Genomic DNA, 55,725 nt, shown 5'->3' with positions numbered 1-55,725 from the left:
CCTCCCGCCGACGCCCCCGGCCCGCGCGGGCCGGGGGCGTCGTCGTGAGGCGCGGGGTGCGCTCGTCCTCGCGGGGGAGGAGCGGTCAGTGCGCGAGGCGCTTGTTCACCTGCCGGGTCAGCCAGGCGGGGGAGAACCGGGAGCCCAGGGCCAGCACGCGCGCCTGGCGGCCCACGGCGAAGTGCACCTGGCGCGAGAGCCGCTGCACGGCGTTGGGGTGCACGGCCTGCCACACGGTGTCGGCGACGTCGTCGGCGCTGAGCCGCACGCCGAGCGACTCGGTGGTGCCCGTGGTGACGTCGGTGAGCATGCCGGTCTCGACGAACAGCGGCCACAGGTCCACCACGCGCACGCCGTGGTCGGCCCACTCCAGGTTGAGGGCCTCGGTGAGGCCGCGCACGTAGAACTTGGTGGCGCTGTAGTTGGCGAGCTCGGCCTGGCCGTAGATCGCCGACGCCGAGGCGAGGTTCACCGCGACGCTGCCCGGTGTGGCCCTGAGGTGGGGGAACGCCAGGTGCATCCCGTGCATGACGCCGAGCACGTTGACGCCGATCTCACGCTCCAGCGCCGCGGCGTCGAGGTCGGCGAACTGACCGGCGACGAGCACGCCGGCGTTGTTGATCATCACGTCGAGCCGGCCGGTGTCGGCCACGAACGCGGAGAGCCGCTCCTCGAAGGCGGCCCGGTCGCGCACGTCGAGGGTGCCGGTGACGACGCGGCCGGCCAGCGGTGCGGCGTCGGCCTCGAGGGCGGCGAGCCCGGCGGCGTCGAGGTCGAAGGCCCCGACCGTCCAGCCGTCGGTGAGGAAGCGCAGGGCGATGGCGCGGCCGATGCCGGCGGCGGCGCCGGTGATGGCGAGAGCACGGGTGTTCACCGCGCCAGGATCCCATCCGCCGGGGCCCCGCGGGGGTGGTCGCGGGGGTGACGTCCGTCGCCCCGCGCCCGTTCCCGGGGCGGGTCGGTCACAGCACGAGGCGGGGCGGTCACATCACGAAGCGGGACAGTCACATCACGAAGCGGAAGAGGGGGCTGTCGGGCGGCACCGGCTCGACGCGCAGCGACGACTCGGCCATCCGGGTGCGCAGCCCCACGAGGTCCTCGGCGTGCTGCAGCTCGATGCCGACCAGGGCGGGGCCGGTCTCGCGGTTGGAGCGCTTGACGTACTCGAACAGGGTGATGTCGTCGTCGGGGCCCAGGACGTCGTCGAGGAAGCGTCGCAGCGCCCCGGGCTCCTGGGGGAACTCCACGAGGAAGTAGTGCTTGAGGCCCTCGTGCACCAGCGCCCGCTCCACCACCTCGTCGTAGCGGGAGACGTCGTTGTTGCCGCCCGAGACGATGGCGACCACGCGCGCCCCCTCGCCGTGCACGGCCCGCAGCCGCGCGGCCTGCTGGCGCAGCCCGGCGGTGGCCAGGGCCCCCGCGGGCTCGGCGATGACCCCGTCGGCGCCGTAGAGGTCGAGCATCTCCACGCACACCAGACCCTCGGGCACGGCGTCGAGCACCGGACGGTGGGCCGCGACGAGGGCGTGGGTGTGCACGCCCACCCGCCGCACCGCGGCGCCGTCGACGAAGCCGTCGAGGGTCGCCAGGTCCACCGGGCCTCCGGCGGCGAGCGCCGCCGCCATGCTCGCGGCGCCCGCCGGCTCGACGCCGACCAGCTCGATCGGGGTGTCGGTGCCGCCGAGGGAGACGCACAGCCCGGCCAGCAGCCCCCCGCCCCCGACCGGCACGACCACGGCGGCCGGCAGCACCCCGTCGAGGTCGGCGACCTGGGCGAGCAGCTCGGTGCCCACGGTGGCCTGCCCGGCGATCGTGCGGGGGTCGTCGAAGGCCGGCACCGGCGTGGCGCCCGAGGCCGCGGCGTAGGCGCGGCTGGCGGCCGCGGCGTCGTCGTAGGTGTCGCCGCCGATGACGACGTCCACGAGGTCGCCGCCCAGGGCCGCGATCCGCTCGCGCTTCTGCCGGGGGGTGGTGCGGGGCAGGTGCACCCGTCCGCGCACGCCGGCGCGGGCGCAGGCCAGCGCCACCCCCTGGGCGTGGTTGCCGGCGCTGGCGCACGTGACCCCGCGCTCCCGCTCGGTGGCGGTGAGGCCGCTGATGAGGTGGGCGGCGCCCCGCACCTTGTAGGAGCGCACCGGCTGCAGGTCCTCGCGCTTGAGCCACACGTCGAGGCCGAGGGCGGCCGAGAGCCGGTCGTTGCGCTGCAGGGGCGTCGGCGGCAGCCAGGCGCCCAGGGTGCGGGCGGCGGCGGCGACGTCCGCAGGAGTCGGGCGGGGTGAGGTCGGGCCCGCGCTGGGGGGTGTCGGCGTGCTCACACCCCGATCCTGCCCGGCGGACCCCGTGCGCGCGCAGCCGGACCGGTGCGCGACCATGGCCGCCATCATGAGCCGACCCTCCGAGCCCTCCTCGCCGACCCCCGCCGGGTCGGGCGCGGGCCTGACGCCGCTGGAGCGGGACGTGCTGGCCTTCGAGGCCGACTGGGCGCGCCACGCGGGCGCGCGCGAGGAGGCGATCCGCGAGCGGTTCGGGCTGGGCGTGGCCGACTACCACCGGCTGCTCAACGCGCTGCTGGACCGGCCCGAGGCCGAGGCGCAGGCACCGGTGCTGGTGCGCCGGCTGCGGCGGCAGCGGCGCCGTCGTCAGCAGAATCGCCAGGAGAGTCGCCAGGAGAGTCGCCAGGAGAGTCGGCAGGAGCACCGCTCGACGCGGAGACTGTCCGCACCCTCACCTACACTCTGACGCGTCCTGTCCCGCGCTCCGCGGGCGGCCCCGACTCGGGAGGAGACCCCTCGTGCGTGCTGCGATCGTCGCGCTGCTCGCGCTGCTGGTCATCGGCCTCACCACCGCCGCGAGCGGGGAGAAGGCCGGTCGCGTGGTGCGCAGCGAGCTGGCGGGGGAGAGCGTCCGGCTCGACCTGCCCACCGGCGACGGCCGGCCCAAGGGGCTCGCGGTGTGGTTCCACGGCCAGGGCGGCAACGTCAACGACCGGATGCAGGGCCCCTGGCTCTCGGCGCTGCGCCGCGACGGCTGGGCCATCGCCTCCTCCGACTTCCACCTCCAGTCGTGGGGCAACGCCGCCTCCACCGACGACGTCCAGCGCCTCACCGCCTGGGCCTCCGAGCAGGTGGGGCTCCCGGTCACGCTGTGGGTCTCGGGCTCGATGGGCGGGTCGGTCTCGCTCAACGCCCTGCTGCACGGCGAGGCCCGGCCGCGCTGCTGGTACGGCGTCAAGCCGGCCATCTCGCTCAAGCGCATGGACGCCGTGCCCACCGCCGACCGCTACATCGCCGAGGCCTTCGGCGGCGACGTGCCGCCCGACCGCAACCCCGTGTTCAACGTCGACGCCCTGCCGCGCGACCTCGTCTACCGCGTGGTCGCCTCACCGGAGGACACCTGGGTGCCGCTGGACGAGAACGGCGGCGCGCTGGTCTCCCAGCTCGACGCCCTCGGGGTGGACGTCAGCTACCTGCCCGCCGAGGGCCCGCACGAGGACCCCTCCCACTGGGACTCGGTCGACCTGGTCGCCTTCGCGAACGGCTGCCTGGAGCGCTGACCCTCCCGGGGGCCGGGCCTCCCCGAGGACCGGTTGTCCCGGAGGACTGGTCTCAGGCCGGCGGCAGCAGTGCGGCGCCGGCCACGAACCGGTCGACGGTGATGCGGATCGCCACGCGCGCCGGGTTCTCCCGGGGCGTGCGGTAGCGCAGGGCGTAGCGCTCGCAGGCGCGGGCGATCTGCGCCGGGTCCTCCACCACCACGCCGTGGCCCTCCAGGGTCGACCAGCGGGCGCCGTCCACCTGGCAGGCCGCCACCGCGCCCCCGCCGCCCGCCCGCAGGTTGGCGACCTTGCGCGACCCGCCGCCGGCGATCACCCAGGCGCACTCCTGCTCGGGGTCCAGCGCCACGCCCACGGGCACGACGTGGAGCCGACCGTCGGGGCGCAGCGTGGTGAGGGTGCACAGGTGCCGCTCGGTCCAGAAGTCGGTCAGCAGCGGGGGGAGGTCGGTCCAGCCGGGGACGAAGGAGGCCACGGGCCCACCCTAGGGCTGCTCGGGCCACCCTCCGGGCGTCACCTCAGGGGCCCCGGATCCAGCGCTAGATCCAGCGCTAGATCCAGCGCTGGAGCCACATCCGGTCCAGCCACGCCTCCCGCGGGATGACCTCGTAGGTCAGCAGCGGGTGGAGGTAGGCGAAGTTCGCCACCACGAGCACCAGCAGCGTGCCGGTGACCACGACGCCGGCCGTGCGGCGTCGGCTCGGCGTGCGGTCGGGGCCGATGATCGCCCCGCACACCATGGTCAGGGCCAGCACGGTGAAGGGCAGGAACGCGACGGCGTAGAAGTAGAAGATCGGCCGGGAGTCGTAGAGCGTCCACGGCAGCCAGCTGGCGAGCATCCCGACCACCGGCACCCCGAAGCGCCAGTCGCGGCGCCCGATCCACAGGGCCGCGGCGGCGAGGAGGGCGACCGCCCCGCTCCACCACAGCACCGGGGTGCCGATGAGCAGCACCTGCCGGTAGCAGACCGAGCCGGCCTCCGCGGTGCACCCGTCCTCGCCGGGCTGCACGTCGAGGTCGGTGGCCACGCCCACGGTGCGCCCGATCAGCGGCCAGCCCAGTGGGTCGGAGCGGTAGGTGTGGTCGGCGCAGTTGAGGTAGTGGGTGTGGAAGGTGTAGACGTCGCGGTGGTAGTACCACAGCGAGCGCAGCGACTGCACGAGCTCGCCCGGTCCGGTCGCGTCGGGCTCGGTGGCGGTGGGCCACCGGGCGTCGTCGTCGAAGCTGTTGTCGGCCGTGCGGTCCTCGCCCTCACCGGTGCAGCCGTTCTCGGCGATGAACCCGGTGTACTGGGTGGAGGAGAGGTGCTGCTCATACTCGGAGGCGTGGATCAGCCACCCGGTCCACGATGCGACGTAGACGAGCGCCGCCACGCCCACCAGCTGCACGAACGCCGCGGCGCCGTCGACGAACGCGGTGCGCAGCCGCGCCCACCGCACCCCGTGGGCGCGGCGGGCGCCGGCGCTCCAGAGCCACACCAGCACCCCGAAGGCCGCCAGCGGGTAGGCGGCGGTCCACTTGGTGCCCAGGGCGAGCCCGAAGCACACGCCGCCGGCGAGCAGCCAGGGGCGCACGAGCACGGCCGCCACCGGCCCGAGCGCCGCGGGAGCGCCGGACGCCTCGTGAGCGCCGTCCCAGCGGTCGGCGAGCCGGCGCCGGAACCAGTCGCGGTCGTTGACCACACACGCCACGGCGCACAGCAGGAACAGGGCGAGGTAGATGTCGAGCAGTGCGAGCCGGGAGAGCACGAACTGCAGGCCGTCGAAGGTGAGCAGCAGTCCCGCCACCAGCCCCAGCACCGTCGAGCCGGTGAGCCGCCGGCCGAGCCGGCAGATCACCAGCACCATGAGGGACCCGGCGACCACCGCGGAGATCCGCCAGCCGAACGGGTCCATCCCGAAGGCCTTCTCGCCGAGGGCGATCAGCCACTTGCCGACCTCCGGGTGCACCTCCATCGAGGGGCCCTCGGCCCAGATGCCGCTGGTGCGGCCGTCGAGGATCGCGTCGTTGACGTCCTGGCCGCCCACGGTGTCGAGGTAGTCGCGCACGTAGCCCTGGGTGAGCAGCGCCCAGGCGTCCTTGGCGTAGTAGGTCTCGTCGAAGGCGAAGCGGCGCGGGGAGCCGAGGTCGTCGATCCGCATCGCGAACGCCAGCGCGGTCACCGCCAGCGCCCCGAGCCAGGCCCAGAGTCGCTCGCGGCCCCGGTGCAGGGCGTCCCAGCGCAGCCGTGCGCGCTCCAGCGCCGAGGGCAGCGGGGCACCGGACGTCGTGCGCGCGAGCGTCGCGGGCTCGCGGACGTCGACGGCACTCACGCCCTGCAGCCTACGGCGCCCCGCCCCCGGCCCCGGGTCATCGGGCGCGCGGGCTCGATCGGGGAGGCCGGGCCCGATCGGGCAGGCCGGCCCGATCGGGCATGATCGGGCGCGTGCTCATCCTCGCCGCCACCCCGATCGGCCGCGTCGAGGACGCCTCCCCTCGCCTGGCCGAGCTGCTGGGCTCCTGCGAGGTGGTGGCCGCGGAGGACACCCGCCGGCTGCACCGGCTGGCCCGCGACCTCGGCGTCGTCGTGTCGGGCCGGATCGTGTCGTACTTCGAGGGCAACGAGGTGGGCCGCACCCCGCAGCTGCTGGAGGCGCTGCAGGCGGGGGAGCGGGTGCTGCTGGTCACCGACGCCGGCATGCCGAGCGTCAGCGACCCCGGCTACCGGCTGGTCGCCGCCGCCGTCGACGCCGGCCTGGAGGTGACCGCCGTGCCCGGCCCCTCGGCGGTGCTCACCGCGCTGGCGGTCTCGGGGCTGCCGGTCGACCGGTTCTGCTTCGAGGGCTTCCTGCCGCGCAAGGCCGGTGAGCGCGCCCGTCGGCTGGCCGACCTGGCCGCCGAGCGCCGCACGATGGTGTTCTTCGAGGCGCCCCACCGCACCGAGGCCGCGCTGCGGGCCCTCGCCGAGGCCTTCGGGGACGAGCGCCCCGCCGCCGTGTGCCGCGAGCTCACCAAGACCCACGAGGAGGTCCGCCGCGGCGGCCGGGCCGCCCTCGCCGACTGGGCCGCCGAGGGGGTGCGCGGCGAGGTCACGCTCGTGGTGGCCGGCGCGGCCGCCACCGCCGCCGTCTCGCGCGACGAGGCCTCGCTGCGCGCCGCGGTCGCGGCCCACGAGGATGCGGGCATGACCCGCAAGGACGCCCTCGCCGAGGTGGCGCGGCTCGCGGGGGTCCCCAAGCGCGACGTCTACCAGGTGGTGCACGTGTCATGACCCGACTCACCCGCTACTCCCACGACGGTCTCACCTTCGAGGTGCTCGACGAGGGCCCCGAGGACGGCGAGGTCGTGGTGCTGCTCCACGGCTTCCCCGAGCGCGCCAGCTGCTGGCGCGAGGTGGCGCCGGTGCTGCACGCCCAGGGCTACCGCACCCTCGCCCCCGACCAGCGCGGCTACTCGGTGGGCGCCCGCCCGCGGCGTCGTCGCGACTACCGCACCACGCTGCTGGCCGGCGACGTCGCCGCCCTCGTGGCCGCCGCGCGGGAGGTCGCGCCCGGCGCCGCCGACGGCGTGCACCTGGTGGGCCACGACTGGGGCGCGATCGTGGCCTGGGTGACCGCGCTGCGGCACCCGGCGCTCGTACGCACCCTGGTGGCGGTCTCCGTGCCGCACCCCGAGGCGTTCCTGAAGGCGCTGGTGACCTCCCGGCAGTTCCTGCGCTCCTGGTACATGGCGATGTTCCAGCTGCCGGTCCTGCCCGAGCGGCTCGGCGCCCGGCGCGGGGGCTTCTTCGAGGCGATGCTGGCCCGCACCGGCATGGACGCCGACGACCTCGCCCGCTTCCGCAGCGAGATCGTCGACCACGGGGCGCTGCCCGGCGGGCTGGCCTGGTACCGCGCGCTGCCGTTCCTGGACCGCAGCCTCATCGGCGCCCGGGTCACCCAGCCCACGACGCTGGTGTGGAGCGACGGCGACGATGCGCTGGACCGCGCCGGGGTGCTGCGCACCGAGCAGCACGTCGAGGGCCCCTACGAGCTGGTGATCCTCGAGGGCGAGGACCACTGGATCCCCACCCACGCCCCGCAACCGCTCGCCGAGGCGATCCTGGTCCGCGTGGGGGCACGCGCCTGATGGCCGTGCCGACTGCACCGGGAGCACCGGGCGAGCGGCCGCCGGTGCCCGAGCCGCTGCCGGTGCCGGTGGTCGACAACCACTGTCACCTCGACGTCGTGCGCGACGGCGAGCCGGTGGTCCCCGTCGCCCAGGCGCTCGCCGAGGCGGCCGCCGTCGGCGTGACCCGCATCGTGCAGATCGGCTGCGACCTGCCCGGCGCGCGCTGGGCCGTCGAGACCGCGGCCGCGCACCCGTCCGTCGTGGCGGGGGTCGCCCTGCACCCCACCGACGCCGCGCGGCTCGGCACGGCCGGTCGGCTGGACGAGGCCTTCGCCGAGATCGAGGCGCTGGCCGCCCACCCGCGGGTGCGGGCGGTCGGTGAGACCGGGCTGGACCACCACTGGGTGCCCCCCGAGGACGCCGTCGGCCGAGCCGCGCAGGTGGAGTCCTTCCGTCGTCACATCGACCTCGCCAAGCGCCTCGACCGCACCCTGGTGATCCACGACCGCGACGCCCACGACGCGATCCTGGAGGTGCTCGACAGCGAGGGCGCCCCCGCGCGCTGGGTGATGCACTGCTTCTCCGGCGACGCCGACTTCGCCCGCCGCTGCCTCGACCGCGGGGCCCACCTGAGCTTCGCCGGCACCGTGACCTTCAAGAACGCCGCGCCCCTGCGGGAGGCGCTGCGGATCACCCCGCGCGACCGCGTGCTGGTGGAGACCGACGCGCCCTACCTCACCCCGACGCCGTACCGGGGACGCCGCAACGCCTCCTATCTGGTGCCGTTGACGATGCGCGTGATGGCGCAGGAGCGGGGCGAGGACCTCGCCGAGCTGTGCGCGGCGGTGGACGCCAACACCGAGGTCGCCTTCGGTGGTGCGTGGGCCTCGTTCCGCTGACCGGCGCCGGCCGACCCGAGGCGACCGACCGGACGCGACCGAGGAGCGCCGCGCGGGATCCGGCGATCGCTGTGATCCTCCTCGCAGCCGATCCCGACGCCGTGGGTGTGACGGATGTGACGCAGGTGACTGATGGGGTGCCGATCGGGTGATCCTGGCCACCCGAACGGGTCAGTACCGGGGTGTCGGGTTTGCAATCTCGACCGATCCACTGTTCTTCTGGTCGGCGTCGGCCGGGATCGGGAGATTCCCGCCGGCGCGCCAGGACGGCGATCACGGGCCCTCGGGGGTGTCGGATCGACGCTCCCGCACCCGACTCGGTCTCGGGTGAGCGCCGGTGGCCCGAGGCCCGGGGAGCACCACCATCGGAGCACGATGCCCCACCATGCGCAGCACCCCCAGTCCTCCTCGCTAGACCAGTCCTCCTCGCTCCACCAGTCCTCGTCGCTAGACCCCGCCGGCCGTGCCGGCACCTCCGCCTCGTCGGCCCCCTCCCGTGCCTCCGCAGCCCGTTCCCGGCTGGTCCGAGCAGCGCACAGCCGCCGACTGATCGGCACCCTGGCCACCGTGGCCCTGCTGGCCGTGGCCGGCACCACCTACGCCTACGCCTCGCTCAGCAACGAGGTCACCCTCACCGTCGACGGCCAGCGCCAGGAGGTGAGCACCCTGGGCACCACCGTCGGCGACGTCCTCGCCGGCGAGGGCATCGAGATCGGCGAGCACGACGTCGTCATCCCGGGCCCCGACTCCGCCGTCCAGGACGGCGCCCTGATCACCGTGCGCTACGGCAAGCCGGTCACCTTCGTCGTGGACGGCAAGGAGACCACCCGCTGGATCACCGCCACCGACGTGCAGTCGGCGCTGGACCAGTTCGGGCAGAGCTTCGCCGGCGCCCAGCTCAACGTCAGCCGCGGCCTCAGCATCCCGCGCAGCGGCCTCGACCTCACCGTGGTCACCCCCAAGCGGGTCACCGTCGAGGTCGCGGGCGAGCGCACCGTCGAGCGCACGGTCTTCGCCAGCACCGTGGCCGAGGCGCTGGACAAGGTCGGCGTCCGCCTCGACGAGCACGACCGGGTGCGCCCCGCGCGCGACGCCCGGGTGCGCGACGGCGACCGCATCGTCTTCACCGACATCCGCATCGCCCAGCGCACCGTGACGAACGTCCCGGTGCCGTTCAAGACCTACGAGGAGGAGGACGGCGACCTGTACGTCGGCACCTCCGAGGTCGAGCGCGAGGGCGTGGAGGGCACCCGCACGGTGACCTACCGCCTGATCTTCCGCAACGGCGAGCTCGTGCGCCGCATCCCGATCGACCGGCAGATCCAGGAGCGGCCCACGGCCCGGATCGTGCGCGTGGGCACCAAGCCGCAGCCGGCGCCCGACTACAGCGGCGGCAACACCGTGTGGGACCGCCTGGCCCAGTGCGAGTCCGGCGGCAACTGGTCGATCAACACCGGCAACGGCTACTACGGCGGTCTGCAGTTCAGCCTCGGCACCTGGCAGGCCTACGGCGGCACCGGTCTGCCGAGCAACGCCTCGCGCGAGCAGCAGATCGCGATCGCCGAGAAGGTCCGGGCCGCCAGCGGCGGCTACGGCGCCTGGCCGGGCTGCGCGGCCAAGCTCGGCCTGCCCCGCTGAGGTCCCGGCCCGCTGAGGTCCCGGCCCGACCGCTAGCCTCGACGCCATGTCGCACTCCGCCGCCCCGCGCCTGCTCGGGGCGGCGGACGTGCGTCGGCTGGCCGCCGAGCTCGACCTGCGGCCCACCAAGCAGCGGGGCCAGAACTTCGTGATCGACGCCAACACGGTGCGCCGCATCGTGCGGGAATCCGGCATCGGCCCCGACGACGTCGTGCTCGAGGTCGGACCCGGTCTCGGGTCGCTGACCCTCGCCCTGCTGGAGGTGACGCCCCACGTCGTGGCGGTCGAGATCGACGAGCTGCTGGCCGGGCTGCTGCCCCGCACCATCGCGGAGTTCGCCCCCGCCCGGGCCGAGGGCTTCCGGCTGGTGCACGCCGACGCGCTGCGGGTCACCGACCTCCCCGGTCCCGCGCCCACGGCGCTGGTGGCCAACCTGCCCTACAACGTCTCGGTGCCGGTGCTGCTGCACCTGCTCGCGCTGCTGCCGAGCCTGCAGCGGGGCCTGGTGATGGTGCAGGCCGAGGTCGCCGACCGGCTGGCGGCCACCCCGGGCAGCAAGATCTACGGCGTCCCGTCGGTGAAGGCCGCCTGGTACGCCGACGTGCGCCGCGCGGGCGCCATCGGGCGCAACGTCTTCTGGCCCGCCCCCAACGTCGACTCCGGCCTGGTGGCCTGGACCCACCGGCCGCCGCCGCCCACGACCGCCACCCGCGAGCAGGTCTTCGCGGTGGTCGACGCCGCCTTCGCGCAGCGTCGCAAGGTGCTGCGCGGCGCCCTGCGCACCCTCGTGCCCGACACCACGGCGCTCGACGCCGCCCTGGCCCACGCCGGACTCGACCCGCAGGTGCGCGGCGAGGCCCTCACCGTCGTCGACTTCGCGCGCCTCGCCGAGGGCCTGGCCCCGTGGTTCGCCGAGGCGGGGCGGCTGTGAGCCGGTCCGCGGGTGGTGCCGCCGGTGGACCGTCCGCGCGCGCCGTCACGGTGCGGGCCGCGGCCAAGATCAACCTCCACCTCGGTGTCGGTGCGGTGCGCCCCGACGGCTTCCACCCGCTGTGCACCGTCTACCAGGCGCTGAGCCTCTACGACGACGTGCGCGCGGATCCGGCCGAGCAGCCGGGCGAGGCACTCGCCCTGACGGTGACGGGGTCGGCCTGGGTCGACGTCGCCGGGGTGCCGGTCGAGGGGCCGGAGCTCGAGCAGAACCTCGCCGTGCGTGCGGTGCGGGCGCTCGAGGAGCACCACGGCCGGTCCCTGCCGGCGCGCCTCACCATCACCAAGGCGATCCCGGTGGCGGGCGGACTGGCGGGTGGGTCGGCCGACGCCGCCGCCGCGCTGGTCGCCATCGACCGTCTCCACGACCTGCAGACCAGCGACGACGACCTGCTCGCGATCGCCGCCCGGCTGGGCAGCGACATCCCCTTCAGCCTGCTGGGCGGCACCGCACTCGGCACGGGGCGGGGCGAGCTGGTCGAGCCGGTGCCCGACGCGGGCTCCTGGTGGTGGGTCGTGGTGCCCAGCGACGTCGGGCTCTCCACCCCCGCGGTCTACCGGCGCTTCGACGACCTGCGCGTGGGCGAGCGGGAGGCGGGCGAGGGTGAGACGGGTGAGCAGCCGGCACCGGCCACCGCGGTGCTCACCGCGCGGGCCGCCGGCGACCCCCAGGCGCTGGCCGCCGCACTCCACAACGACCTGCAGGACCCCGCCCTGGACCTGCGCCCCGAGCTGGGTGACCTGATCGACCGCGGCGAGTCGCTCGGCGCGCTGCGCGGGCTGGTGTCGGGATCCGGGCCCACCGTGCTGTTCCTGGCCGCCTCGGCCACCGACGCCCGCGAGCTGGCCGCCGCCCTGCGCGAGGACGGCGTCGCCGTGGCGCTGGTGGCCCACGGGCCCGTGGCGGGCGCCCACCTCGTGGAAGGGATCGCGTGAGCGAACGACCCAACCTGCTCAACCTGGAGCGGGTCTCGAAGTCCTACGGCGTCCGGCCGCTGCTCAGCGAGGTCTCCCTCGGCGTGGGCGCGGGCGACCGGATCGGCATCGTGGGCCGCAACGGCGACGGCAAGACCACGCTGCTGGAGGTGATGAGCGGCCTGGAGGAGCCCGACACCGGTCGGGTCTCGCGCCAGCGGGGGCTGCTCGTCGGCTACCTCCACCAGGGCGACGAGCTCGTGGAGAGCCACACCGTGCGCGAGTCGGTGCTCGGTGGTCGCTCCGACCACGAGTGGGCGGCCGAGGCCCGGCTGCGCGAGATCGTCACCGAGCTGCTGGCCGGCATCGACCTCGACCGGGCCGTGCACGGTCTGTCCGGAGGCGAGCGGCGTCGCTGCGCCCTGGCGGCGCTGCTGCTGGGCGAGCACCAGCTGCTGATCCTCGACGAGCCCACCAACCACCTCGACGTCGAGGCGGTGGCCTGGCTGGCCGAGCACCTGCGACGCCGCGAGAGCGCGCTGGTCGTCGTCACCCACGACCGGTGGTTCCTCGACGCCGTCTGCGAGTGGACCTGGGAGGTGCACGACGGCGTCGTCGACGTCTACGAGGGCGGCTACGCGGCCTTCGTGCTGGCCAAGGCCGAGCGGCAGCGGCAGGCCGCGGCCAGCGAGGTGCGCCGGCAGAACCTGATGCGCAAGGAGCTGGCGTGGCTGCGCCGCGGCGCGCCTGCCCGCACCTCCAAGCCCAAGTTCCGCATCGAGGCCGCCAACGAGCTCATCGCCGACGTCCCGCCCCCGCGCGACCGGCTGGAGCTGCAGCGCTTCGCCACCGCCCGGCTCGGCAAGGACGTCGTGGACCTCGAGGACGTCGACCTCGTGCGCGGGGAGCGCACGCTGCTCTCCCGCGCCACCTGGCGGTTGGGCCCGGGCGACCGGGTGGGCATCGTCGGCGTCAACGGGGCCGGCAAGACCTCGGTGCTGCGGCTGCTCTCGGGCGCCTACGCCCCGACCACCGGCAAGGTGAAGCACGGCCGCACCGTGAGCCTGGCCCACCTCACCCAGGACCTCGACGACCTCGACCCCGGTGCGCGGGTGCTCGACACGGTCGAGGGCATCCGGCGGATCACCCGCACCGCCGACGGCGAGATCTCGGCGTCCTCGCTGCTGGAGCGCTTCGGGTTCACCGGCGACCGGCTCACCGCCCGGCTCGGTGACCTGTCCGGCGGCGAGCGGCGTCGTTTCCAGCTGCTGCGGCTGCTGCTCGACGAGCCCAACGTGCTGCTGCTCGACGAGCCCACCAACGACCTCGACATCGAGACCCTCACCGTGCTGGAGGACTTCCTCGACGGCTGGCCCGGCACGCTGGTCGTCGTCTCGCACGACCGCTACTTCCTCGAGCGCGTCACCGACTCGGTGTGGGCGCTGCTCGGCGACGGGCAGATCCGCATGCTGCCGCGCGGGGTGGAGGAGTACCTCGAACGTCGTGCGGCCCTGCTCGCCGACGCCGCCCGGGCCGCGAGCCAGTCGACCCCGGTGCCGTCGACCGCCGCCGCGGCCCCGAAGGCGCGCAGCGGGTCGGCGGAGGAGCGGGCCGCCCGCAAGACCATCGCCCGCCTCGACAAGGCCCTGGAGCGGGTGGCCGCCCGCGAGGCCGAGCTCAACGACGCCCTCGCCGCGGCCGCCACCGACTACGAGCGCCTGGCAGCGCTGGGCGCCGAGCTCGACGCCGTCCTGGCCGAGAAGGACGACCTCGAGGCCGAGTGGCTGGAGGCCGCCGAGCTCCTCGAATGAGTCCCGCAGGGCCGCTCCTCGCCTCGCCGCGTCTCGTGACGGCGCCGGGGCGCCTCCTCGACGACCGTAGGTGGCCCGGTCGCTGTGCTGACCAACGTGGGGAACGACGGTGGGTGAGGGGCGTGGGGACCGTCGGTCGTCGAGGAGCGAGCGACGGTGGGTGTGGGGCGTGGGGAACGACGGTCGTCGAGGAGCGAGCGCCAGCGAGCGTCACGAGACGCCCGCACCCGACCGGTGACCTGACGCCAGGTCCTCGCCGGGGGAGTGCCTCAGTCCGGCTCAGTCCGCCTCGGAGAACGGTGCCAGCAGGTGGCGCAGCAGCCCGGCGAGGGCGGTGCGCTCGGAGGCGGGCAGGTCGGCGAGCAGGGCCTGCTCGGCGGCGAGGAGCGCCTCGAAGGCGGCGTCGACGGTGGCCTTGCCCTCGCGGGTCAGGCGCACGATGACGCCGCGGCGGTCGCCGGGGTCGGGGGAGCGCTCCACCAGGCCGCGGGCGGCGAGCCGGTCGACGCGGTTGGTCATGGTGCCGCTGGTGACCAGCGTCTCGCGCAGCAGTCGGCCGGGGGAGAGCTCGTAGGGCGCCCCGGCGCGGCGCAGCGCCGCGAGCACGTCGAACTCCCACGACTCGATGCCGCGGGCGCTGAACGCCTCGCGGCGGGCGAGGTCGAGGTGGCGGGCCAGGCGCGAGACCCGCGAGAACACCGCGACCGGGCCGAGGTCGAGGTCCGGGCGCTCCCGGGCCCAGGCCTCCATGAGGTCGTCGACGTCGTCCCGCACGCCGCCATCGTACCGGTTCGGTCGAGAATCTTGACATCGAGATACATGCGGGCGAGGATCAAAGTGTCTTGACGTCAAGATATCTCGGGAGGATCCGATGACCGCACGACCGACCGCCGCCTGGGACCCCGGGCACTACCTCGCCTACGCCGACGAACGGGCCCGGCCCTTCCTCGACCTGCTGGGCCGCATCGACCCCGCCCGACAGGATCCCGTGCTCGAGGGTCCTGTCCTCGACGGTGCCGGGCCCACGCGGGTGGTGGACCTCGGGTGCGGTCCCGGCACGCTCACGGTGCTGCTCGCGCGGCGCTGGCCCGGGGCCGAGGTGCTCGGCGTCGACGACAGCGAGGCGATGATCACCGCCTGCGCCACCCTGGACGACGCCGACCGGCTGCGCTTCGAGTGCGCCGACCTGCGCGCCCACCTCGCCGCGGTCGCGGCGGGGGAGCGGCCCCGCGCCGGCGTCGTCGTCTCCAACGCCACGCTGCAGTGGCTGCCCGACCACCTGGCCCTGCTGCCGGCGCTGGTCGACGCCGTCGTGCCCGGGGGCTGGCTGGGGTTCCAGGTGCCGGGGAACTTCGGCGAGCCCAGCCACGTGCTGCGCGCCGAGCTGGCCGCCGACCCTGCCTACGCGTCCCACCTGGCCGGGGTCGCGGTGCCCGCGAGCCACGAGCCGGCGGTCTACCTCGAGGCGCTGGTCGCGGCCGGCCTGGGCGAGGTCGACGTCTGGGAGACCACCTACCTGCACCGGCTGCACGGCGCCGACGCCGTCTTCGACTGGGTGAGCAGCACCGGGGCCCGGCCCACCCTCGCGGCGCTGCCGCCGGGCCTGCGCGAGGAGTTCGAGGCCGAGTACCGGGCGCGACTGCGCGCGGCCTACCCGGCGAGCGGGCCCGACGCAGTCGTCGTGCTGCCGTTCCGGCGGATCTTCGCCGTGGGGCGGCGCGCGTGAGCGCCGCGGCGGAGCCCGGCGCCGTGGCGCTGCACCACGTCCAGGTCTGCTGCCCGCGCGGCGGCGAGGACGCCGCCCGCCTGTTCTACGGCGGGGCGCTCGGCCTCACCGAGGTCCCCAAGCCGCCGGCGCTGGCCGGACGGGGCGGGGTCTGGTTCCGGTCGGTGCGTGACGGCGTCGTCGTCGCCGAGCTGCACGTCGGGGTGGAGGAGCCGTTCGTGCCCGCCGCCCGCGCCCACCCGGCGTTCCTGCTGCCCGACGAGGCGGCCCTGCGGGCGGTGGGGGAGCGGATCGAGGCGCTCGGCGCGCGGCTGGGTGAGCGGCTGGGCTGCCGTGTGAGCGACGACGAGTGGGCCACGTTCCCCGGGTACCGGCGGTTGCACGCCTGGGACCCGCACGGCAATCGTGTCGAAATCTTGTGCCCGGCATGACAGGCCGTAACCCGGTGCCCCCTGGGGCGTTGAGCAGGACGGTCGCCCCCCACCGACCCCTCGGGCCCGGTGGTACCTCTCGGGGCGGCCCATGCATCAGGGGGAACACATGGGGACGACTCACGACCGCACGGCCGTGGTCAATCGGGTCAAGCGCGCCCAGGGCCAGCTCGCCGGCGTCCTGCGCATGATCGAGGAGGACCGCGACCTCGGATCGATCCTCAACCAGCTCAAGGCCGTCTCGAGCGCGCTCGACCGGGCCGGCTTCGCGATGGTCGCCTCGGAGTGGCGCAACGCGGTGGGCGTGGACGGCGACGTCACCGAGGGCCAGCTCGAGGCGCTCGAGAAGCTGTTCCTCTCCCTGTCCTGAGCCCCTTGCTGAGCCGTCGGCGGGGCGCCCGACGGGTGATCGGCGCCACAGGGCAACCCGTGGCGCGGCAAGTTACTGATCAGTAGTCTGGCGCGCATGAGCCAGGTGCTGTCCTTGTGGAAGAACGTCAGTGGTCTGCCCGTGGTCGGCCAGAGCGTCGGCAAGCGGGTGTTCTCGGTGGCGTTCGCCCAGAAGGCGCCGTACTTCGCCACCATCCGCCCCCGCTTCACCGAGCTGCGTCCCAACTACGCCGAGCTGGTGATCCCCAAGCGCCGTGGCGTGCACAACCACCTCAAGACCGTGCACGCCATCGCGCTGTGCAACGGCCTCGAAGCGGCCATGGGCGCGCTCGCGGAGGCCACGATCCCCGCGGACAAGCGCTGGATCCCCAAGGGCATGGACATCGCCTACACCGCCAAGGCCACCAGTGACATCCGCTGCATCGCCGAGACCGACCCCGCGCAGTGGACCGGGAGTGATCCCGACGTGCCGGTGCGGGTCAAGGGCGTGCGCGAGGACGGCACCGTCGTGATCGAGGGCGTCATCAAGCTCTGGGTGACCCCCAAGAAGTAGGCCCTCCCCTTATGGGTGGGTAGCGGCCCCGCCCGGCGGGCACCTCTCCCGTGACCACGTCACGCCCGAGAGGAACCTCCATGTCCCGCATCCGCACTGCCCTCGCCGCGGCCACCGCGCTGTTCGCCGTCCTGGGCACGGCCGGGGCCGTCGAGGCCGCCGCCCCCTCCTCTCCGGCCGTCCCCTCGAACCCGGCCTCTCAGCCGCTGGCCCCGGTGGCCTCGGTCGACCTCAGCCGCTACCTCGGGCAGTGGGAGCAGGTGGCCGCGATCCCGCAGCTGTTCCAGATCCAGTGCGCGCGAAACTCGCGCGCGGTCTACACCGCGGTGGACGCCGACACCATCGGCGTCACCAACACCTGCCGCACCTGGCTGGGCCGCACCAGCCGCGTCACCGGCACCGCCGACGTGCGCGACGCCGCCACCAACGCCCAGCTGCGGGTCTCCTTCAACGGCATCCCGGCCTTCGGCGACACCAGCCAGCCCAACTACGTCATCACCTACCTCGCCCCCGACTACTCCTGGGCGGTCGTGGGCGACCCCGGCCGCGACTCCGGCTTCGTGCTCTCCCGCACCCCGACGCTGCCCGTCAGCTGGGCGAGGCTGCGTGCGGTGATCGAGGACCGCGGCTACGACTCCTGCCGGTTCCGGGTGACGCCGGTGGACAGTGGTCGCCAGGACCGTGCCCGGGTCTGCACAGCCTGAGCGGACCGGTCAGTCGCGCTCGATCCAGGAGGTCCGACGCGTCCGGTCGCTGTCGGCGCCGCCGGGCGGCTCCGTTCCGACGATGACTCGGACCGCACCCGTCCCCGGCGTCGGAAGGCAGGACCGCGCGATGGTCACCGTGACGTCGTCACGTCGCGGCGACCAGCGGGCCGTGAGGCCGCGACACGTGAAGCGGCCGCGCTCCTCGGGAAGCAGGTAGCCGACCTTCTCGGGACCGTCGTCGCCGCGGAACGTGGCGAAGTAGATGCGCTCCTCGCGTGTCCTGCGGTCCTGCAGCGAGAAGAACGCGTTGCCCTTGCCGACCTGGGTGAAGGAGATGGTCACGCGCACGCCGCGGTCCTCGTTGTCCACTCGGACGCGGGTGATGTCGAGCCGGTTCCCATAGGCGTCGCCGGCCGGGTCGCGCAGCGTGCGCGACTCGGCCTGGGCGGCAGGTGCCGTGAGGAGGGTGAGCGCGGTGAGGGCGGCGACGGCGGCGGCGAGGCGGCGGCGGGGTTCCCGAGTCATGCCCGCGACCGTAGTGGTCGGCGCCGGGCCCGTCGAGGGCCCGCCGGGCCCGACCGGCTCAGCGCGAGGGCGGTCCGCCGGCGGGAGGGGCACCCCCGTCGCCCGGGCCCCCACCCATGCCCCCGCCCATCGAGGGCGTCGTGGTGAGGTCGATCGCCACGGCGAGCGAGCCGGTGTAGCCCGACGTCGGGTCGCCGGTGAAGGTGCCCATCTGCAGGTCGGTGCCGTCGCTGAACACGTTGTCGGTGGCGAGGGTGATCTGGGCGAGGTTCTCGGCCGAGCCGGTGTAGGTGTCGAGGGCGTAGACGCGGTCGAGCATGTCCTGGGGGAAGGCGACCTGGGAGGTGGCGATGGCGTTCTCGGCCGTCGTGACCGAGTCCAGGTCGGGGTAGACCTCGAAGTGCAGGTGCGCCCACCGGCCCAGGTAGCAGCCGGGCACGAGGGTGTCGAAGGTGACCACGCCGTCGTCGTCGGCCACCTGCACGCCGCGCAGGTAGGTGACGTCCTCCAGACCGGTGGAGTACATCGAGTACTGCCCGATCGCGTCGCACTGCCACAGGTAGACCGCCGCTCCGGCCATCGGGGCGCCGTCGGCGAGGTCGGTGACGGTGAAGCTGAAGCTCATCGGCACCCCGTCGGCGGTCACGCTGCCGTCGAGGCTGGGGGTGATGTCGCGCCGCACGATGCCGGACTGCTCCAGCACGTTGAGGCCGTTGGTGCCGTCGGCGGGGTAGGGGCCGTTGGTCTCCTGCGGGATCTCCCCGGACGACGTCGTGGACGCGCTGCCCGCGGTGCTGCTCGTGGTGCCGTTCGCGGTGCTGCTGGACCCGGAGGAGCAGGCGGCCAGCGCGAGGCCGCCCGCGCCGATGCCGAGCAGGCCGAGGATCCGGCGCCGGCTCACGAGCGTGCCGAGGTCGAACCCGACCCCCTGGTCGACGACCTCCTCCTCGGGGCGTGCGAGGACGCGGCCCTGGTAGCGCGGGCCCTGCGGGGTCTGGTCGGGTTCGGGGATGCGGGGCATCGGGGGCTCCTGGTGTCGTCTGCCGAGCGGGACGACACCCACTCTGGCCGTCGATCTTGTGAGCGGCCTGTGAGCAGGGTCGGCGTCGGCCCTGGATCGACGTCCGTGGGTGAGTTGCCCGGCCCTCAGCAGCGTGGTGGGGGATCGGGTGGTGCTGGTGATGGGGCCTGCCGGGGTCCGCGGCTGTGCCGCCGGCGTTGCTGCTCGAGGTGGTGGAGCCGGTGGTGTCGGGGGCACCGGGGCACCCCGGTGAGGTCGGTGCCTCCGCCGTCCTCCCAGGCCGGGTCGTGGTCGATCTCGCACTGCGAGGCGTCGGCGTCGCAGTCGGCGGTGACGCAGGTGCGGTGCATGGTGGCGATCGCGAGGCGCTGGGTCTCTGTGTGGAAGCGGCGCTTGCGACCCCAGTCGAGCACCTGGCTCCCGCCGCCGAGCACGGCGGGGATCAGGCCGGCCCGGGCAGCGAGCCGGCGCGCCTCGCCGGCGCTGATGCGGTCGCCGGTGTCGAGCAGGCCCGCCTGCTCCAGCTGTGCGCGCAGGCTCTCCAGCGTCATCGTGACGACGACCGTGGCGCCGGTGCCGCCGCGTCGGGCGAGGTCGGCGCCGTCGAGGCGCTCCAGCAGCTCGGTGAAGGCCCGCCCCCACTTCGCCGGCGTCGGCACGGTGTGGTCGTAGGACCCGGCGCCGTCGACCGCGCGCCGGTGCTTCGGGGCGGCGAGCGCCAGGAGCGCCTTGCGCAGCATGGCGGCGTGCAGGGTCGGGATCCGGAACGAGCCCTGCACGGTGCCGTCGCCGAGGTCGGCCATGGACAACCGGGTGCGCACCGCCGCCCGCTGCTCCTCGCGCTCGAGCGCCGCCGACTCGGCCGCGTCGGCCGCCTCGGGATCGGCCACCGCCTCGATCCGGCTCCCGAGCACCCGCAGTGCCGTGGCGTCGTGGCTGCGCGCCTGCTCCAGCAGGAACGCCACCGCCTCCTCGCGGATGCCGGCGTCGAGCGGGGCCACGGCGTGGGCGATGGCCGCGGCCTGCTCCGGCACGATCTCCGCCGCGACCAGTGCCCTCCGGACCGCGGGCACCGTCGCGAGCTCGGCGGCCGTCGTCGCGGCCGCCCGGGCGGTGCGGCGCGTGGTGCGGGTCGTGATCGCGAACCAGTCGGCCGCGCTGTGCGCGCCGGACTCGTGGTGCACCCCGACCGTCTCGGCGTGGTGCAGGAGGTCGGCCTCGAGGGCAGCCAGTGCCGAGCGCGCCGCCGACACCTCCCGCAGCGCCGTCGCCGTCTCGGCCGTGCCGAGCGTCCACATCTCACCCGAACACGCCGTCGCGAGCGCTGCGCGACCCGCGCGCACCGCTCCCACGATGTCGTCCGAGGTGGCCATCTCCATGTGCATCACTCAACACGGGACCACCGACAGTCCGCGACCGTATGACGCGGGCCTGTGGACGAATGGCGCGACCCTTGCTCACCGTCATGGGCGCCTTTGCAGAGTTTGAGCGCTCGCTCATCCGTGAGCGACAGGCAGAGGGCATCGCGGTAGCCAAGTCGCGCGGCGTCTACAAGGGGAGGGCTGAGGAGCTCACTCCTGAGCAGGTGGCAGGGGCACAGCAGCGCAACGCCACCGGCGTTGCCAAGGCCGTAGTAGCGCGTGACCTTGGTGTGTCTCGTCAGACGCTCTGCACGGCCCTGAGCGCCCATGAGCCCAGCAACGCGTAGGAGCCGTCAGACTGTGCCGGTGAGCCCCGAGGATGACGACTTCGTGCAAGAGACGCATCTGTTCGTGCTGGAGGGTAGCCGCTTATTCGAGTTCCCCATGGGAAGCCGTGACCTGCTGTCCAGCGGAACTGTGCACCACGGACCGTGGGACCCCGCAGAATGTGCTGCGGTACTGGGGAGCTGGCTCGCCAAGGGTTGGCTCACGCTCACGGTCGATGCAGACCATGCCGAGGCGTTGGGTGAGGCGACCTGGTGGTCACGCACGACTGTTGCCAGTGACCCGAACTTCCGTGACCTCGACGCGCGCGACGCGGCGACGCTCCTACTCTTTCCGGGCAAGTGGCTGCCGGGCACCCCTGACGGGAACGTGATGGTCTGCACCTCCGACGTTGGCGAGGCAGTGCCTTACCCCGACTGGTCTGCCGAGGCCGAACGCTCCCTGACAGAGATGCAGCGCAGGGATAGCCGCTTCTACCGCAGACCATGGGATGAGGCACGTGGCGACCAGCACGACGGCTGGGGGAGGTGCGTCTACTACTTCTGGGTGCTCGACGGCGTGGTCGAGCAGCAAGTAGAGCGCTACGAAGACGGCACCACGCTGGCGTATGACCGCTACCACCGTGAGGACGAGTACGGGTTCATGACCACAGAGCCTCTGGAGCCTGCCGACGAGTGGGAGCCCTTCGCGATTGACCTCGCGACCTATCAACGCGAGGTCGACACTGGGTCGAAGGGACCGCTCAACCGCCGCTGAGCACGTGCGCACTATCCATCGGGGCCGGTGACCCACGCGTGTATGTATCAAGCAGGCGGCAGGATTCTTCGCACGACTTTGGGCAAAGCGCGTACGGACAAGGCACGAGGGGCAACCACTCGCTAGGCGTTAGGCCGGTCGGGGTCAGCGAGTTGGCGTCGTCCACGCCGACGCCAAGACGCTGCGACGCCTGCGCAGACTCGCCAAGTAGCCGCGTGCGCACTATCTGGAATCGGGTAGCGCGCGTGCGGATGCGTAGCGGGAATTCTCAGAAGCAGTCACATTCCTGTGGGGCGATGTGGGTACGGCACAGCGGTCAATTGAATGCAGCAACTCGGCAGGGAACGTCTCAGCACCCTCGCGGTCTACCTCGTGCCATCGATTCTCCGGCGGCTCGATGGCGACTGCATTCGCCGCGCCGTCGCACCTGGCGACTTCGTCCGGCTCTACGAGGGTCTGGTAGGCCACGGGTCCGCGGTCGGTGCGGGCTCGCCGTACCCTGAACCGGTCATGAGTGAGAGCACGCCCCGCACGTACGAGGTCCGCACCTACGGGTGCCAGATGAACGGTCGCCCTGCGGGCGTCCCTTCGGGTCACGACTTCCGAGCGGCGAACGTGGAGATTCGCTGATAGGACGCGGGCAGCCTATCGATGGCTGCCGACAGTCGCGGGCTCATCGCCCGTAAGGTTCGGACCATGCGATTCCGACGGCGCGAGACCGGACAGGACTTCGACCCGAGCAAGGTCGACCTTGTCGCCGAGTCGGCTGACGGCGTTGTCGAGTTGGTCATCGTGCGAGATGCGCCGTGGACGGGCGCGGAGAGCGAACTGGCGACCTTCCAGCAGAAGGTGCAGACCTACGTGTCGTTCGCGCTCGATGGCCAGATGGGCCAGCAGTTCCCGGATGCCGGTGGCAAGCCATGGGCCATCGTCGTGGCATCGACTGAGGCGGCTGGGGAGCCAGATGAGCGCACCCGCTTCGTCCTTGACGCCCTCATGGAGAGGCTGCCTGCGCACGGGGGACAACTGCGTGTGCGCACCGTCTCCGGCTGACCCTGAACGTTGATGGGCCGTCACACGGTCGCTCGGGTGGTCGCCAGACGGCGCCTCTTATCGCCAACTCGGTGCGGACTTTTCGGGCACGGCGAATGTGAAAACTGCGGCCAGGTGCTTGATGTGGCCTCTGCGGCGACTGGACCGAATCTCGATAGTGCGCACATCGCTGCGCTGAGACGATGGGCGCATGAGTGTCGATGTGTCGGGATGGCAGCCTGATTGGCTACCGGCGTCCGAGCAGGTCCTCAAGCAGTCCACGGCGCTTCGGGACCTTGTCGGCACGACCATCACCGACGCATGGGTCGCCTGGAACTTGGAGCACGACGAGTGGTTCACCGACCTGCCGGTCGTGCTGTCGTTCGCTGGCCGGGGACAGCTTGAGGTGTGTTGGCAGAAGTTCGATGACCTCTCCGTCACGTGGGACACCATCGACACGACGGTTCGGCCGCGAGCATGGGTCGAGTGGCCGCTGGAGTGGCGCCGTGCAGCACACCCGGCCTTAGTGTCCAACATCGGCTCGTCCGTTCGTGCAGTGGCGATGACGGAGCACCTGTTCCAGACGGAGCGCGTGGACCAGCCGGGTCCGGCATCTCGCGTTTGGCTTGTCGGTGGTCTCTGGTTCGAGACGACTGGCCCCGGCGTGCACGTCTTCAACGCTCTAGACGAGAACGGACTCGATGCGGGCACGCCCCCCGATGGCTCTGGGCATCGGCTGACGGCTCTGGCTCATTCGGATACATAAAACGAGGGTTTAGTAAATTTCCTCCCAGCAGGTTATGTGGGTCAATTCAAGAGGGCCTCCCGAATTGTCCGTGGCGTCTCCCAGCCTTCGAATCCGCGGCCACATCGGCCGCTGCCGTCAGCCCACGGTTCCGCAGTCGGTGCGGGCTCGCCGTACCCTGAACCGGTCATGAGTGAGAGCACGCCCCGCACGTACGAGGTCCGCACCTACGGGTGCCAGATGAACGTCCACGACTCCGAGCGCCTCAGCGGGCTGCTGGAGGACGCCGGCTACGTGGCGGCGGGCGAGGGCGCGCAGGCCGACGTCGTCGTGTTCAACACCTGCGCGGTGCGTGAGAACGCCGACAACCGTCTCTACGGCAACCTGGGGCACCTGGCGCCGATCAAGGCCGGCCACCCGGGCATGCAGATCGCGGTGGGCGGGTGCCTGGCGCAGAAGGACCGGGACACGATCACGACCCGCGCGCCGTGGGTCGACGTCGTGTTCGGCACCCACAACATCGGCTCGCTGCCGGCGCTGCTGGACCGGGCGCGGGTGCAGCAGGAGTCGCAGGTCGAGATCCTGGAGTCCCTCGAGGTCTTCCCGAGCACCCTGCCCACCAAGCGCGAGTCGGCCTACGCGGCGTGGGTGTCGATCTCGGTGGGCTGCAACAACACCTGCACCTTCTGCATCGTGCCCGCGCTGCGGGGCAAGGAGAAGGACCGCCGTCCCGGCGACATCCTGGCCGAGATCCGCGCGCTGGTGGAGCAGGGCGTCAGCGAGGTCACGCTGCTGGGGCAGAACGTGAACAGCTACGGCGTGGAGTTCGGCGAGCGGCAGGCGTTCTCGCAGCTGCTGCGCGCCTGCGGCGACATCGACGGCCTGGAGCGGGTGCGGTTCACCAGCCCCCACCCGGCCGAGTTCACCGACGACGTCATCGAGGCGATGGCCACCACCCCCAACGTGATGCCGCAGCTGCACATGCCCCTGCAGTCCGGATCGGACCGCCTGCTCAAGGCGATGCGCCGCTCCTACCGCCGCGAGAAGTACCTCGGCATCATCGAGCGCGTGCGGGCCGCGATGCCCGAGGCCGCGATCACCACCGACATCATCGTCGGCTTCCCCGGGGAGACCGAGGAGGACCACCTCGACACCCTCGACGTCGTGCGCCAGGCGCGGTTCGCCGGCGCCTTCACCTTCCAGTACTCCAAGCGCCCCGGCACCCCGGCCGCCACCATGCCCGACCAGGTGCCGGCCGACCTGCTCAAGGACCGCTACGACCGGCTGGTGACGCTGGTGAACGACATCGCCTGGGAGGAGAACAAGCGGCTGCTCGGCCGCACCGTCGAGCTGCTCGTGGCCGAGGGGGAGGGGCGCAAGGACGCCGCCACCCGCCGTCTGTCCGGACGCGGCCCCGACAACCGGCTCGTGCACTTCGCCGCCCCGGCCTCTCCGGTGCGTCCCGGTGACAGGGTGACCGTCGAGATCACCCACGCCGCCCCGCACCACCTCGTCGCCGACACCGTGCTGGGCGTCCGCCCCACCCGCTCCGGCGACGCCTGGGAGCGCCGCACCGCCGCCCCGGCCGGACCCGCCGCCGTCGGGCTCGGCATGCCGGCGGTGGGCGTGCCCGCACCGCTGCCCGACGCGCCCGCCTGCGGCTGAGCCGCTCAGAAGCCGAAGGTCGAGTACGCCGGCAGCGTGCCGTCGTGGATCCCGAGCAGCACGGCGCGCTCGTGGGGCACCACGGGCTGGGGGAGGGAGTCCAGGCCGGTGAGGGGGACCCACCGGATCCCGGCGCACTTGGCGTCCTCGACCACCCGCGGCTCCCCGGTCCAGGAGCGGGCGGTGAAGAAGAAGTCGATGCGCTCGTCGATCGCGAGGTCGTGGCGGGTGCGCTGCATGGCGGTCACGAAGGTGAGGTCGGCGTCGTGCACGTCGATCTCCTCCGCGGCCTCGCGGCGCGCGGCCTCCAGGGCGGTCTCGCCGCGCTCGACGTGACCCGCGGCCGCGGCCGCCCAGTGGTCGTCCATGTACCCGGTGTTGCGGCGCAGCTGCAACAGCACCTCGGTGCCGTGCTCGCCCTCGCGCAGCAGGAACACGTAGGAGGCCGGGATGACGGTGAAGCGGCCGTGCTCGGCGGCGTAGCCGGGGGTGTACCCGGCCACGGGGGTGCCGTCGGAGATCTCGGGCGACCCGGTGACGTCGGCGGTCACCGGATGTCGTCGTTGCGGCCGTCGAGCTTGTCCAGGCCGTCCTTCGCGGCCCGGGTGGCCTTCGAGATCTGACCGGAGTGCTTGCCCTTGGTCTTCGCATCGGCCGCCTTGCCCGCGGCGTCGATGCCCTTGGCGATCTTGTCGCCGTGCTGGTCGACCGCCTTGGTGAGCGACTTCTTCAGCTTGTCCGCGAACCCCATGGGTCCTCCTGGGTCGTAGCCGGTACCTGCTTGCCACACTACCGACATGCCGACCACCCCCGACGTGCCGATCGTGGCGATCATCGGGCCCACGGCGTCGGGCAAGACCGGCCTCTCCCTCGACCTCGCCGCGCGCCTGGGCGGGGAGATCGTCAACACCGACGCGATGCAGGTCTACCGCGGCATGGACATCGGCACCGCCAAGCTCCCGCCCGCGCAGCGTCGCGGCATCCCGCACCACCTGCTCGACACCCTCGAGGTGCGCGACCCCGCCACCGTGGCGCAGTTCCAGGCCTGGGCGCGCGACGTCGTCGCCGCGCTGCGGGCCCGCGGCGTGCCGCCCGTGCTCGTGGGCGGTTCGGCGCTCTACGTGCGGGCAATCCTCGACCGCTTCGCCTTCCCCGGCACCGACGACGCCGTGCGCGCCCGCTGGGAGGCCGAGCTCGCCGCCGTCGGACCTCACGCCCTGCACGCGGTGCTGACCGAGCGCGACCCCGCGGCCGCGGCCGCGATCCTGCCGGAGAACGGCCGCCGGATCGTGCGGGCGCTGGAGGTCGGTGAGCTCACCGGCGCCTCGTTCACCGCCTCCCTGCCCGTCCTGGAGTACGCCGACCCGCGCACCGTGCAGATCGGCCTGCGCATCGACCGGCCCACCCTCGACGCGCGCATCGAGGCGCGGGTGCAGCAGATGATCGACGACGGGCTGGTCGCCGAGGTCGAGCACCTCCTGGGCCGCGGGCTGCTGGAGGGCCGCACCGCCTCCCGGGCCATCGGGTACCGCGAGATCGCCGCCCACCTGGCCGGCGAGCTGACGCTGGCGCAGGCGCAGGAACGCATCGTCATCGCCACCCGCCAGTTCGCCCGCCGCCAGGACGCCTGGTGGCGCAAGGACCCCCGCATCGTGTGGCTCGACCACGACGACCCCGAGTTGCTCGAGCACGCCCTGGCCGCCGTGCCGCGCTGAGGGCCGCACCGGCCAGGTGAGCACAAACGGTCGGGCCAGGAGAGCAAGAACGGTCGGGCCAGGTGAGCAAGAACGGTCGGGCACGGTGTCGGTGGCAGCGCCCATGATGGGTCCGTGCCCACCGACGTGCCCCGCGACCGCCTGCGCGAGCTGCTCGACGCCGCGCTCGACGACGAGCACGGCTCCCTCCAGCAGATGGCCGCCGGCGCCCACCTCTCGCCGTTCCACTTCGCCCGCCAGGTCACCCGGGGCGCGGGCGAGTCGCCGGTGGCGCTGCGACGGCGGGTGCTGCTCGAACGGGCCGCCTGGCAGCTGCGCGGCGGCGCCCGGGTCACCGACGTCGCGCTCGCGGCCGGTTACGACACCCCCGACGGCTTCGCGCGGGCCTTCGCCCGTGCCTACGGCCGGCCCCCGAGCGTCCCGGTGGAGGGCGACCTCCGACTGCCCGCGCCCAACGGGCTGCACTTCCACCCGCCCGGCTCGCTGTGGATCCACGCCGGCGAGGCCACCCTCGACGCCGTCACCGAGGCACTGCTCCAGCACGACCTCGACGACACCGCCGCCGTGCTCGCCGTCGCCGCCGACCTCACCCACGAGCAGCTCTCGGCACCGCGGCGCCACGGCCTCACCGTGCTCGAGTGGAGCGGGGAGGAGGCCAGCCTCGCGCAGGTGCTCGACGGCCTCGTGACCAGCAAGGAGGTCTGGCTGGCCGCGGTCGGGGGCGACCCGCCGCCGGATCCCGGCACCGCCGCGTCGTCCGGGCCGACGCTGCTGCAGCGCTTCGACGACGTCGCCCGCCGCTGGGAGGCGATGGTGCGCGACCTCGGGGCACGTCGGGCCTGGGACGACGTCGTGGTCGACGCGCTGTGCGACCCGCCCGAGAGCTTCGTGCTCGCCACGGTCGTGGCCCACGACCTCGTCGTCGGCGCCGGACGACGCCTCGTGGCCCGCGCCATGCTGCGCGAGCTCGGCCGCGAACCCGGCGACGGCGACCCGATCCTCACCCATCGCGCGCGCCTGGCGGCGCAGCGCCCCCACCCGGACCAGACCCCGGCCCGGACCCGAGTCCCGGAGGACCGATGACGACCTACCGCTACTACACCGCCGTCAGCCTGGACGGCTTCATCGCCGCCGACGGCGACAGCGCCCACAACCTCGCGTGGCTGCTCGAGCAGCCCCACGAGCCCGGCGGGCCGCACGACTACGACACCTTCCTGGCCGGCACCGGGGCCCTCGTGATGGGCGCCAGCACCTACACCTGGCTGCTCGACCACTCCGCCCGCACCGGCGAGCCGTGGCCCTACACGCTGCCGTGCTTCGTGTTCACCCACCGCGACCTCCCGCTCGCCGCCCCGCAGGTGCGGCTGGTCTCCGGCGAGGTCGCCACCCACCGCGCCGCCCTCGAGGAGGCGGCCGGGGGCCGCGACGTCTGGGTGGTGGGCGGCGGCGCGCTCGCCGCCGACCTCGCGGCGGCGGGCATGCTCGACGAGCTGCTGCTCACGATCGCGCCGGTCACGCTGGGGTCGGGCCGGCCGGTGTTCCCGGCGCCGTGCGACCTTCAGCTGCTCGAGGCCGCGCCGCACGGTGTGTTCCTCACCACCCGCTACGCCTACCGCGGGGTTCGTTCGGGTGATCTGGAGCGAAATCGGCTGGCCGATGAGTCCTCGACGCTGGGAGAGTCGGCAGCACCATGACGACGACCTCCTCCGCGCCCGAGCCGATCCTCGGCTCCACCGCCGCCGAGCCGGCCCCCGACTACGGGCTGCTGCGCTGGCTGGTGCTGGCCACCTTCATCGTGATCCTCAACGAGACGGTGATGGCCAACGCCCTGCCGCGCCTGACGATCGAGTTCGGCATCGCCGAGACCACCGCGCAGTGGCTCACCAGCGGCTTCCTGCTCACGATGGCCGTCGTCATCCCGGTCACCGGCTGGTTCCTGCAGCGCGTCACCACCCGGCAGGCGTTCACCACCGCGATGAGCACCTTCTGCGCCGGCACCCTGCTCGCCGCCCTGGCGCCCACCTTCGAGATCCTGCTCGCCGCCCGCATCGTGCAGGCCATGGGCACCGCGGTGATGATGCCGCTGCTCATGACCACCCTGATGACCCTGGTGCGCGAGCAGGACCGCGGACGCGTCATGGGCAACGTCACCCTCGCGATGTCGGTGGCCCCCGCCCTCGGCCCCGCCGTGTCCGGGGTGGTGCTGCACGTCGCCTCGTGGCGCTGGATGTTCGGTCTCGTGCTGCCGCTGGCCGTGCTCGCCACCGTCGCGGGCCTGCGCCGCCTCACGAACGTCGGTCAGACGACCGCCGGCTCGATCGACTGGCTCAGCGTCGCCATGTCGGCGCTCGGGTTCGGCCCCTTCGTCTACGGCCTGTCTCAGCTGGGCGGCGACGCCGTGCCGGCCGGCGTCACCTACGGCGCGATCGCGTTCGGCACCGCGGTGCTGGTGGCCTTCGTGCTGCGCCAGCGCGCCCTGCAGCGCACCGAGGCTGCCGGCCGCGGACCGCTGCTCGACCTGCGCACCCTCACCCACCGCACCTACGCCCTCGGCCTGGTGCTGATGGCGGTGGCGTTCATGGCGCTGCTCGGCTCGCTGCTCCTGCTCCCGCTGTACCTGCAGAACGTGCGCGACCTCTCCGAGCTGCAGTCCGGCCTGCTCGTCATGCCCGGCGGCCTCGCGATGGGCCTGATGGGTCCGCAGGTCGGCAAGGTCTACGACCGCGTCGGCGCCCGGCCGCTCGTGATCCCCGGCGCGGTGGTCATCCTGGCTGCGCTGCTCGGCTTCACCCGCGTCGGTCTCGACACCCCGATGGCCGTGCTCATCGGCATGCACCTGGCGCTGATGATCGGGCTCGCGGCGGTGTTCACCCCCGTGTTCACGATCGCGCTGGGGTCGCTTCCCCCGCAGCTGTACTCCCACGGCAGCTCGCTGCTCGGGGCGCTGCAGCAGGTCGCCGGTGCGGCCGGGGCGGCGCTGGTGATCGCGGTCAGCAGCGCCCGGGCCGAGTCCCTGGTCGCCGACGGCGTCGCCGGACTCGACGCCGCCGTCGGCGGCATGCGCTGGGGCTTCGGGATCGGCGCGGTGGCGGGGCTGATCATGCTGGCCGTGGCGCTCGTGCTGCCCTCGCGGGCCGACGGTGAGGGCGCGGCCGCGTCCGAGGCCCCCGCCGCGGCCCACTGAGCCACATCCGCGTCCTAGGCTGATCCGCATGGCCCTTCCCGCGCCCGCGCCCGACCGCACCGCCCTCGTCACCGGCGCCTCCTCCGGCATCGGGGCCGAGATCGCCCGTCAGCTGGCGCGGCGCGGCCACGGCGTCACGCTGGTGGCGCGCACCGAGGCCAAGCTCGCCGCGCTGGCCGCCGAGCTGGCGGGGGAGGGCGTGCGGGCCGAGGTGATCGTGGCCGACCTCGGCGACCGGGCCGCCCGGGCCGCCCTGCCCGAGCAGGTCGCCGAGCGCGGCCTGGAGGTGGACGTGCTGGTCAACAACGCCGGCTGGTCCACCCTCGGTGCCGTCGCGGCCAGCGACCCGACCGACGAGATGGCGATGGTCGAGCTCGACGTCGTCGCCGTCGTCGACCTGTGCAGCCGGTTCGTGGGACCGATGGTGCAGCGGGGGCGCGGGGCGGTGCTCAACGTCGCCTCCACCGCCGCCTTCCAGCCCCTGCCCGGGCAGGCCGGCTACGGCGCCAGCAAGGTCTTCGTGCTCAGCTACACCCAGAGCCTGGCCGCGGAGCTCAAGGGCACCGGCGTCACGGCCACCACGCTGTGCCCCGGCCCGGTCGAGACCGGGTTCGGCGAGCGCGCCGGCTTCAGCGACGAGGAGGCCAAGAAGGCGCTCCCGCCGCCGATGTGGGTCTCCGCGCCCGACGTCGCCCGCGCCGCCGTCGACGGGCTGGCCAAGGGCCGGCTCGTCGTCATCCCCGGTGCGGCCAACAAGGTGGCGGCCGCGCTGAGCCAGGTCGCGCCCCGCACCCTGCTGTTGCCGGTGCTGGCCAAGGGCCACCCCGGACTGCGTCGGGAGGCCCGATGACCCACGGCTACACCTTCGTCGACTCCGTCGAGGAGCTCACCGACCTGGTCGGCGTGCCCACCGCGATGGCGGCGAACAAGGAGCGCGACGCGCTGCTCGACGTCGACCGCGACTGGCTGGCCTCCTCGCCGTTCTGCGTGATCGCCACCGCCGACGAGCACGGGCGCTGCGACGCCTCCCCCAAGGGCGACCCGGCCGGCCACCTGGTGCACGTGATCGACGACCGCACCATCGCGCTGGCCGAGCGCCCCGGCAACCGCCGCGTCGACGGCTACCGCAACGTGCTCGCCAACCCCCACGTCGGGCTGCTGTTCGTGATCCCGGGCCGCAACGACACCCTGCGCATCAACGGCCGGGCCCGGCTCGTGCGCGACGCCCCGTTCTTCGACGCGATGGTCGTCCAGGGGCACCGCCCGATCCTGGCGCTGGTGGTGGAGATCGAGACCGTGTTCTCCCACTGTGCGAAGGCGTTCATGCGCTCCTCGCTGTGGGAGCCGCAGACGTGGGACCCCGAGGCCCTGGTGCCGCGCCGTGCGGTGCTGGCCCACCGCGCCGAGGCCAAGGACGGCCAGACCCTGGAGGAGCTCGACGCCTACTACGCGCCCGAGAACTACCGCAGGGGCCTGTATGGGTGAGCAGCCCGGCGCCGTGGGCTACCCCTTCCTCAAGGGCCACGGCATCCGCAACGACTTCGTGATCCTGCCCGACCCCGACGGCTCGGTGCACGGCGACCTGCCCCTGGAGCGGGTCCGCGCCCTGTGCGACCGTCGCGCCGGCATCGGCGGCGACGGCGTGCTGCGCGTCGTGCGCCGGCCCGAGGCCGAGGGCGGGCGCTGGTTCATGGACTACCGCAACGCCGACGGCTCCCTGGCCGAGATGTGCGGCAACGGCATCCGGGTCTTCGGCCGCTACCTCGCCCAGGCCGGGCTCGTCGACCCCGCCACCGCCGTCGAGGTCGACACCCGCGACGGCGTCAAGGTGCTCACGTTCTCCGGCGGCGCGGCCGACGGCGAGATCACCGTCGACATGGGCGTCCCGCGCCTGCTGGGCCCCACCGAGGTGGGCGTGGGGGAGCGGCGCTACGACGCCCTCGGCGTCGACGTCGGCAACCCCCACGCCGTCGCGTTCGTCGACGACCTCGCCGAGGCCGGCACGCTGCGTGAGGCGCCCTGGCACGACCCCGCGTTCTTCCCCGCCGGGGTGAACGTGGAGTTCGTGGTGCGACGCGGCGAGCACCACGTCGCCATGCGGGTGCACGAGCGCGGCTCCGGGGAGACCGAGGCCTGCGGCACCGGCGCGTGCGCGGTGATGGTCGCGGTCGCCGAGGCCGACGGCACCCCGCCCGAGGTCGACTACCGCATCGACCTGCTCGGCGGCACCCTCACCATCCGGCGCACCGCCGCCGGCCACGTGCTGATGACCGGCCCCGCCGTCGTGGTCGCCGGGGGCACCACCGGCCTCTGAGGGCCGCCGCGCCCACCGTCGGCCCGCATCGTGACACCGGCACTGTCACAGTCGGGGCCTGCGTCCTAGGATCGGCGTCATGGAACTGAGTGGATCGTCTGCCATCGTCACCGGCGGGGCCTCGGGCATCGGCGCCGCCGCCGCCCGCCAGCTCGCGGCCAAGGGCTGCACCGTCGTCATCGCCGACCTCAACGCCGAGAAGGGCGAGGCCCTGGCGGAGGAGATCAAGGGCGTCTTCGCGCTCGTCGACGTCACCAACACCGAGCAGATCGCGGCCGCCGTCAAGGCCGCCGCCGAGATCGCGCCGCTCAAGGCGGTCGTGAACTCCGCCGGCATCGGCTGGGCCCAGCGCACCATCGGCCGCGACGGCACCCTGGAGTCGGCCGCCAACCTGGAGGCCTTCACCAAGGTCATCCACATCAACCTCATCGGCACCTTCGACGTCGTGCGCCAGGCCGCCACCGTGATGAGCACCAACGAGCCCGACGAGGACGGCTGCCGCGGCGCCATCGTCAACCTCGCCAGCGTGGCCGCCTTCGACGGCCAGATCGGCCAGGCCTCCTACTCCGCCTCCAAGGGCGGCATCGTGGGCATGACCCTGCCCGTCGCGCGCGACCTGTCGGCCTCCGGCATCCGCCTCAACACCGTGGCCCCCGGCCTCATCGACACCCCGATCTACGGCGAGGGCGAGGCCTCGGAGGCGTTCAAGGCCAACCTCGGCAAGAACGTGCTGTTCCCCAAGCGCCTCGGCACCGGCGACGAGCTGGCCTCGATGGTCGTGGAGTGCCTCACCAACTCCTACATGAACGCCGAGGTGATCCGCGTCGACGGCGGCATCCGGATGCCCCCGAAGTGACCTGAACGACGCCCGATCGCGGCCCCGGCAGCCCCGCTGCCGGGGCCGCGCTCACGTCCGGGGGCATCCGGCACCCGTTAACCGATGTCGGTGCGCCCCCGTGCGGCCTAGGCTGGAGGGGATGACGAACGCACCTGACTTCAGCCTCCGCGATGCCCTGGCCCACACCGACGCCTGGGACGACGACCCCGACGCCGGGGTCGAGGCCGGCTCCGAGGCCGAGATCGTGCTCGACGACGGGTTCGTCTCCGGGTACGCCGACGAGCCCGACCCCGAGGACGTCGACCCCACCATCGGCGCCATGGACCTCGCCGAGCGCCACCAGCTGCGCCGCGTCGTCGGGCTGCGCACCGAGCTCGAGGACATCACCGAGGTCGAGTACCGCCAGCTGCGCCTGGAGCGCGTCGTGCTGGTGGGGGTCTGGACCGAGGGCAGCATCGAGGACGCCGAGAACTCCATGGCCGAGCTCGCCCTGCTGGCCGAGACCGCCGGGTCGGAGGTGCTGGAGGCCCTCTACCAGCGCCGGCAGCGGCCCGACCCCGCCACCTACGTCGGTCGCGGCAAGGTCGAGGCGCTGGCCGAGATCGTGCGACTCACCGGCGCCGACACCGTGATCTGCGACGGCGAGCTCGCGCCGTCCCAGCTGCGCAACCTCGAGGACCGCCTCAAGGTCAAGGTGGTCGACCGCACCGCCCTGATCCTCGACATCTTCGCCCAGCACGCGAAGTCCAAGGAGGGCCAGGCCCAGGTCGAGCTGGCGCAGCTCACCTACATGAAGCAGCGCCTGCGCGGGTGGGGTGGCAACCTCTCCCGGCAGGCCGGTGGCCGGGTCGCCTCGGGCGCCGGGATCGGTGGACGCGGTCCGGGTGAGACCAAGATCGAGACCGACCGGCGCCGCATCAACGACCGCATCGCCAAGCTGCGCCGCGAGCTCAAGCACATGAAGGGCACCCGCGAGACGAAGCGGGCCGACCGGCGGCGTCACGAGATCCCCTCGGTGGCCATCGCGGGCTACACCAACGCCGGCAAGTCCTCGCTGCTCAACCGGCTCACCGGCGCCGGGGTGCTCGTGGAGGACGCCCTGTTCGCCACCCTGGACCCCACCACCCGGCGCACGACCACCAGCGACGGACGCGTCTACACGATGTCCGACACCGTCGGGTTCGTGCGCCACCTGCCCCACCAGCTGGTGGAGGCGTTCCGCTCCACGCTGGAGGAGGTGGGCGACGCCGACCTCATCCTGCACATCGTCGACGGCTCCCACCCCGACCCCGAGGGCCAGCTCTCCGCGGTGCGGGAGGTGTTCGCCGAGATCGAGGCCGCCGACATCCCCGAGATCGTGGTCATCAACAAGGCCGACGCCGCCGACCCCATGGTGCTGGCGCGCCTGCAGCGCCACGAGCCCCACTCGGTGGTGGTCAGCGCCCGCACCGGCGCCGGCATCGAGGACGCGCTGCGCCTGATCGAGTCCGAGCTGCCCCGCCCGGGCGTGGAGTTCACCGCGCTGGTGCCCTACGAGCGCGGCGACCTGGTGAACAAGCTGCACCAGTTCGGCGAGATCGGCTCGGTCGAGCACACCGCCGACGGCAGCCTCATCACCGGCCGCGCCACCGAGGCGCTGGCCGGTGAGCTGGCTCCCTACGCCGTCGCCGGCTGAGCCGCCGGTGGTCCTCGACGTCCCGGCCACGTCGCCGCCGCCCTCGCGGCGCCGACGGCGGGTGCTCGCCGTCCTGCTCGCCGTCGCCCTGCTGGTGGGCCTGGGGGTGGTCGTCGCCGCGCGGGTGATCGGCCGCGACCCCGACGACTGCGACCGGCGGGCCCGCGACTCCGCGGCCCGCGCCGCCGCCGACGCCGGCCCGTCCGACGCCCCCGGGGTCGTGGTGATCGGCGACTCCTACTCGGTGGGCGCCGGGCTCGCCGACCGCAGCCTCTCGTGGCCGGCGCGGCTGGCCGCCCTGCCGGCCCGCGTCCACGTCGCGGGCTACTCCGGGTCCGGGTTCGAGCCCGGGGCGCTGGACTGCACGGACGTCTCCTACCCCGACCGGGCCCCGGGCGCGGTCGCGGGCCGTCCCGACGCCGTCGTCGTCGTGCAGGGCGGCCTCAACGACTGGGACCAGCCCGAGACCGAGGTCGCGGCGGGCCTGCGCCGCACGGCGCAGGCGCTGCAGGGGCACCGGGTCGTGCTCGTCGGTCCGCCCCACGTCGACGTCCCCGAGATCGACGCCGAGGTGCCGCGTCTGGACGCCCTCCTGCGTCGGCTGGCCGGCGAGGTCGGCTGGCGGTACCTCCCGATGACCGCCGTCGACCTCGACTTCGTCGACCGCCTCCACCCCGATGTGGCCGGACACACGCGGTTCGGTGACCGCGTCGCGCGGGGGATCGCCGATCTCGTCGGCGCCGCCCCGTAAGGTGCTCGGGTGCCTGAGTCACCCGACGTCGCAACCCTGCTGGCCACGGCGGTCGAGGCGCTCGGCGGCAGCCCGCGCGCCGGCCAGCTGCAGATGGCCGAGGCCGTCGCCGCCGCGATGGACGACGAGCGTCACCTGCTCGTGCAGGCCGGCACCGGCACCGGCAAGTCGCTGGGCTACCTCGTGCCCAGCCTGCGCCACCGTGGCCGCGTCGTCGTCGCCACGGCCACCCTCGCGCTGCAGCACCAGCTGGTCGAGCGCGACGTGCCCCGCCTGGTCGAGGCGCTGAAGGGTCAGGGCCTCGACACCAGCTTCGCCGTGCTCAAGGGGCGCTCCAACTACGCCTGCCTGCACCGCATCCGTGAGGGCGTGCCCGACGACCAGGGCGTGCTGGTCGACGTGCCCGAGGGCTCGATGGCCAGCAAGGTGCTCGAGCTGCGCGCCTGGGCCGAGGAGCAGGCCGAGGCCGAGGGCAGCGGCGAGCGCGACCACGCACCGCGCCACACCGAGCGGGAGTGGCGGCAGGTCAGCGTCGGCCACCGCGACTGCCTGGGCGCCAGCAAGTGCCCCTTCGGCGCGGAGTGCTTCGTGGAGCGGGCGCGCGAGAAGGCCCAGCGATCCAACCTCATCATCACCAACCACAGCCTGCTGGCGATCGACGCCATCGAGGGCATCCCGATGATCCCCGAGTACGACGTCGCGGTGATCGACGAGGCCCACGAGCTCGTCGCCCGCGTCACCCAGGCCGCCACCGACGAGCTGAGCGTCTCCGACGTCGAGCGCGCCGCGCGCCGCTCCCAGCGCCACGTCGACGGCAGCGAGGCCGACGACCTCTCCGACGCCGCCGACGCGCTGCGCGACGCCATGGCGCAGGCCCGTCCCGGCCGGTTCGAGACCCTGCCGACCGACCTCGCCGACGCCCTGGCCCTGGTGCGCGACGCCGCCCGCGCCTGCCTGTCGGCCTACCCCAAGTCGAGCAGCGACGACGAGCCCGACGCCGGCCTCACCCAGGCCAAGGGCACCGTGCAGGAGGTCTTCACCACCGCCGAGCGGATGGCGGCGGCGGCCGCCGCCGACGTCGTCTGGCTCAGCGAGGGCGGCGAGCGGATCCCGCCCCGGCTGTGCGTCGCGCCGCTGCAGGTGTGGGGGCAGATGCGCGACAAGCTGCTCACCGACAAGACCGTCGTGATGACCTCGGCGACCCTCATGCTCGGCGGTGACTTCGGGGTCGTAGCGAGCACGGTGGGCCTCAAGCCCACCGAGCGCGTGCAGCCCGGCGCCGACGCGGCGCCGGCGGCCGAGGACGCCCAGCCCTGGGTGGGCATGGACGTCGGTTCGCCGTTCGACTACGGCCAGCAGGGCATCCTCTACATCGCCCGCCACCTCCCGCCGCCGGGCCGCGCCGGCCTCGCCCCGGCCCACCTCGACGAGATCGTCGAGCTCGTCGACGCCGCCGAGGGCCGCGCCCTGGGCCTGTTCTCCTCCCGTCGCGCCGCGGAGGCGGCGGCGGCGGAGGTGCGCCGCCGCCTCCCGCACCTCACCACCCTGGCCCAGGGCGAGGCGCAGCTGCCCGAGCTCGCCGCGCAGTTCGTCGGCGACCCGCACACCTGCCTGTTCGGCACCCTCAGCCTGTGGCAGGGCCTGGACGTGCCCGGCGACACCTGCCAGCTGGTGATCATCGACCGCATCCCGTTCCCGCGGCCCGACGATCCGTTGATGAGCGCGCGGCAGAAGGCCGTCGACGAGGCCGGCGGCAACGGGTTCATGCAGGTGGCGGCCACCCACGCCGCCCTGCTGCTGGCCCAGGGCGCGGGCCGGTTGATCCGCACCACCTCCGACCGCGGCGTCGTCGCGATCCTCGACCCCCGGGTGGCCACCGCCCGCTACGGCGGGTTCCTCAAGGCCTCGCTGCCGCCGATGTGGCCCACCCAGGACCCGGCCCTGATCCGCAAGGCCCTCGCGCGGCTCGCCGCCGGCTGACCACCACGCGGCCGACCCCCTCCGGGGCGGGCCGCCGCAGACGCAGCACGGCCCGGACCCCGACCGGGGTCCGGGCCGTGTCGCGTGGCTGTCGGGCGCTCAGCCCCGCTTGAGTGCGGTGGCGGAGAGCTCGAAGCGCTGGCCGTCGTCGCGGGAGAGACCGAAGCAGGAGTAGAACTCGGTGTTGTCACCGGCACCGCACTGGAAGCGGCCGCTGGCGTTGGCCAGGGTCACCTCGACGTAGCGGACCTTGCGGCTGGAGAACGGCACCCGGGGGGTGGCGTCGCCCTTGCCGTTGAGCCGGATCTTGTACACCTTCGGCTTGCCGGACTTGCCGTACACGGTGACGAGCGCCTGCGGGGACGTCGCCCGCACCGGGCCCTTGATCACCAGGCGCAGCTTGGCGCGCTTGTCGCTGAACCCCTTCGGGCTGAGCCGGAAGGTGGCGCTGGTGAGGTGGTCGAGGCGGATCTTGGCCGGACGCACCCCGGGGCGGCGGGGGGTCAGGGTGACCTTGCCGGCCAGCGGCGTCTCCGGGTAGTCGTTCGCCCGGCCCTCGGCGTACGCGGTGCGGGCCCGGCGGTTGGTGGCGGAGAACTGCACGAACGCGGTGGCCGCGGAGATGCCGCGCTTCTGCAGGACCTTGTCCAGGCCCTTCCAGGAGTAGTCGTCGGGGCCGCCGGCTGCGCCGTCCAGGCGCAGGAACAGGTCGCGCACGATCACCGGCAGGGCACCCTTCTTGGTGCGGAAGCGCTCGGTGAGGTAGCGGATGAAGATCCACGAGCCGTACTGGAAGCCGTCGTCGGCGAAGGAGTCGAGCGGCCGGAACGGGTTGGTCAGCGGGCTGGTGCGCAGGTACTGCAGGTTGTCGTCGACGCTGTCGTACATCTCGTCCTCGGCCCAGGTGGCCGTGGCCTCGAGGATCCAGGGGTCCTCGTAGGAGTCGTAGGCGTACTGGGTGGCGTGGAAGTACTCGTGCGCCGCGGTGACGTCGAGGTTCTCCGTGGGCGTGTTGGCGGTGCCGAACTCGGCGGGGGAGAAGTCGTTGTCGAGCACGCAGTAGGCCCAGGCGTCCCACGGGCCGTTGTCGCCGGGGTAGGGCTTGTCGGAGGTGCAGTAGCCGTAGATGCCCTGGTCGCCGACGTTGCCGAGGTAGATGTCGATCAGGTTCGACCCGCCCCCCAGCGACCCGTCGGCGCGCGGCTCGCGGTAGCCCGCGGCGATGTAGGTGTCGTGGATGCGGCGCAGGGTGGACAGCGCCCGCTCGGCGTAGTCGGGTCGACCGCTGGAGTCGGTGTCGGCGGTGCTGATGGCATCGGAGCTGGAGGTCACGTAGTGCACGCACAGGTCGCCGTCGCACAGCGGCGTCGCCTCGGGCACGGAGTAGGCCAGCGAGCCGTCGCCCCCGGCGTCGGTGGGCCGCTTGAACAGCGCGTCCGCGCGCTGCTTCTCCGAGGCCGACAGCGCGGGGTAGCTGCGCCGCAGCTGGTGCAGGGTCATCGACGCGTCGCGCTCGCCGGCCCGCGCCGAGGCGGGGGTGGCGAGTCGCTCGGCCGCGGAGAGCGCGGCCCGGGCCGCCGAGGGCGCGCCGGGGCGGTGGCCCTCCGACGACGACGCGGCGGGGGCCGTCGCCCGGCGCTGGGCACGGTGAGGGCGGCCGCGGGGACGGCCAGGGCCATCGCGGCGATGAGGACGGCGGTGCCACCGAGTCGGCGCCGCCGGGTGATCCGGGTCATGGGGGTTCCTCTCGAGAACGGGTCCGAGCACCCTAACCCGAGCAGGTGACACGGCGTCGACCCCGCGGGCCGGACCGCCCGCACCCGGCCCGGCCCTCCCACGATCGCCCGTGAACGCCCGTGAACACCCGGCGGTGGTGCTCAGAGCAGGGCGCGACCGTCCCAGCCGCCGCGCGGCGCACCGCGCAGGCCCAGGAACGAGGCCACCGTGGGGGCGACGTCGACGGTGTGGCCCATCCGGCTCACGGCCCGCCCGCGCGGGACGGCGGGGTGCCCGCCGGCGAGGAAGAGCGGGATCGGCCGGGTGGCCAGGTGCCCGTGGTTGCCCGGGATGGGGTTGCTGGTCAGCGGATTCGGGTCGCTGAAGCGCCAGCCCGCCTCGCAGAACGCGACGACGTCGCCGGCCTCGGGTCCCAGTCGCAGCCAGGACGCGCGCCGGTCGTGCACCGACTCCACGCCCTCCACGCGCGCGGCGATGCGTCGCATCCGGCGCACCGCCTCCTCGCGCTGCCGCGCCGGGCCGGTCCAGTACAGGAGGTCGGCGCCGCCGTTGTCGGCGATCTCGACCTTCCCGGCCAGCAGCGGGTCCTCGGCCAGCGGTCCCGCCAGCGAGACCACGCGGTCGGGGCGCGACCAGTCCATCGAGTGGTCGGCCAGGACGATGATCAGCGAGCGCTCCCAGTGACCGGCCGCCTTCACGGTGTCCACGAACCGGCCGATGAGGGTGTCGGTGGCCAGCAGCGCGGTGCGGCGCAGCGCCTTCAGGCCCAGCGGGCCGGTGAGGTCGGAGTGGCCCAGCCGGTCGATGTCGCCGAGGTTGACGAACATCAGGTGCGGGTCGAGGTCGGCGAGCATGGCCAGGGCGGCGTTCATGGTGAACACGTCCGGCGCGTGCTCGGAGACCGGGATGATCGGTGCGGGCTCCCAGCGGGCGGTGGCCCGGGTGCCGAAGATGCCGTAGAGGTACTCCTTGCTCAGCACCGTGCCGGTGCGCAGGCCCTGGCGCCGGGCCCGCTCCAGCACGGTGTCGGCGCGCAGGTCGCTCGGGCGGTCGAGGTCGCGCACGGTGCGCGCGGCGCGGTCGTAGATCGCGTTGGCCGGCACCCCGGAGCGGTCCGGACGCACCCCGCTCATCATCATCACGTGGTTGGGGATGGTCTCCATGATCGGCAGGGAGGAGGCCCGGGCGTAGCGGAGCCCGCCGTCGCGCAGCGCCTGCAGGTTCGGGGTGAGGCCGCTGTCGATCTCGTCGGGGCGGCAGCCGTCGGTGACCAGCACGTACACGCGGCGGTCGCGGTGCACCCCCGGAGCGACGGCGGCCTGTGCCCCGGCGGCACCGAGCGCGGTCGAGAAGGCCAGCCCGCCGCCGAGCTGCAGCAGCCGCCGGCGCCCGGTGCCGAGGGCGGCCAGGCCCTCCTCGAACGGGGTGGGGCCCGCCGCGCGGTCGCGCGGGTGCTCGCCGCACATCAGCGCCCACCCCCGACCGGGGCGTCGACCTGCACGAGGCGCTGGGTGCCGGTGCGGGTGGCGTAGGACGTCGTCCAGGTGATCGGGGTGTCGCGCCGGGCGCGGTCGCCGATCACGAACCAGTCCATCTGGGCACGCTCGGCGGTGAGGTCGAGCACGGAGAAGCCGTGGTCGTCGAAGTTGAGGTACTTGATGTGGCGGTTGGCCGCCAGGATCGCGGTCTCCACCACCCGGCTGGCGGTGCGCGGGGGAGTGCCGAGGATGTCCTTGAGGTTGTTCGACGTCACCGAGGTGCACACGAACTCCACCGCCACCGGGTCGCTGAGGGGGTAGGTGCCGACGTCGAAGGGCACCTCCGCGGCCCAGCCGGAGTGGATGTCGCCGGTGACGAACAGGGCGTTCTCGACCCCCTGGTCGCGCAGGTGGCGCGCGACCTCGGCACGGTCGGCGGTGTAGCCGTCCCACTGGTCGACGTTGTACGGCACGCCGTCGGAGGGCAGCAGCCCGGTGACGTCGTTGACGGGGTCGACCAGGTCGGCCGGCAGCTGGGCGAAGGTCACCGGGGTGATCATCACGGGGTTGCCGATCACCTTCCACAGCGCGCGCTCGCGGCGCAGCGACTGCTTGAGCCAGCGCAGCTGGCGGGCCCCGGTGATCGTGGCGTCGGGGTCGTCGGCGCCTCCGCCGCCGGGGGAGACCGGGCTCGCCGGCTGCTCGGTGCGGTAGGTGCGCAGGTCGAGCATGCTGATCTCGGCCAGGGTGCCGAACCGCAGGCGTCGGTAGAGCCGGTCACCGTCGCCCAGACGCGCCGTGGAGTCCATCCGCACCGGCATCCACTCGTCGTAGGCCCGGTGCGCCTTGGCCCGACGGCGTCGGTAGTCGCCCTCGCCGGCCTGGTGGTTCTCCGCGCCCCCGCGCCACTGGTCGTTGGTGACCTCGTGGTCGTCCCAGGTGATGATCCAGGGGAACTTGGCGTGGGCGTCCTGGAGGTCGGGGTCGGTCTTGTACTGGGCGTGGCGGCGCCGGTAGTCCGAGAGCGAGACCATCTCGTGGGGCGGGTCGTGCGGGCGGACGTCGACGTTGTCGCGGCCCAGGCCGTACTGCCCGGGGCCGTACTCGTAGAGGTAGTCGCCCAGGTGGAGGACGGCGTGCAGGTCGTCGCGGGCGGCGAGGCCCCGGTAGGCGGAGAACCAGCCGGCCTGCAGGTTGGCGCACGACACGACACCGAAGCGCAGGTTCCGCGGCGAGGACCGGCGCGCGGGGGCGGTGCGGGTGCGTCCGACCCGGCTGCGCTCCCCACGGCAGGTGAAGCGGTAGTAGTACCAGGTCGCGGGTCGCAGGCCGGTGACGTCGAACTTCACGGTGTGGTCGCGGTCGGCGCCGGTCATGACGGTGCCCCGCTTGACGACGCGGCGGAAGTCGCGGTCCCGCGCCACCTCCCAGGCGACCTCGACGCGGGGGCCGCGGCCCGACCCCGGACGGCTGGCACGGGTGGGGGTCACCCGGGTCCACAGCACCACCGCGCGCGGCCGGGGATCACCGGAGGCGACGCCGTGCTGGAAGATCCGCGCGGCGCGGGTGGCGCGCGGATCGCCCTGCGCCGCCTCGGTCGGTGCGGAGGCGACGGCGAGACCGGCCAGGCCGGCGCCACCGCCGGCCACGACGGTACGCCGGCCCAGCGGGGGCAGCGCCGTCGACGGCGGGGATGCGGCGGCGTCGTCGCGGGTCGGGCGCAGGGAACGCAGAGGCTTGGGAGTCACATCTGCTCCAACGACGTCGGGCCCCTCGGGTCATGCCGTCCCGGGCATCGGTCACCGAGCGTTCACCTGAGCGCCGCCCGACGGTGCGTCGGGCGGCGCTCCGGCCCGCGATCAGCAGCCGGGTCAGGCGTCGGTCAGAGGCGGCGCAGGACGGCGGTGACCTTGCCCAGGATCGTGGCGTGGGTGCCGTCGATGGGCTCGTAGGCGGCGTTGTGGGGGAGCAGCCACACCCGGCCGTCCTTGCGCTGGAAGGTCTTGACGGTGGCCTCACCGTCGAGCAGCGCCGCCACGATGTCGCCGTTCTCGGCGGTGTTGGTCTTGCGGATCACGACGTAGTCGCCGTTGCAGATCGCCGCGTCGATCATCGACTCACCGGCCACCTCGAGCAGGAACAGCTCGCCGTCGCCGACGAGCTGGCGGGGCAGCGGGAAGACCTCCTCGATCCGCTCCTCGGCGAGGATCGGACCACCGGCGGCGATGCGCCCGAGCAGGGGCACGTGGGCCGCCGCCGCGACGACGTCGCCGATGCCGGTCTCGTCGATGCTGGATTCCTCGGCGCTGCCGATCGCGCGGCGCGCGGCCATCGCCTCGGGCAGGAAGACCTCGAGGGCGCGGGGCCGGTTCGGGTCGCGCTTGAGGAAGCCCTTCTGCTCCAGCACGCGCAGCTGGTGGGCCACGCTGGAGGTGCTGGTGAGCCCGACGGCGGTGCCGATCTCCCGCATCGAGGGCGGGTACCCGCGCTGCTCGAGGCTCTCCAGGATGTGGGTCAGCACCCGCTGCTGGCGCGGGGTGAGGCCGGTGGCGTCGGCCGGCCCGTCGGGCAGTTCGGAGACCGGGGTCAACGGACGCGCGGAGCGCCGGGCGTCGTCGGGTGCGGGCTGGTCGGGCGGGCGGGGCGTGGAGGCCATGGCCACAGACTGGCACCGACCCGCGCCGAACTCAAACATGTGTTCGAACGGCGTGTCGCGCCGGTCGCAGCGCATGTTCCGGCGCGTCCCGGATCGCCCGGCCGCGGCCGGTCGCAGGGTCGCCCGGGCTGCTGCGACAGGCCGCCGGGGCCGCCGGGACGGGCGACACGCCGATCGAACACGCGTTCGCGTCGGTGCTTGGATTGTTCGAACATCTGATCTAGCCTCGCTCATGTGTTCGATCGAACGTGTGAGCGATCGACTCGGACGCAGGGGTCGCCGGAACTGTCGGTGGTCGTCGGTAGACATCGACCACCGCACGGGCCGGCCCCGTGCACCACGTGACCGCTCCGCGGCCACGCCCCTCTTCCCCGCAGTGATGGAGTCCCGATGTCCGCCGCCAGCCCCGTGCTCACCCGTCCCGCCGCCCGTCCCGTCGCCCGCCCGGGGGCTCGTCCCGCCGCGCGCCCCGCGGGCGGTCGCCCCGTCTACCGCCTCACCCGTCGGGGCCGGGTGGTCGTGCTGCTGCTCGGCCTGATGGCGGTGCTTGCGGTCGGGGTCGTCTGGGCCGGCGGGTCGGTCGCCTCGGAGGAGCCGGAGGCCACCGTCACCCACGTCGTCGCTCCGGGCGACACGCTGTGGGACATCGCCGACGCCCTGTCCGAGGACGGCGGGATCCGCGCCATGATGCAGCACCTGCAGGAGCTCAACGACCTCGATTCGGTCGGCCTGGTGGTCGGGCAGCGGCTCGAGGTCCCCGCTCCCTGACGTCGAACGTCTCCGTGCCCGGCCGCGGTCGGGCCTTCACGGGCGGTCCTCGGGCCGCCCCCTCGACTCGGTCGGGAGCCCCGGAGGGAAGCCGGGGCCCCCGACCGCTGTGCGTTCCGAGGTGCTCGGTCGGTCGGTGGGTCGCCGCGGAGCCGGGTCAGCGCGCGAGGTCGACGACGAGGTTCACCGACGCGATCGCGAGGCCGGTGAGGGCCAGGACGATCGCGACCAGCACGAGGTAGTCGCGCCGCGGGGTCCGCCCGGTCGCGATCGTGACGTGGCGCCGGTGTTCGCGCTCCGCGCCGGTGAGCAGGGTGGCGCGCTCGGCGCTGCGACACTCGCGGACCCAGCCGCAGGAGCAGGCCACGGCGCAGCGGAACCCCGTGCCGGCGTGCGAGGTCGGCCCCACGTGGCACTCGTGGGCGCGGGGGGAGAGTCCGGTGCGCCGCCACCACCCCGCGATCCGGCGCGGCGCGTGCGCGTCGGCGCGGTGGGCGGCGCGGGCGCGCGCGGCGGCGAGGGCGGCCTGCGCTTCGTCCGCGGCCGTCAGGGTCGCCACCCAGCCGCAGGGACAGACGGTCCGCGCGCGATGGGTCCCGGTCGCGGGCGTCGGGTCCGGCACGGGGCCGGCGTCGCTGCCGGGGTCCCTGCCGGGGTCGGTGATCACGGTCGGGCCCCCGTCATCGCGCGGCGCGTCGGCCCGGCGACGGCGTGTCGCCGCCCGTCGGTCCCGTAGGTCCTGCCGGTCCGGTCGGGCCGGTCGCGGGGGGATGCGGTGGGGCCGGCGGCGGAGCAGGGGTGGCGAGGGCCCGGAGCAGGCGGGTGAGCAGCAGCAGGGCCAGGAACAGGCAGGCGATCGCGCCCACCGCGGCCAGGGCCAGGAACGCCCAGGACCGTGAGTCGCCGCCGCGTGCCGTGGCGCCGAAGTCGATCGCGGCCAGGACCAGGTAGCCCCAGGCCACCAGTGCCAGGGTCATGCCGGCCGCCCAGGGGAGCAGGCGGCGCGTCGGCGCCTGCCGCTGCGGCCGTGGTGCCGCCCTCTTCCCCGATGCCACGCGGGCATTCTCCCCGACGTGCTCGGCCGACGCCGTCACGGTGTCCACGACACGCCCGTCGGGGTGAGGTGGAGGCGCCGTTCCCAGCAGCCGGGAGGCGGTGGGCGCGACCGTGTCGGGCCCGATCCCGGGCGCGGCGCGGGGGCGATCGGGGCGACACGCCGGGTCGCCGGGCACAGGGTTGCGCCGTGGTGGTGGGCGGCGTAGGGTCCCACTAGATGTAGTAGTTACAACGATGTAGTTATCCACATCTAGTGCACAGTGCGGCGACGTTCCTCCACATCCGAGGGGGGCTTCGTCCACCGTGCGACCCGAGTTGTCCACAGGTTCCCCACGCCGCCGGGGCCGCATCAGGAGGAGGTGGCCGCATGCACTGCCCGTTCTGCCGGCACACCGACACCAAGGTGCTGGACTCGCGGCTCGCCGAGGACGGCGCCACCGTGCGCCGGCGTCGGTCCTGTGCCCGGTGCGAGCGTCGGTTCACCACCCTGGAGTCGATGCAGCTCACCGTCGTCAAGCGCTCCGGCGTGAGTGAGCCCTTCGACCGCGAGAAGGCCGTCGCCGGCGTGCGGAAGGCCTGCAAGGGCCGCCCCGTCGCCGAGGCCGACCTCCAGCGTCTCGGCCAGGCGGTCGAGGACTCCTTGCGTGCGCTCGGGGCCGCCGAGATCCCCGCCCACGAGGTGGGGCTGGCGATCCTCGGCCCGCTGCGCGACCTCGACGAGGTCGCCTACCTCCGCTTCGCCAGCGTCTACCGCGCCTTCGACTCCGCCGAGGACTTCGCCAAGGAGATCGACGCGCTGCGCAGCGGGTCCGTCGTCGACGGCCCCGCCGCACCCCCCGGTCCTGCGCCCACCGGCGCGGACTGACCCCGATCCGCTCGGCAGGTAGTGGGGAAGCTGCCTGCCGAGCGCACCACCCTTCCCCCGCCCCTCGGTCGGGTGCGGGCCACGACTCCTCCGGATCTCATCCGGAACTGTCGGTGGTCCTCACCAGACTCAGCAGAGCCGCCACCGGCGCGGCTCGACCACCCGCCCACCGCACCGACCCCCCGCAGGGAACAGAGGAGACGCTCCCATGACCGAGACCGCCAGCGGCCGCCCCGAGGCCACCGGCTCCGCCACGACCGGACTGACCATCGAGCGGGTGTTCAGCACCGAGGGCGTCCACCCCTACGACGAGCTCACCTGGGAGCGTCGCGACGTCGTCCAGACCAACTGGAAGACCGGTGAGACCGTCTTCGAGCAGCGCGGCGTGGAGTTCCCCGAGTCGTGGTCGCTCAACGCCTCGACGATCGTCACCACCAAGTACTTCCGCGGTGCGCTCGGCTCGTCGGCGCGAGAGAGCAGCCTGCGCCAGCTCATCGACCGCATCGTGCTCACCTACGTCCGGGCGGGCGTGGAGCACGGGTACTTCGCCAGCGACGCCGACGCGGAGCTGTTCGAGCACGAGCTCACCTGGCTGCTGGTCAACCAGTACTTCTCGTTCAACTCCCCGGTGTGGTTCAACGTCGGCACCGAGGCGCCGCAGCAGGTCTCGGCCTGCTTCATCCTCAGCGTCGACGACTCGATGGAGTCGATCCTGAACTGGTACAAGGAGGAGGGGTTCATCTTCAAGGGCGGCTCGGGGGCCGGCCTGAACATCTCCCGCATCCGGTCCTCCAAGGAGCTGCTGGCCTCCTCCGGCGGCACCGCCTCGGGCCCGGTCTCCTTCATGCGCGGCGCCGACGCCTCCGCCGGCACCATCAAGTCCGGGGGCGCCACCCGCCGTGCGGCCAAGATGGTCGTGCTCGACGTCGACCACCCCGACATCGAGGAGTTCATCGAGACCAAGGCCAACGAGGAGAAGAAGATCCGCGCGCTGCGCGACGCGGGCTTCGACATGGACCTCGGCGGCAAGGACATCACCTCGGTCCAGTACCAGAACGCCAACAACTCGGTGCGCGTCTCCGACGAGTTCATGCGTGCGGTCGAGGAGGGCACCGACTTCGGGCTGTGGGCCCGCACCACCGGTGAGGTCATCGAGCGGGTCGACGCCCGCCAGCTGTTCCGCAAGATCTCCCAGGCCGCCTGGGAGTGCGCCGACCCCGGCCTGCAGTACGACGACACCATCAACGACTGGCACACCAACCCCGAGACCGGCCGGATCACCGCCTCCAACCCGTGCTCGGAGTACATGTCGCTGGACAACTCCTCGTGCAACCTCGCCTCGCTGAACCTGCTCAAGTTCCTCAAGGACGACGACACCTTCGACGGTGAGCGCTTCACGCGTGCGGTCGAGATCATCATCACCGCGATGGACATCTCCATCTGCTTCGCCGACTTCCCCACCGAGGCGATCGGCCGCACCACCGTCGACTACCGCCAGCTCGGGATCGGCTACGCCAACCTCGGTGCGCTGCTGATGGCCATGGGTCTGGGCTACGACTCCGACGGCGGCCGCGCGATGGCCGCCGCCATCACCTCGCTGATGACCGGCACCTCCTACCGCCGCTCGGCCGAGCTCGCCGCGATCGTCGGCCCCTACGCCGGGTTCGCCCGCAACGCCGACGCCCACCGCCGCGTGATGCGCAAGCACCAGGCCGCCAACGACGCCCTGCGTCCCCAGCACCTGGCCGACGAGCAGGTCCAGCGCCTGGCCACCGCCGAGTGGGCCGAGGTCGTCGAGCTCGGCAAGGTCCACGGCTTCCGCAACGCCCAGGCCTCGGTGCTCGCCCCCACCGGCACCATCGGCTTCATGATGGACTGCGACACCACCGGCATCGAGCCCGACTTCTCCCTGGTGAAGTTCAAGAAGCTCGTCGGTGGCGGCTCGATGCAGATCGTCAACCAGACCATCCCGCGGGCCCTGCGCAAGCTGGGCTACACCGAGGAGACGGTCGAGGCGATCGTCGCCTACATCGCCGAGCACGGCCACGTCATCGACGCCCCCGGCCTGCGCCGCGAGCACTACGAGGTCTTCGACACCGCCATGGGCGCCCGCTCGCTCAAGCCGATGGGCCACGTGCGGATGATGGCGGCCTGCCAGCCGTTCCTGTCCGGGGCGATCTCCAAGACCGTCAACCTCCCCGAGACCGCCACGGTCGAGGAGATCGAGGAGGTCTACCTCCAGTCGTGGAAGCTGGGCCTGAAGGCCACCGCCGTCTACCGCGACAACTGCAAGGTCGGGCAGCCCCTGGCCGACGCCAAGGCCAAGAAGACCGAGGAGCCCGCCGAGGCGCAGGCCGCGCCCGCCGTGGTCGAGAAGGTCGTCTACGCCCCCACCCGCAAGCGCCTGCCGAAGTCGCGCATCGCCCGCACCACCTCCTTCACCGTGGGCGGTGCCGAGGGCTACATGACCTCGGGTGCCCACGAGGACGGCGCGCTGGGCGAGATCTTCCTCAAGCTCGGCAAGCAGGGCTCCACCCTGGCCGGTGTAATGGACGCGTTCTCGATCGCGGTCTCGATCGGCCTGCAGTACGGCGTGCCGCTGGAGACCTACGTCTCGAAGTTCACCAACCTGCGCTTCGAGCCGGCCGGTCTCACCGACGACCCCGACGTCCGCATGGCGCAGTCCCTCATGGACTACGTCTTCCGCCGCCTCGCGCTGGACTACCTCGACTTCGACGCCCGCTCGATGCTCGGCATCTACTCCGCCGACGAGCGCCAGCGCCACCTCGAGACCGGCTCCTACGAGCTGGCCGTGGAGGAGACCGGCTCCGCCGCCGAGCTCCTCGAGGACGCCCCCCGGGCGCCCCAGGCGGCCCCCGAGGCGCCGGCGGCTCCCGCCGCCGAGGTGAAGGTGGCCCACACCTCCGCCGAGCTGCTCGAGCAGATCACCGGCACCGCCGTCGACTCCCCGCTGTGCATGACCTGCGGCACCAAGATGCGTCCCGCCGGCTCCTGCTACGTCTGCGAGGGCTGCGGCTCCACCAGCGGCTGCAGCTGACGCCCGACCACCTCGACGCCCCGGCCCGGGAGGCCTCGCCTCCCGGGCCGGGGCGTCGGCGTTCGCGCTCGTCCACGGTCTAGATCACCTGTGAGGTGAGGCAAGCCTTTGGTAGCCTTGCCTCACCAAAGTCAGAGGTGAGGGGAGATGGCCGTGACGGTCATGGGAGTCGCAGGGCTGCGTCGTCGTGGCGTGCCGGCGATGGCCGCCTACCTCCCCGGTCAGCAGGTCGGCTCCTTGGCCGACCTCGAGCGGGGTCGCCCCGCCGAGGTGTGCGGCGTCGAGTCCGCCGACCCGGCCATCGCCCAGCGACTGCTCGACCTCGGCTTCGTGCCGGGCACGCCGGTCGAGATGGTGCGCCGTGCCCCGCTGCGCGACCCGGTGATCTACCGCGTCGCCGGGTACGAGATCGCGCTGCGCCGCGCGCAGGCGGCCTGCATCCGCATCGCCCACGCCGGCTGAGGCGGGCGTGAGCGACCACTGCGGTCCCGCGGACGACGCGCGCCGCGGCGGCCTCGCTGTCGACGCGCCGCTGATGGCGCTGGTCGGCAGCCCCAACTCCGGCAAGACGACGCTGTTCAACGCCCTCACCGGCCTGCGGGCCAAGACCGGCAACTACCCGGGTGTCACGGTCACCCGCTACACCGGTGTCGCCGACACCGACGCCGGCCCCGTGGTCCTGGAGGACCTGCCGGGGACCTACAGCCTGAGCGCCATCAGCCCCGACGAGCAGATCGTCTCGGCCACCCTCGACCGCGACGACGCCGCCTCCGCCACGCCGCAGGCGCTGCTGGTCACCCTCGATGCCACCACCCTGGCCCGGTCGCTGCGCCTGGTGGCGCAGGTCCTGCGCCGCGGGCTCCCCGTGTGCGTGGTGCTGACCTTCTCCGACGAGCTCGACCGCCGCCAGGGCCGGCTGGACGTCGGCGCGCTCGAGCGCGCCCTGGGCGTGCCGGTGGTCGCCGTGGTCGGGGGTCGCCGTCAGCAGCTCACCCGGCTGCGCACCCTGATGGGCGCGCCGGGGGAGTGGAGTCGCCCGGTCGTGCCGCCGCCGGCCGACACCGAGGGTGTCAGCGCCTGGATCGACTCGGTGCTCACCGCCACCGGCTACTCCTCCCCGGAGCTCGACACCCGCACCCGGCGTCTGGACGCGGTGCTGCTGCACCCGGTGTGGGGGACCCTGGTGTTCCTCGCCACGATGTTCGCCTTCTTCCAGACCATCTTCGCCCTCGCCGCACCCGCGCAGGCCGGGATCGAGGCCGTGTTCGGCTGGCTCGGCGACCAGGTGCGGGCTCGCATCGGCGTGGACTGGCTGGCCGGGTTCCTCGCCGACGGCCTGATCGGCGGCGTCGGCGGCGTGATCGTGTTCCTGCCGCAGATCGCCCTGCTCTTCGTGCTCATCTCCCTGCTCGAGGGGGTGGGCTACCTCGCCCGTGCCGCCTTCCTGATGGACCGGGTGATGGCACGCGCGGGCCTGGAGGGCCGGGCGTTCGTGGCGCTGCTGTCGTCCTTCGCCTGCGCGATCCCGGGCATCATGGCCACCCGGACCCTGCCCTCCACCCGCGACCGGATCGCCACGATGATGGGCGCCCCGCTGATGACCTGCTCGGCGCGGCTGCCCGTCTACGTGCTGATCATCGGGCTGCTGGTCGACTCCGACGCCCGCGTCGGTCCGGTGGGCGCGCAGGGGCTGATCATGTTCGGCCTCTACCTCGGCGGCGCGGTCTCGGCGATGCTCACCGCCTGGCTGTTCAGCCGCATCGGCCGCTCCGCGGGTCCGGCGATGCCCTTCTACATGGAGATGCCGCCCTACCGGATCCCGTCGGTGCGGTCGGTGGCGCTGGCGGTCTGGGACGCCTGCCGCGGCTTCCTCGCCAAGGTCACCAAGATCATCCTCGGCACCACGATCGTGCTGTGGCTGCTGCTCAACCTGCCCGCCCCCAGCGACGCCACCCTGCGCGCCGCGGGCATCGACCCCACCGACGACGTCGCAGTGTCGACCTACACCATCGACCACAGCCTGGCCGCCGACGTCGGGCGCGCGGTCGAGCCGGTCTTCGCACCCCTCGGCTTCGACTGGCGGATCAACGTCGGCGTCCTGGCCTCGCTGTCCGCGCGCGAGGTCTTCGTGGCCACCCTCGGGCAGGTCGCCGCCGCCACCGATCCCGAGGACCCGGCCGGTGCCCTGGCCGAGATGACGGTGCAGGACGGCGACCGTGCGGGAGAGCCGCTGTTCACCCCGCCCGTCCTGGCCGCGCTGCTGGTGTTCTTCCTCTACGCCCTGCAGTGCACCTCCACCATCGCGGTGCTGCGCCGGGAGTCCGGGTCCTGGCGCTGGCCCGCGATCGCCTTCGGCTACCTCTTCGGGCTGGCCTGGGTGATGGCGCTGCTGGCGCGGACGATCGTCGCCGCCGTCACCTGAGTCCCGCCGATCAGGTCCCCTGGCGGGCCTAGACTGGAGCGGTGAGCACGACCGTCCCGATCCACGCCGAGGCCGTCCCGGGCGATCCGACGACGGTGCGGTGGGTGGTGCCGGCCGGTCGGCTCGGCTTCGTCGGCTCCCCGGCCGTCGTGCCGGCACCGCTGGCCGGGCTGCTCGACGACGGCGTCGTGTCCCAGTTGGAGGTCGAGCCCGCCGCGGTCCTCGTGACCCTGGCCCCACCCCATGTCTGGGCGGTCGAGGGCGACCGCGTGCGGACCGCGCTGCAGACCGCGCTCGCCGACCCGGCCGGGTGGCGGGCACCGGCCGGCGTCACCGCGGCCGACCGGCTCGCCGCCGCCGCCCGCCAGGTGCTGGCCGGCGAGGTCGGCGACTACGCCCGCAGCCACGGCGGGCGGCTCGAGCTCGTCGCGGTGCACGACGGCGAGGTGGAGATCGCCCTCCACGGCACCTGCGACGGCTGTCCCGCCGCCGGCCGCACGCTGGAGGACCGCGTGCTGACGGCCCTGCGACGGCTCGACCCGAGCGTGCGGCGGGTGGTCTCGGCCGCGCCCCCGGAGCCGGCGCCGGGACGCCGACGGCTCCCGCTGCGCCCCCGCTGAGACGCCCACGTCGGCGCGGGGGTGTGCGCCGGTGTGGGACGCTCGTTGGCGTGCAGGTGCTGCTGGTGGAGGACGACCCGGCCATCGCCGACGCGCTCGTCGACGGCCTCCCGCTCTTCGGGTTCGCCGTCCGGCACGTGACGACCGCGGCGCAGGCCCTGGCCGGGCACGCCGACGTCGACCTGGTGCTGCTCGACCTCGGCCTCCCCGACCTCGACGGCATCGAGGTGTGCCGGCGCATCCGGGCGGTCAGCGAGGTGCCGATCATCATCATCACGGCCCGGGGCGACGAGGTGGAGCGGGTGGTCGGGCTCGAGCTCGGCGCCGACGACTTCCTGGTCAAGCCCTTCGGCCTGCGCGAGCTCGTGGCGCGGGCCCGCGCGGTGCTGCGCCGGTGGCAGCGGCCCGGTGCCGAGTCCGACGGGACCGCGGCACCCGGCCCCGCGCCCACACCGCCCGGCGGCCCGGCGACCGCGGCGACCACCCCGGCGACCCCGGCGAGCGGGTCGGCCCCACCGACCGACGGCGCCCGGGAGACCCGGACCGTCGGGGGTCTGCGTCTGCATCTCGGTGGGCGCCGGGTGTGGGTGGGGGAGCAGGAGGTCGAGCTGACCCCCAAGGAGTTCGACCTGCTGGTCGTGCTGAGCGAGGAGCCGGGCGTGGTGTGCACCCGCGAGGACCTCATGAGCCGGGTGTGGGACCCGCACTGGTTCGGCTCCACCCGCACCCTGGACGTGCACATCGGCTCGCTGCGCCGCAAGATCGCCGCGGCCGCGCAGGTGCAGACCGTGCGCGGGGTGGGGTTCCGGCTCGAGGCCGCGCCGGCATGACCCCCACGACCCGCACGACCTCGCGGCGCCCGGGACGACGACGGTGAGGCTGCGCCTGGTGGGCAGCCACGTCGTGCTCGTCGTCCTCGCCCTCAGCCTGCTCACGGTGGCCGTGTCGATCGGGACGTCCGCGCTGCTGCGGCGCAACCTCGAGACCACCGCCTACCGCGAGGCCGAGCTGTTCGTCCCGCTGCTCCAGCGCACCGACGACGCCAGCGCCACCGCGCTGACCGAGCGCTCCCGCGACGTCGAGGCCGCCTTCGGTGCCCGCGTGCGCATCATCCGACCCGGCGACCCGGCGGCCGCCGACGACCCCGCGGTGGCCCGCGCCCTCACGGGCCGCACGCCCGAGGCCGTGTGGGGGGAGCACCCGCTGATCGGCGAGCGCGCCGTCAGCGTCGTCGTGCCGGTCCGGGTGGACGGCGGCGTGCGCGCGGTCGTGCAGGTGGTCGCCCCCTCGGCCGAGATCGACGCCGAGGTGCGTGACATCTGGCGCTTCAGCCTGCTCGCCGGCCTGGCCGTGGTCGTGCTCGCCACCGGGGTCGCGCTGCTGCTCGCCGGCACCGTGAGCCGTCCGGTGCAGCGGCTCACCGAGGTCGCCCGTCGTCACGGCGACGGCGACTACGACGCCGTCGCGGCCGAGCGCGGCCCCCCGGAGATCGCCCTCCTCGCGCGCACGCTCAACCGCAGCGCCCACCGCACCGCCGCCCTCATCGACGCCCAGCGCGCGTTCGTGGCCGACGCCTCACACCAGCTGCGCACCCCGCTGGCCGCGATGCGGCTCACCCTCGACACCGTGCGGGTCACCGTCACCGATCCCGCCGCCGAGCCGCGGCTGGACGCCGTCGACCGCGAGATCCAGCGCATGAACCAGCTGGTGGAGAGCCTGCTGACCCTGGCCCGCGCCGAGACCGTGGAGCACCAGCGACGGGTGCTCGACCTCGCCGCCCTGGTGGAGGACCGGGTGGAGGTGTGGTCGGCGGCCTTCGACGACGCCGACCTGGTCGCCGTCGTCGAGAACGAGGGGGCGCTGTGGATCGAGGCCTCCGCCGGCGCGCTGGAGCAGGTGCTCGACAACGTCCTCGACAACGCCGTCGGCGTCTCCCCGCCCGGGGGCCGGATCGAGGTGCACGGCGGCTACGAGCCCTACCGCGTCGTCCTCACGATCACCGACCAGGGTCCCGGCCTCACCGAGGCCGAACGCGCCCGCGCCTTCGACCGGTTCTGGACCACCCGTCCGGGCCAGGGATCCGGGCTCGGGCTCGCGGTCGTGCGCCAGCTCGTGGAGCGCGACGGCGGCGACGTCGCCCTGCTCGCCGCCCCCGACGGCGGGCTCACCGTGCGGTTCTCCTGGCCCCGCCGCGACCCCGCCTGAGGATCTTCACCGAACCCTGCACTCGCCCTGCACTCGGGCTGCACTCGACCGCGGCCGCCCCTGACGCGCCCTCGCGCACCCTGGTGTCATCGGGGCGCCGCGGTGGCGCCCGAGGAGTCCCGGAAGGGGAAGGGGGAACCATGGAGGTCGCCTGGTGGGCCTGGGCCGCGGTGATGGGAGTCGTGGCCGTGATGCTGGCCGTCGATCTGTTCCTGCACCGCGACAACCACGTCATCGAGTTCAAGGAGGCCGCCCTGTGGTCGGCCTTCTGGATCGCCGCCGGACTGCTGTTCGGCGTGGTCCTGTGGGCCTGGCAGGGCGGTGAGGTCGCGGGGACCTACTACGCCGGCTACCTGATCGAGAAGGCGCTCTCGATCGACAACGTCTTCGTCTTCGCGATGATCTTCACCTTCTTCGCGGTGCCCGCCTCGGTCCAGCACAAGGTGCTGTTCTGGGGCGTGATCGGGGCGCTGGTCTTCCGGTTGGCGTTCATCTTCGTGGGCGTCGAGCTGCTGGAGACCTTCTTCTGGACCGCCTACGTCTTCGGTGCCTTCCTCATCTACACCGGCTACAAGATGGCCCGCGGTCACGACGACGAGACCCCGCCGGACCGCAACCTCGTGGTGCGGCTGGTGCGGCGGGTCATCCCGACCGACCCGCGCTTCCACGGCGACCGGTTCTTCGTCAAGCTCGACGGCAAGCGCGTGGCGACCCTGCTGTTCGTGGTGCTCGTCGCCGTCGAGGCCACCGACCTGATCTTCGCGATCGACTCCGTGGCCGCGATCCTGGCCATCACCACCAGCACGTTCATCGTCTGGACCGCCAACGCCTTCGCGATCCTGGGCCTGCGCAGCCTCTACTTCTGCCTGGCCGGCCTGCTGCGCCGCTTCGTGCACCTGCACTACGGCCTGGCGGTGCTGCTCGCCTTCGCCGGTGTGAAGCTGATCCTGTCCGAGACGCCGGTCGGCAAGCTGCCGATCCCGCTGACGCTCAGCGTCATCGTGGTCACCATCACCGTGTCCATCGTGTGGAGCATGATCAGCACCCGCGACGGCATCCCCGGTGAGGAGCAGGCCGAGGGCGTGACCGCCGACGCCGCCGACGCCGCCGGCACCACCGCCGGCGCCGTCGAGGCGGAGGGCCAGGGCGGGGCGTCCGAGCGCCGCGGCGGGGAGCTCGCCGACCGCTGAGCGCGCACGGCCCGCGACACGCTCGCGGGACCGCGGCCGGGGCGGTGCGACACCGAGGTGT

The 55,725-nt window shown here is 73.5% G+C and carries 54 protein-coding genes and 1 pseudogene; 39 read left to right on the top strand and 16 right to left on the bottom strand.

Annotated elements, in window-relative coordinates; genetic code table 11:
• Positions 1–85: 85 nt before the first annotated feature.
• On the bottom strand, positions 86–874 hold the full coding sequence (locus ACERUJ_RS08475) for an SDR family oxidoreductase (RefSeq protein WP_370248075.1): 789 nt from the start codon (positions 872–874) through the stop codon (positions 86–88).
• 130 nt (positions 875–1,004) lie between these two features.
• Positions 1,005–2,315: a threonine ammonia-lyase IlvA gene (ilvA, locus tag ACERUJ_RS08470; protein ID WP_370248074.1), complete on the bottom strand. Its 1,311-nt coding sequence runs from the start codon at positions 2,313–2,315 to the stop codon at positions 1,005–1,007.
• A gap of 67 nt (positions 2,316–2,382) precedes the next feature.
• Here ilvA and ACERUJ_RS08465 point away from each other — a divergent pair, with 67 nt between their 5' ends.
• Both ACERUJ_RS08465 and ACERUJ_RS08460 read left to right on the top strand, forming a co-directional pair.
• Positions 2,383–2,739 carry a DUF3263 domain-containing protein gene (locus ACERUJ_RS08465; protein ID WP_370248073.1) on the top strand — a complete coding sequence of 119 codons (357 nt, stop codon included), beginning with the start codon at positions 2,383–2,385 and terminating at the stop codon, positions 2,737–2,739.
• 52 nt (positions 2,740–2,791) lie between these two features.
• Positions 2,792–3,553, top strand: coding sequence for an alpha/beta hydrolase family protein (locus ACERUJ_RS08460; protein WP_370248072.1), 762 nt, complete (start codon positions 2,792–2,794; stop codon positions 3,551–3,553).
• Between the two features lie 52 nt (positions 3,554–3,605).
• Here ACERUJ_RS08460 and ACERUJ_RS08455 read toward each other — a convergent pair whose 3' ends face one another.
• Together ACERUJ_RS08455 and ACERUJ_RS08450 are read right to left on the bottom strand one after the other, a co-directional pair.
• The gene (locus ACERUJ_RS08455) at positions 3,606–4,028 is read right to left on the bottom strand and encodes a pyridoxamine 5'-phosphate oxidase family protein (RefSeq protein ID WP_370248071.1); all 423 of its coding nucleotides are present in this window, start codon (positions 4,026–4,028) and stop codon (positions 3,606–3,608) included.
• 76 nt (positions 4,029–4,104) lie between these two features.
• Positions 4,105–5,865 (bottom strand): dolichyl-phosphate-mannose--protein mannosyltransferase, encoded by a 1,761-nt coding sequence (locus ACERUJ_RS08450; protein ID WP_370248070.1) that lies wholly within the window; start codon positions 5,863–5,865, stop codon positions 4,105–4,107.
• Positions 5,866–5,966: 101 nt separating this feature from the next.
• Here ACERUJ_RS08450 and rsmI point away from each other — a divergent pair, with 101 nt between their 5' ends.
• From rsmI to ACERUJ_RS08415, 7 genes are all read left to right on the top strand, one after another.
• Positions 5,967–6,803, top strand: coding sequence for a 16S rRNA (cytidine(1402)-2'-O)-methyltransferase (gene rsmI, locus ACERUJ_RS08445; protein WP_370248068.1), 837 nt, complete (start codon positions 5,967–5,969; stop codon positions 6,801–6,803).
• Positions 6,800–7,660 carry an alpha/beta fold hydrolase gene (locus ACERUJ_RS08440; RefSeq protein ID WP_370248067.1) on the top strand — a complete coding sequence of 287 codons (861 nt, stop codon included), beginning with the start codon at positions 6,800–6,802 and terminating at the stop codon, positions 7,658–7,660. The genes rsmI and ACERUJ_RS08440 overlap by 4 nt, the downstream gene beginning before the upstream one ends.
• Before the next feature lie 44 nt (positions 7,661–7,704).
• Positions 7,705–8,541, top strand: a complete 837-nt coding sequence (locus tag ACERUJ_RS08435) for a TatD family hydrolase (protein WP_370248066.1) — start codon at positions 7,705–7,707, stop codon at positions 8,539–8,541.
• A 567-nt stretch (positions 8,542–9,108) separates the two neighbouring features.
• Positions 9,109–10,179: a transglycosylase family protein gene (locus ACERUJ_RS08430; RefSeq protein ID WP_370248065.1), complete on the top strand. Its 1,071-nt coding sequence runs from the start codon at positions 9,109–9,111 to the stop codon at positions 10,177–10,179.
• Between the two features lie 46 nt (positions 10,180–10,225).
• Positions 10,226–11,110: a 16S rRNA (adenine(1518)-N(6)/adenine(1519)-N(6))-dimethyltransferase RsmA gene (gene rsmA / locus ACERUJ_RS08425; RefSeq protein WP_370248064.1), complete on the top strand. Its 885-nt coding sequence runs from the start codon at positions 10,226–10,228 to the stop codon at positions 11,108–11,110.
• Complete coding sequence (locus ACERUJ_RS08420; protein ID WP_370248063.1) at positions 11,107–12,105, top strand: 4-(cytidine 5'-diphospho)-2-C-methyl-D-erythritol kinase; 999 nt, start codon at positions 11,107–11,109, stop codon at positions 12,103–12,105. Before rsmA ends, ACERUJ_RS08420 begins: the two co-directional genes overlap by 4 nt.
• Complete coding sequence (locus tag ACERUJ_RS08415; RefSeq protein ID WP_370248062.1) at positions 12,102–13,895, top strand: ABC-F family ATP-binding cassette domain-containing protein; 1,794 nt, start codon at positions 12,102–12,104, stop codon at positions 13,893–13,895. The genes ACERUJ_RS08420 and ACERUJ_RS08415 overlap by 4 nt, the downstream gene beginning before the upstream one ends.
• Before the next feature lie 279 nt (positions 13,896–14,174).
• Here the strand turns inward: ACERUJ_RS08415 and ACERUJ_RS08410 are convergent, their stop codons facing one another.
• The gene (locus ACERUJ_RS08410) at positions 14,175–14,645 is read right to left on the bottom strand and encodes a MarR family winged helix-turn-helix transcriptional regulator (RefSeq protein WP_370248077.1); all 471 of its coding nucleotides are present in this window, start codon (positions 14,643–14,645) and stop codon (positions 14,175–14,177) included.
• Between the two features lie 121 nt (positions 14,646–14,766).
• Between ACERUJ_RS08410 and ACERUJ_RS08405 the strand changes: the two genes are divergently transcribed.
• From ACERUJ_RS08405 to ACERUJ_RS08385, 5 genes are all read left to right on the top strand, one after another.
• Positions 14,767–15,621: a methyltransferase domain-containing protein gene (locus tag ACERUJ_RS08405; protein WP_370248061.1), complete on the top strand. Its 855-nt coding sequence runs from the start codon at positions 14,767–14,769 to the stop codon at positions 15,619–15,621.
• Positions 15,618–16,052, top strand: coding sequence for a glyoxalase (locus tag ACERUJ_RS08400; RefSeq protein ID WP_370248060.1), 435 nt, complete (start codon positions 15,618–15,620; stop codon positions 16,050–16,052). The genes ACERUJ_RS08405 and ACERUJ_RS08400 overlap by 4 nt, the downstream gene beginning before the upstream one ends.
• A 109-nt stretch (positions 16,053–16,161) precedes the next feature.
• Positions 16,162–16,422, top strand: a complete 261-nt coding sequence (locus ACERUJ_RS08395; protein WP_370248058.1) for a metal-sensitive transcriptional regulator — start codon at positions 16,162–16,164, stop codon at positions 16,420–16,422.
• Between the two features lie 96 nt (positions 16,423–16,518).
• The gene (locus ACERUJ_RS08390; protein WP_370248057.1) at positions 16,519–16,995 is read left to right on the top strand and encodes a hotdog fold domain-containing protein; all 477 of its coding nucleotides are present in this window, start codon (positions 16,519–16,521) and stop codon (positions 16,993–16,995) included.
• Between the two features lie 80 nt (positions 16,996–17,075).
• Complete coding sequence (locus tag ACERUJ_RS08385; RefSeq protein WP_370248056.1) at positions 17,076–17,699, top strand: lipocalin family protein; 624 nt, start codon at positions 17,076–17,078, stop codon at positions 17,697–17,699.
• A gap of 9 nt (positions 17,700–17,708) precedes the next feature.
• On the opposite strand, the gene ACERUJ_RS08380 is transcribed toward ACERUJ_RS08385, so the two are convergent.
• The 3 genes from ACERUJ_RS08380 to ACERUJ_RS08370 form a co-directional block, all read right to left on the bottom strand.
• The gene (locus ACERUJ_RS08380; protein WP_370248055.1) at positions 17,709–18,227 is read right to left on the bottom strand and encodes a hypothetical protein; all 519 of its coding nucleotides are present in this window, start codon (positions 18,225–18,227) and stop codon (positions 17,709–17,711) included.
• A 58-nt stretch (positions 18,228–18,285) separates the two neighbouring features.
• Complete coding sequence (locus ACERUJ_RS08375; protein ID WP_370248054.1) at positions 18,286–19,248, bottom strand: 3,4-dioxygenase subunit beta; 963 nt, start codon at positions 19,246–19,248, stop codon at positions 18,286–18,288.
• 125 nt (positions 19,249–19,373) lie between these two features.
• Positions 19,374–20,627, bottom strand: coding sequence for an HNH endonuclease signature motif containing protein (locus ACERUJ_RS08370; protein WP_370248053.1), 1,254 nt, complete (start codon positions 20,625–20,627; stop codon positions 19,374–19,376).
• 62 nt (positions 20,628–20,689) lie between these two features.
• Between ACERUJ_RS08370 and ACERUJ_RS08365 the strand changes: the two are divergent.
• The 5 genes and pseudogenes from ACERUJ_RS08365 to miaB form a co-directional block, all read left to right on the top strand.
• A pseudogene (locus tag ACERUJ_RS08365) lies at positions 20,690–20,956 on the top strand (recombinase family protein); the annotation flags it as partial.
• A gap of 19 nt (positions 20,957–20,975) precedes the next feature.
• Complete coding sequence (locus ACERUJ_RS08360; protein WP_370248052.1) at positions 20,976–21,710, top strand: hypothetical protein; 735 nt, start codon at positions 20,976–20,978, stop codon at positions 21,708–21,710.
• A gap of 696 nt (positions 21,711–22,406) precedes the next feature.
• A complete protein-coding gene (locus tag ACERUJ_RS08355) occupies positions 22,407–22,763 on the top strand; it encodes a DUF6572 domain-containing protein (RefSeq protein WP_370248051.1) in 357 nt (118 codons plus the stop codon).
• Between the two features lie 190 nt (positions 22,764–22,953).
• Entirely contained in the window at positions 22,954–23,508 is a 555-nt protein-coding gene (locus tag ACERUJ_RS08350) for a hypothetical protein (protein ID WP_370248050.1), read from the top strand.
• A gap of 168 nt (positions 23,509–23,676) precedes the next feature.
• A complete protein-coding gene (gene miaB / locus ACERUJ_RS08345) occupies positions 23,677–25,152 on the top strand; it encodes a tRNA (N6-isopentenyl adenosine(37)-C2)-methylthiotransferase MiaB (RefSeq protein WP_370248049.1) in 1,476 nt (491 codons plus the stop codon).
• A gap of 5 nt (positions 25,153–25,157) precedes the next feature.
• Here miaB and ACERUJ_RS08340 read toward each other — a convergent pair whose 3' ends face one another.
• The gene (locus tag ACERUJ_RS08340) at positions 25,158–25,703 is read right to left on the bottom strand and encodes an NUDIX domain-containing protein (protein WP_370248048.1); all 546 of its coding nucleotides are present in this window, start codon (positions 25,701–25,703) and stop codon (positions 25,158–25,160) included.
• Complete coding sequence (locus ACERUJ_RS08335; RefSeq protein WP_370248047.1) at positions 25,700–25,903, bottom strand: Rv0909 family putative TA system antitoxin; 204 nt, start codon at positions 25,901–25,903, stop codon at positions 25,700–25,702. Before ACERUJ_RS08335 ends, ACERUJ_RS08340 begins: the two co-directional genes overlap by 4 nt.
• A gap of 46 nt (positions 25,904–25,949) precedes the next feature.
• On the opposite strand from ACERUJ_RS08335, the gene miaA reads away from it, so the two are divergent.
• From miaA to ACERUJ_RS08280, 11 genes are all read left to right on the top strand, one after another.
• Positions 25,950–26,867: a tRNA (adenosine(37)-N6)-dimethylallyltransferase MiaA gene (gene miaA, locus ACERUJ_RS08330; RefSeq protein WP_370248046.1), complete on the top strand. Its 918-nt coding sequence runs from the start codon at positions 25,950–25,952 to the stop codon at positions 26,865–26,867.
• Between the two features lie 114 nt (positions 26,868–26,981).
• On the top strand, positions 26,982–27,950 hold the full coding sequence (locus ACERUJ_RS08325; protein ID WP_370248045.1) for a helix-turn-helix domain-containing protein: 969 nt from the start codon (positions 26,982–26,984) through the stop codon (positions 27,948–27,950).
• Positions 27,947–28,561, top strand: a complete 615-nt coding sequence (locus ACERUJ_RS08320; RefSeq protein WP_370248044.1) for a dihydrofolate reductase family protein — start codon at positions 27,947–27,949, stop codon at positions 28,559–28,561. Before ACERUJ_RS08325 ends, ACERUJ_RS08320 begins: the two co-directional genes overlap by 4 nt.
• Positions 28,558–30,051: a DHA2 family efflux MFS transporter permease subunit gene (locus ACERUJ_RS08315; RefSeq protein WP_370248043.1), complete on the top strand. Its 1,494-nt coding sequence runs from the start codon at positions 28,558–28,560 to the stop codon at positions 30,049–30,051. Before ACERUJ_RS08320 ends, ACERUJ_RS08315 begins: the two co-directional genes overlap by 4 nt.
• A 28-nt stretch (positions 30,052–30,079) precedes the next feature.
• The gene (locus ACERUJ_RS08310) at positions 30,080–30,901 is read left to right on the top strand and encodes an SDR family NAD(P)-dependent oxidoreductase (protein WP_370248042.1); all 822 of its coding nucleotides are present in this window, start codon (positions 30,080–30,082) and stop codon (positions 30,899–30,901) included.
• Positions 30,898–31,536 (top strand): pyridoxamine 5'-phosphate oxidase family protein, encoded by a 639-nt coding sequence (locus ACERUJ_RS08305; RefSeq protein ID WP_370248041.1) that lies wholly within the window; start codon positions 30,898–30,900, stop codon positions 31,534–31,536. Before ACERUJ_RS08310 ends, ACERUJ_RS08305 begins: the two co-directional genes overlap by 4 nt.
• Positions 31,529–32,365 (top strand): diaminopimelate epimerase, encoded by an 837-nt coding sequence (gene dapF, locus ACERUJ_RS08300; RefSeq protein ID WP_370248040.1) that lies wholly within the window; start codon positions 31,529–31,531, stop codon positions 32,363–32,365. Before ACERUJ_RS08305 ends, dapF begins: the two co-directional genes overlap by 8 nt.
• 79 nt (positions 32,366–32,444) lie before the next feature.
• The gene (locus tag ACERUJ_RS08295; protein WP_370248039.1) at positions 32,445–33,221 is read left to right on the top strand and encodes an SDR family NAD(P)-dependent oxidoreductase; all 777 of its coding nucleotides are present in this window, start codon (positions 32,445–32,447) and stop codon (positions 33,219–33,221) included.
• A 121-nt stretch (positions 33,222–33,342) separates the two neighbouring features.
• On the top strand, positions 33,343–34,878 hold the full coding sequence (gene hflX / locus ACERUJ_RS08290) for a GTPase HflX (protein WP_370248038.1): 1,536 nt from the start codon (positions 33,343–33,345) through the stop codon (positions 34,876–34,878).
• The gene (locus ACERUJ_RS08285) at positions 34,847–35,629 is read left to right on the top strand and encodes an SGNH/GDSL hydrolase family protein (RefSeq protein ID WP_370248037.1); all 783 of its coding nucleotides are present in this window, start codon (positions 34,847–34,849) and stop codon (positions 35,627–35,629) included. Before hflX ends, ACERUJ_RS08285 begins: the two co-directional genes overlap by 32 nt.
• Positions 35,630–35,638: 9 nt before the next feature.
• The gene (locus ACERUJ_RS08280) at positions 35,639–37,609 is read left to right on the top strand and encodes an ATP-dependent DNA helicase (RefSeq protein WP_370248036.1); all 1,971 of its coding nucleotides are present in this window, start codon (positions 35,639–35,641) and stop codon (positions 37,607–37,609) included.
• 99 nt (positions 37,610–37,708) lie between these two features.
• Here ACERUJ_RS08280 and ACERUJ_RS08275 read toward each other — a convergent pair whose 3' ends face one another.
• The 4 genes from ACERUJ_RS08275 to lexA all read right to left on the bottom strand — a co-directional run bounded on the left by ACERUJ_RS08275 (position 37,709) and on the right by lexA (position 43,480).
• The gene (locus ACERUJ_RS08275; protein ID WP_370248035.1) at positions 37,709–39,109 is read right to left on the bottom strand and encodes an MXAN_6640 family putative metalloprotease; all 1,401 of its coding nucleotides are present in this window, start codon (positions 39,107–39,109) and stop codon (positions 37,709–37,711) included.
• A gap of 377 nt (positions 39,110–39,486) precedes the next feature.
• Complete coding sequence (locus ACERUJ_RS08270; RefSeq protein ID WP_370248033.1) at positions 39,487–40,812, bottom strand: alkaline phosphatase family protein; 1,326 nt, start codon at positions 40,810–40,812, stop codon at positions 39,487–39,489.
• Positions 40,812–42,572, bottom strand: coding sequence for an alkaline phosphatase (locus ACERUJ_RS08265; RefSeq protein WP_370248032.1), 1,761 nt, complete (start codon positions 42,570–42,572; stop codon positions 40,812–40,814). Before ACERUJ_RS08265 ends, ACERUJ_RS08270 begins: the two co-directional genes overlap by 1 nt.
• A 134-nt stretch (positions 42,573–42,706) precedes the next feature.
• A complete protein-coding gene (gene lexA / locus ACERUJ_RS08260) occupies positions 42,707–43,480 on the bottom strand; it encodes a transcriptional repressor LexA (protein ID WP_370248031.1) in 774 nt (257 codons plus the stop codon).
• A gap of 390 nt (positions 43,481–43,870) precedes the next feature.
• Between lexA and ACERUJ_RS08255 the strand changes: the two genes are divergently transcribed.
• Positions 43,871–44,248, top strand: coding sequence for a LysM peptidoglycan-binding domain-containing protein (locus ACERUJ_RS08255; protein WP_370248030.1), 378 nt, complete (start codon positions 43,871–43,873; stop codon positions 44,246–44,248).
• Positions 44,249–44,405: 157 nt separating this feature from the next.
• On the opposite strand, the gene ACERUJ_RS08250 is transcribed toward ACERUJ_RS08255, so the two are convergent.
• Both ACERUJ_RS08250 and ACERUJ_RS08245 read right to left on the bottom strand, forming a co-directional pair.
• Entirely contained in the window at positions 44,406–44,807 is a 402-nt protein-coding gene (locus ACERUJ_RS08250; RefSeq protein WP_370248029.1) for a hypothetical protein, read from the bottom strand.
• A 121-nt stretch (positions 44,808–44,928) separates the two neighbouring features.
• On the bottom strand, positions 44,929–45,225 hold the full coding sequence (locus tag ACERUJ_RS08245) for a hypothetical protein (protein ID WP_370248028.1): 297 nt from the start codon (positions 45,223–45,225) through the stop codon (positions 44,929–44,931).
• 446 nt (positions 45,226–45,671) lie between these two features.
• Between ACERUJ_RS08245 and nrdR the strand changes: the two genes are divergently transcribed.
• From nrdR to ACERUJ_RS08205, 8 genes are all read left to right on the top strand, one after another.
• A complete protein-coding gene (gene nrdR, locus ACERUJ_RS08240) occupies positions 45,672–46,169 on the top strand; it encodes a transcriptional regulator NrdR (RefSeq protein ID WP_370248027.1) in 498 nt (165 codons plus the stop codon).
• A gap of 208 nt (positions 46,170–46,377) precedes the next feature.
• A complete protein-coding gene (locus tag ACERUJ_RS08235) occupies positions 46,378–49,227 on the top strand; it encodes a vitamin B12-dependent ribonucleotide reductase (RefSeq protein WP_370248026.1) in 2,850 nt (949 codons plus the stop codon).
• Between the two features lie 147 nt (positions 49,228–49,374).
• Positions 49,375–49,689, top strand: a complete 315-nt coding sequence (locus ACERUJ_RS08230) for a ferrous iron transport protein A (RefSeq protein ID WP_370248025.1) — start codon at positions 49,375–49,377, stop codon at positions 49,687–49,689.
• 73 nt (positions 49,690–49,762) lie between these two features.
• The gene (locus tag ACERUJ_RS08225; protein WP_370248076.1) at positions 49,763–51,649 is read left to right on the top strand and encodes a ferrous iron transporter B; all 1,887 of its coding nucleotides are present in this window, start codon (positions 49,763–49,765) and stop codon (positions 51,647–51,649) included.
• 41 nt (positions 51,650–51,690) lie between these two features.
• Entirely contained in the window at positions 51,691–52,269 is a 579-nt protein-coding gene (locus tag ACERUJ_RS08220) for a NifU family protein (protein WP_370248024.1), read from the top strand.
• 50 nt (positions 52,270–52,319) lie between these two features.
• On the top strand, positions 52,320–53,099 hold the full coding sequence (locus tag ACERUJ_RS08215; RefSeq protein ID WP_370248023.1) for a response regulator transcription factor: 780 nt from the start codon (positions 52,320–52,322) through the stop codon (positions 53,097–53,099).
• Between the two features lie 58 nt (positions 53,100–53,157).
• Positions 53,158–54,474: an ATP-binding protein gene (locus tag ACERUJ_RS08210; RefSeq protein WP_370248022.1), complete on the top strand. Its 1,317-nt coding sequence runs from the start codon at positions 53,158–53,160 to the stop codon at positions 54,472–54,474.
• A gap of 140 nt (positions 54,475–54,614) precedes the next feature.
• Positions 54,615–55,664: a TerC family protein gene (locus tag ACERUJ_RS08205; protein WP_370248021.1), complete on the top strand. Its 1,050-nt coding sequence runs from the start codon at positions 54,615–54,617 to the stop codon at positions 55,662–55,664.
• The last annotated feature ends 61 nt before the right edge of the window (positions 55,665–55,725 follow it).

The sequence above is a fragment of the Nocardioides sp. genome (genome assembly GCF_964228225.1).
Lineage (GTDB): Bacteria > Actinomycetota > Actinomycetes > Propionibacteriales > Nocardioidaceae > Nocardioides.
The sequence above is the reverse complement of the archived record's forward strand: the minus strand, read 5'-3'. Positions and strand labels throughout refer to the sequence as shown.

Excerpts from the sequence above, each read along its gene's own strand:
- ACERUJ_RS08465 (WP_370248073.1), top strand. The coding sequence starts at position 2,383 with ATGAGCCGACCCTCCGAGCCCTCCTCGCCGACCCCCGCCGGGTCGGGC.
- rsmI (WP_370248068.1), top strand. The coding sequence starts at position 5,967 with ATGATCGGGCGCGTGCTCATCCTCGCCGCCACCCCGATCGGCCGCGTC.
- ACERUJ_RS08440 (WP_370248067.1), top strand. The coding sequence starts at position 6,800 with ATGACCCGACTCACCCGCTACTCCCACGACGGTCTCACCTTCGAGGTG.
- rsmA (WP_370248064.1), top strand. The coding sequence starts at position 10,226 with ATGTCGCACTCCGCCGCCCCGCGCCTGCTCGGGGCGGCGGACGTGCGT.
- ACERUJ_RS08410 (WP_370248077.1), bottom strand. The coding sequence starts at position 14,645 with ATGGAGGCCTGGGCCCGGGAGCGCCCGGACCTCGACCTCGGCCCGGTC.
- ACERUJ_RS08405 (WP_370248061.1), top strand. The coding sequence starts at position 14,767 with ATGACCGCACGACCGACCGCCGCCTGGGACCCCGGGCACTACCTCGCC.
- ACERUJ_RS08395 (WP_370248058.1), top strand. The coding sequence starts at position 16,162 with ATGGGGACGACTCACGACCGCACGGCCGTGGTCAATCGGGTCAAGCGC.
- ACERUJ_RS08390 (WP_370248057.1), top strand. The coding sequence starts at position 16,519 with ATGAGCCAGGTGCTGTCCTTGTGGAAGAACGTCAGTGGTCTGCCCGTG.
- ACERUJ_RS08385 (WP_370248056.1), top strand. The coding sequence starts at position 17,076 with ATGTCCCGCATCCGCACTGCCCTCGCCGCGGCCACCGCGCTGTTCGCC.
- ACERUJ_RS08380 (WP_370248055.1), bottom strand. The coding sequence starts at position 18,227 with ATGACTCGGGAACCCCGCCGCCGCCTCGCCGCCGCCGTCGCCGCCCTC.
- ACERUJ_RS08375 (WP_370248054.1), bottom strand. The coding sequence starts at position 19,248 with ATGCCCCGCATCCCCGAACCCGACCAGACCCCGCAGGGCCCGCGCTAC.
- ACERUJ_RS08370 (WP_370248053.1), bottom strand. The coding sequence starts at position 20,627 with ATGGAGATGGCCACCTCGGACGACATCGTGGGAGCGGTGCGCGCGGGT.
- ACERUJ_RS08355 (WP_370248051.1), top strand. The coding sequence starts at position 22,407 with ATGCGATTCCGACGGCGCGAGACCGGACAGGACTTCGACCCGAGCAAG.
- ACERUJ_RS08350 (WP_370248050.1), top strand. The coding sequence starts at position 22,954 with ATGAGTGTCGATGTGTCGGGATGGCAGCCTGATTGGCTACCGGCGTCC.
- miaB (WP_370248049.1), top strand. The coding sequence starts at position 23,677 with ATGAGTGAGAGCACGCCCCGCACGTACGAGGTCCGCACCTACGGGTGC.
- ACERUJ_RS08335 (WP_370248047.1), bottom strand. The coding sequence starts at position 25,903 with ATGGGGTTCGCGGACAAGCTGAAGAAGTCGCTCACCAAGGCGGTCGAC.
- miaA (WP_370248046.1), top strand. The coding sequence starts at position 25,950 with ATGCCGACCACCCCCGACGTGCCGATCGTGGCGATCATCGGGCCCACG.
- ACERUJ_RS08320 (WP_370248044.1), top strand. The coding sequence starts at position 27,947 with ATGACGACCTACCGCTACTACACCGCCGTCAGCCTGGACGGCTTCATC.
- ACERUJ_RS08315 (WP_370248043.1), top strand. The coding sequence starts at position 28,558 with ATGACGACGACCTCCTCCGCGCCCGAGCCGATCCTCGGCTCCACCGCC.
- ACERUJ_RS08310 (WP_370248042.1), top strand. The coding sequence starts at position 30,080 with ATGGCCCTTCCCGCGCCCGCGCCCGACCGCACCGCCCTCGTCACCGGC.
- ACERUJ_RS08305 (WP_370248041.1), top strand. The coding sequence starts at position 30,898 with ATGACCCACGGCTACACCTTCGTCGACTCCGTCGAGGAGCTCACCGAC.
- dapF (WP_370248040.1), top strand. The coding sequence starts at position 31,529 with ATGGGTGAGCAGCCCGGCGCCGTGGGCTACCCCTTCCTCAAGGGCCAC.
- ACERUJ_RS08295 (WP_370248039.1), top strand. The coding sequence starts at position 32,445 with ATGGAACTGAGTGGATCGTCTGCCATCGTCACCGGCGGGGCCTCGGGC.
- hflX (WP_370248038.1), top strand. The coding sequence starts at position 33,343 with ATGACGAACGCACCTGACTTCAGCCTCCGCGATGCCCTGGCCCACACC.
- ACERUJ_RS08275 (WP_370248035.1), bottom strand. The coding sequence starts at position 39,109 with ATGACCCTGCACCAGCTGCGGCGCAGCTACCCCGCGCTGTCGGCCTCG.
- ACERUJ_RS08270 (WP_370248033.1), bottom strand. The coding sequence starts at position 40,812 with ATGTGCGGCGAGCACCCGCGCGACCGCGCGGCGGGCCCCACCCCGTTC.
- lexA (WP_370248031.1), bottom strand. The coding sequence starts at position 43,480 with ATGGCCTCCACGCCCCGCCCGCCCGACCAGCCCGCACCCGACGACGCC.
- ACERUJ_RS08255 (WP_370248030.1), top strand. The coding sequence starts at position 43,871 with ATGTCCGCCGCCAGCCCCGTGCTCACCCGTCCCGCCGCCCGTCCCGTC.
- ACERUJ_RS08245 (WP_370248028.1), bottom strand. The coding sequence starts at position 45,225 with ATGACCCTGGCACTGGTGGCCTGGGGCTACCTGGTCCTGGCCGCGATC.
- nrdR (WP_370248027.1), top strand. The coding sequence starts at position 45,672 with ATGCACTGCCCGTTCTGCCGGCACACCGACACCAAGGTGCTGGACTCG.
- ACERUJ_RS08235 (WP_370248026.1), top strand. The coding sequence starts at position 46,378 with ATGACCGAGACCGCCAGCGGCCGCCCCGAGGCCACCGGCTCCGCCACG.
- ACERUJ_RS08230 (WP_370248025.1), top strand. The coding sequence starts at position 49,375 with ATGGCCGTGACGGTCATGGGAGTCGCAGGGCTGCGTCGTCGTGGCGTG.
- ACERUJ_RS08225 (WP_370248076.1), top strand. The coding sequence starts at position 49,763 with ATGGCGCTGGTCGGCAGCCCCAACTCCGGCAAGACGACGCTGTTCAAC.
- ACERUJ_RS08205 (WP_370248021.1), top strand. The coding sequence starts at position 54,615 with ATGGAGGTCGCCTGGTGGGCCTGGGCCGCGGTGATGGGAGTCGTGGCC.